A 53862-nucleotide genomic window follows, 5' to 3' on the forward strand; every position below is an offset into this window, starting at 1 on the left:
TACATAAAGAGAATTCAAGGCATTTACATGCCTACAAAATGAAGTCCGATCAAAGGCCTAACTCGTTGATCTGCAAGGGATCAGTCGCCAATCTGACGGCCTGATTGACCGGAACTTCGGATTAGCGCGGCCCAGGCCGCGAGGGCCGTGGCGCCCAGCATCGCGGTCATGTGGGCGCCCACCGCGGCGAGCGCCAGCGCGAGCGAGCCCGACGCCGTGATCTCGCGGGCCGGCGAGGCGCTCAGGCACAGCGGCAGCAGCGCCGGCAGCAGCATCAGCCCGCTGCCATGGGCGGTGGCGACGCTGAAGGACCACAGGCCTAGGAGCGTGGGCGGCAGAGATAGCGGCCCGCGCCGGGGCGAGTTGCGGGGCCAGTCAAGACGCCGGCGAGGCGTTGGATGGGGGCCAACAACGAGCCGGCAACGCAGGATGGCCCCGCAAATCGCCCCGGCCCGAAGGGTTGAGCCCGCATGGGGGGCGATTCGGCGTTGCGCCGCTGGCCCGGGCGGCAAGCCCGGGCTGCGCACCGCGCCTTGCTTCGCCCCCCATGCGGGCTCAACGCGGGCCGCAATCTCTGCCGCCCACGCTCCTGCCCCGACCGGCCCGCCCCGGCGCGCGAGCCCCAGCCGCAGCAGCAGGCCCGCGAATCCGGCGCCGGCCAGCCAGGGCAGGCGGTCCATGGCCAGCCCGGCGGCCACCAGCGCCGCCACCAGCCCCACCGACGCCGCATGCCCGAGGGCCAGCGGCAGCAGCGCGCGCCATGCCAGGCGGCGGTCGCGCCGCCCGCAGGCCGCCGCCAGCGCCCAGCCGGTGCAGGGGTTGAGGCCGTGCAGCGCACCGGCGCCGGCCACGGCCAGCCAGGGCCAGATGCCGATGCCGCCGCCGCTCATGACGCTCAGGCCTTGGCGCCGCAGCAGCTCGCTGCCGGCGCGGCCAGGTCCTCGTAGCGGTCGTGGTGGCGCACCCAGGCCATGCCGCCGCCGCCCGCCTCGTCGCGGCCCTTGGGCGTCAGGTCCACCAGCCTGTAGGCGCCCATCATCACTTCCACGCCGCGCCCGAAGGTGGAGTAGGTGTGGAAGACCTGGCCGGCATCGTCCCTGCAGAAGATGCTGATGCCGGGCGCCTCCTCCAGCGGGAAGGGCGTCATGTGGAAGTTGTAGTAGACCGCGCCGTCGACGCGGTCCGCCGACGTGAAGCTGACGTGGAAGTCGCGGTTGAAGTCGTTGCCGTGCGACGAGGCCCAGGCGAACTGCCAGCCCATGCGGCGCTTGAAGGCCTCGATCTCGTCCAGCGGCGCGCGCGACACGGCAAGCAGCGCGATGTCGCGATGGGCCAGGTGGGGGGCCATGCCGTCGAGGTGGTCGGCCATGAAGGAGCAGCTCTTGCAGCCCTGCTCCCAGCCCAGCGCCAGCATGAAGTGCTGCACCAGCAGCTGGCGCCGGCCCTGGAAGAGCTCGGACAGCCGGCGCGGGCCGGCCGGCGTGTCGAACACATAGGCGGTGTCGTCCAGCTTGACCCAGGGCAGCGCGCGGCGCTCCTGCGCGATGCGGTCGCCAAGCCGGGTCAGCTCCTTCTCGCGGGCGAGCAGGGCCTTGCGTTCGGCGATCCAGCGGTCGCGGGTGACGATGGGGTGGGGTGTGGGGGCGTTCATGGTGTCTCTCTTTGGGTTGGATCAGCTCTGTGAGGAAATGCAGCGGCTCCACCCGGCCGGGTGGGGCGCGTTGCTCGGGGGGAATCAATGGGGGGTCTTCGGGCCGAGCGCCGGGCCGCTCCCAAGCCGGCCCGTCAGGCGATGTGCTTGCCGGTCGAGCCGGCAAGCATCGCCGTCCCCTCGGGGGACCGACCAGGCTGGCCCGCGTTCAGCGGGGCGAGGCTGGGCGAGGGGGCTTTTTCACCGCGCGGACCTTGCTGGAGTTGCCGCCGCCGGCGTAGAACAAGTCGGCGCCATCGGACTCCAGGCCGCTAACGGCGGTACCGGGCGGCATCTGCAGGCGCTCCAGCACGGCGCCGCTGCCGGGGTCGATGCGGCGGATGTCGCTCGCCTCGCCCTCCCAGGTGCCGTGCCAGAGCTCGCCGTCGACCCAGGTCACGCCGGTCACGAAACGGTCGGACTCGATGCTGCGCAGGATGGCGCCCGTCGCCGGGTCGATCTGGTGGATCTTGCGCCCGCGGTGCTGGCCCACCCAGAGGCTGCCCTCGGCCCAGGCCAGGCCGGAGTCGCCGCCCTGGCCCGGCGCCGGGATGGACGACACGATCTCGCCGCTGGCGGGGTCGATCTTGTCGATGCGGGATTCGGCGATCTGGTAGAGGTAGCGGCCGTCGAAGGCCGTGCCCGCGTCGGCCGCGCGGGCAATACGCCTCACGACCTCGCCGCTCGCCGGGTCGATGGCCAGCAGCGCCGCGCCGGCAGCGGCCCAGACGCATTCGCCGTCATGCGTGACGCCGCCGATGTTGGCAACGCCGGCAAAGGGGCCGTATTCGCGCACGATCTCGGCGGTCTGGGTCTTGGTGCTCATGGGTCGCTCCTGGCGGCGCGCCGTGTTTGGCGCATGACCGAAATCTACTCAGGCGGCAGCGCGGCGGGGAGTAACAAGATCGTCGTGAAACCCGTCAGCGGCGGCGCCAGCCAGCGTCGCGCCCGGGTCTGGCCGATGGCGCGCACGCGGCCGGCGGCCTCCAGCTCGGCCAGCTCGCGCTGCACCGTGCGCTGGCTGGCACCCAGGGCCTGGGCCAGGGCCGAGGTCGACCAGGCCGCGCCGTCGGCCAGCAGCGCCACCAGCTCGCCCTGCTCGCCGTCCATCGGCGGCGCCAGCGCCGCCACCTCGCGCCCGTCGCGGGGACGCAGCGCGAAGCCGCGTGGCGTGGCCTCGATGTCGGCCAGGCCTGCCACCAGTGCGCGCAGCCGGCCCATCTCGACGCGCAGCCGCGCACGATGGGTCTCGTCGGCCTCGCGCAGGCGGAAGGCCCGCGCGATCAGCGCATCCCGGCCCGCGTCGCCCGGCCAGGCCTCGGCCAGCGCCCGCAGCAGCGTGAACAGGATGGGCCGGCGCGCCAGCGGCAGCACCGCGTCGCCTGCGCGCAGCGCATGCCGGCATGCATCCACGACGAGGGCATCCGAGCCGAGCAGCGCGGCCACCTCGTGCAGGCGCAGCGGCTGCGGCGCGCCGCCGTCCATGCGCCGCGCGGCCGGCTGCAGCAACAGGGCCTGGGCCTGCGCGACCTCGGCCTGCAGGGCCGGGATGCCGGCACGCCGCGCCGCATCTTCGGCTCGCGCGAGCGCGGCCCGGGCGTCGGCCATGCGCAGCGGACGCAGGGCCAGCTCCGCCGCCGCCAGCGCGGCCACGGCCGCCGGCAGCGGCGGCAGGCCCAGCGTGTCGACCGGCGCGAGCAGCGCGGCGGCCTCGTCCAGCCGGCCCAGCAGCAGGCAGCGCCGCGCCGCGATCAGCCGCGCCTGCAGCGCGTTCGTGCGGTCGCCATGCGCCTCCAGCGTGGCCATCGCGGTGGCCAGCGCGCGCGGCGGAGCGCCGAACTCGCGCTGCGCCAGCGCCACCTCGGCCTCGGCAACGACGCAGCGTGCCCGCGCCAGCCCCTCGTGCGCACCGAAGCCGCGCGCCGCGCGCTTCAGTAGCTCGCGCGAGCGCGCCAGCTCGCCGAGCTGGGCCATCGCAATGCCGCGCAGCGCCAGCGCCGGCGGGTCGTCCCGCAGCGCGACATGCTTGAGCGCCCGCAGCGCGTCGCCGGCGGCGAGGGCGCGTGCGGCGGCGGAGATCAGCGAGTCCATCCCTCAAGGCTAACTTGCCGGGCCTGCGCTGCCCGGCCGCCGCCCGGGCGTTCAGTCGGCGGGCTCGTAGCGCCGCTCGCCGCTATGTGGGTCGTAGAACACCTGCATCGCCTGCCCCGACTCGGGGTCGATGAAGCGCTCGTCGGTCTTCTGCCAGCCGTCGCCGTCCTCGGTGCGGCGGTCCTTGTAGCGCCAGCGCTCCACCAGCACGGCCGCGGCGATCATGCCGCCCCAGATCGCAAGGGGCGTCGCGTCGCGATGGCCGGCCAAGCGGGCGCCCAGGCCGACCGCGCCGACCGCCAGCGCGACGATGAGCAGCAGCCTGCGCAGCATGGCTCAGGCCGGCAGCTTTTCGACCACCACGGCCGTGCCGTAGGCGACGATCTCGCTCATCGTCTGGCCCATCTCCGACGAGTCGAAGCGCATCATGACGACGGCATTGCCGCCCATCAGGCTGGCGTTCCTGACCATGCGGTCGATGGCGTGGCGGCGGGCTTCCTCCAGCAGCAGCGTGTACTCGGTGATCTCGCCGCCGACGAGGGAGCGCAGCCCCGCCAGGATGTTGCCCGCCAGCCCGCGGCTGCGCACGACGACGCCGAAGACCTGGCCCCTGACCTCGACGACGCGGTGGCCGGCGAGGTTTTCCGTGGTGACGATGAGCACGCTGCTCTCCTTGGGACTGGGGTGAGTCGATGCTAGGCGCGCCGGCATCAGGAATTCGTTAGGACGGCCGCCGGCGATTCACGTCGCCGGACAATCCACCGCGATGACCGCGCCCCCCGATCCCGATCCCGACCCCATGCCCCAGCCGCCGCCGGAGCCCGACTTCGACGCCTGCTGCGGCAACGGCTGCTCGCCCTGCATCTTCGACCTGCACGACCTCGCGATGGACGAGTACCGCCGGGCGCTGCGGGCGTGGCGCGAGCGCTCGCAAACCCGCTTTGGCGGGCGCCCGGGCTGACGTAGGCTGCCGCCACCCCTGAAACCTCCAACCCGAGGAGTCAGCGATGCCCAAGCTCTTGTCCCTGGTGGTCTGCACGGCGGTCTGGATGGTCGGCATCGCGGGCCTGGGCCTGATGATCTTGGGCATGCGCTGAAGCACAATCGCCGCGCCCACCGCTGCCACCCTCCGCCATGCGCCTGAAGATCGCCCTGTCCGTCGTCGCCCTGCTGCTGCTGATCGCGGCCTGGTTCGCCTTTGCCTGGCGCTGGAGCTATTCGGAGGGCGAGCGCGCCGGCTGGGTGCAGAAGTTCTCGCGCAAGGGCTGGGTCTGCAAGACCTGGGAGGGCGAGCAGGCCCTCGTGTCCCTGCCCGGCACCAGCACGGTCGAGAAGTTCCAGTTCACCGTGCACGACGCGGCCACGGCCGAGGCCATCAACAAGGTCATGGGCAAGCGCGTGAACCTGCACTACGAGGAGAAGGTCGGCCTGCCGGGCTCCTGCTTCGGCGAGACGCGCTATTTCGTCACCGGCGTCACCGCGGCCGACGAGATCTCGCTGACGCCCGGCGTCGTCGTGCCGGTGCCGCCGGCCTCGGCCGCCAGCCACTGATACGGCTTCGCAATCAAAGCGCTCACTGCGTTGCTTCGCCTTGCCGTGCCAAAGCACTGTCTGCGGCTTCGCGCCTTGTTATCACTTTGATTGCAAACCCGTATGAGCCGTCGAGGCCAGGCCCGCGGGCCTGATGCCATGCGCTGGCAGCACTGCCCGGCGACACTCGCCGGATGGCTTCCCTCTTCCAACCGCTGACCGCGCGCTTCGAGCGCCTCGTCGACCCCTATCCCGAGCCGGCCGGGCCCGCCGCCCAGCCGGAGGCGCTGCCGGCGCGCTTCTTCGCCTTCCTGTGGCGCTGCGCGGACGGCGTGAAGCGCCACCTCCTCGTCGTCACGCTGTTCACGGCCGGCATCGCGGCGGCCGAGGCCCTGCTGTTCAGCCTGATGGCCGCCCTCGTCGACGGCCTGTCCACCCTCAAGCCGGCCGAGCTGTGGAGCCGGCCCCAGCCCGTCGTGCACGGCCTGCTGGCCGCGCTGGCGGCCCTCGTCGCGTTCGCGGCCGCGCAGGCGCTGACCAAATACCAGGGCGTGTTCGGCAACTTCCCGATGCGGCTGCGCTGGATCTTCCACCGCCGCATGCTGGCGCAGAGCCTGGCCTTCTTCGGCGACGAGTTCGCCGGCCGCATCGCCACCAAGGTCATGCAGACGGCGCTGGCCGTGCGCGACACCTGGCTCATCGTCGTCGACATCCTCGTCTACGTGGCCGTCTATTTCGGCACGCTGGTCGGCATCGTCGCCAGCTTCGACGCGCGGCTGATGCTGCCCTTCGCGGCCTGGCTGGCCCTCTACCTGCTGGCGCTGCGCTTCTTCGTGCCGCGCCTGGGGCAGATCGCCCAGGCCCAGGCCGATGCGCGCAGCCTGATGACGGGCCGCATCACCGACGCCTACACCAACATCGCCACCGTCAAGCTCTTCGCCCACGGCCGCCGCGAGGCCGCCCATGCCAAGGCGGCCATGCAGGACTTCATGCTGACGGCCTATGGCCAGATGCGCCTTGTCACCGGCTTCGAGGTCGTCAACGCGCTGCTGTCGGCCCTGCTCGTCGGCAGCACGGCGCTGCTGGCGCTGTGGCTGTGGGGCGTGTCGGCCATCGGCGTCGGCGCGGTCGCGGCGGCCACCGCGATGGCGATGCGGCTGAACGGCATCTCGCACTGGGTCATGTGGGAGATGGCGTCGCTGTTCGAGCACATCGGCACCGTGCAGGACGGCCTGGCCACGCTGAGCAAGCCGCAGACCGTCGTCGATGCGAACTGTGCAACCGCGCTGACCGTGCAGCGCGGCGAGGTGCGCTTCGAGCAGCTGCGCTTTGCCTACCCGAACGGCAAGGTGGTGGTGGACGGCCTGGACCTGACGATCCGGCCCGGCGAGAAGATCGGCCTCGTCGGCCGCAGCGGTGCCGGCAAGAGCACGCTGGTGAACCTGCTGCTGCGCCTGCACGACCTGCCGGCGGACGGCGGCCGCATCACGATCGACGGCCAGGACATCAGTCACGTCACGCAGGACAGCCTGCGCCGCCACATCGGCATGGTCACGCAGGACACCTCGCTGCTGCACCGCTCGGTGGCGGACAACATCCTCTACGGCCGCCCGGACGCGAGCCGCGCCGAGCTGGAGCGCGCCGCCGGGCGCGCGCATGCCGACGAATTCATCGCCGGCCTGTCCGACGCCAAGGGCCGCAGCGGGTTCGAGGCCCATGTCGGCGAGCGCGGCGTCAAGCTCTCGGGCGGCCAGCGCCAGCGCATCGCCATTGCCCGCGTGATGCTGAAGGACGCGCCCATCCTGCTGCTGGACGAGGCGACCAGCGCGCTGGACAGCGAGGTCGAGGCCGCCATCCAGCAGTCGCTGTATTCGCTGATGGAAGGCAAGACCGTGGTCGCCATCGCGCACCGCCTGTCCACCATCGCCGCGCTGGACCGCCTCGTCGTCATGGACGCCGGCCGCATCGTCGAGCAGGGCAGCCATGCCGAGCTGCTGGCGCATAACGGCATCTATGCGCGGCTCTGGGCGCACCAGAGCGGCGGCTTCCTCGGCTTGGAAGACTGAGAGCTTGAGAGTCTTTCACCCCTGCCCGCCTTGCACGCCAAAACACCCCCGCTCGTCGTTGCAAATGCTCGCCATAGCCCGAGCTATGGCTGTGCTTTGCGCCTAGATCGGCGGCGTTTTGACGCGCCTTTCGGGCACGGCCGAAAAACTCTCAAGCTCTGAGCCTAGAAACGGCTAACGTGCCGAAAGCGCGGTGCTGACCGGCATCGTCGCGCCGCGCAGCTGCGCATCGATGAAGGCCGTGCTGAGCCGGAAGCCCTCGCCCACGTCGGACTGGGCCGCCTCCGTCGCGCTGCCGCTGCGCGGGCCGCGTGCGCCACCGCCGGCCGGTCCCTGCGGGCCGCCGCCCTCCGCGGCGCCCCGCCTGCGGCCGCTCGTGCCGCCGCCCATCCCGCCGTTCTGCATGCGGTGCTGGTCCTGCGCATGCCAGCCCTCGGGCGCCAGCGTGCCGGCAAGGGCCGCATGCGACACGCCGCCCAGCGTCAACAGCCAGCCGCTGCCCAGCGCGAAGCCGTCGAAGGCCTGGCGGCGCTCGGCCGGGCGGTGCAGCAGGCCGAGCGGGTCCTGGTCGAGCTCGCTGGTGACGAGCAGCGTGGCCGCGCCGCCGGCGGGCGCCCGCATGGCCGGCGGGCTGATCGCGACGATGGCCTGCCAGCCGGCGTCGGCGCGTGCATCCAGCGCCGTCTGCGCGCCGGTCTCGTAGCCGGCCAGCGCGGCATGGCCCCAGTCCAGCGCCGGTTGCGCAGCGCGTAGCGCGGGCAGCAGGCGGCGCAATGCGTCCAGCCGCTCGGCGCGCAGCGCGTCGCCGTAGTGCAGCAGGCCCAGCTCGCGGAACTCGCCCGTGCGCGCCAGCTCGGAGCGCCAGGCCGCCGCATCGGCCTCCAGCGGCTGCACGGCCAGCACCGTGTAGCCGGCCTGGGCCCAGGCCGACGCCCAGCGCTGGCCGCTGTCGTGCGCCTGGCTGCCCTGGCCGAGGCCGGGCAGGTAGACGATGACGGGCGTTGCGGCCGGCGCAGCGGCGCTGCGGGTCAGGCTGACATGCCGGCCCTGCACCTCGAAGCCCGCCAGCGCCAGGTGCAGCTGCTGCGTCGCCGTCTCGGCCCAGGGCTTGGGCGCCGGCGGGCCGCCGACGCAGGCGGCCAGCAGGGCACAGGGCAGCAGGACGGTGGCGAGGCGCGACAGGAGCATGGCGGCGGGCGGCAGTGGATGGGGCAACCATAGCCCGGCCGTGTCGCTACTTTGTGTCTCGGCGCCTGCGGAAAAACGCGACGCTTAGACTTCGCGCATGAGTTCCCAAGTGATTGCCTTCATCGGCGGCGGCAACATGGCCAGCGCCATCATCGGCGGCCTGCTGCGGGCCGGCCTGGCACCCGCGCAGCTGCACGTCGTCGAGCCGCATGCACCGCAGCGCGACAAGCTGCGGGCCGAGTTCGGCCTGCAGGCGCTGGCCGCGGGCGACGCCAGCTTGGGGCGTGCCGGCACCGTGGTCTGGGCCGTCAAGCCCCAGCTCTTTGCCGAGGCGGCCGCGCCGCTGCGGGCCTGGGTGGGCGGCGCGCTGCAGCTGTCGGTGATGGCCGGCATCCCTTCCGCCTCGATCGCGCGGGCCAGCGGCAGCGAGCGCGTCGTGCGCAGCATGCCCAACACGCCGGCGCTGATCGGCCAGGGCATTGCCGGGCTGTATGCGCGGCCGGCGGTGTCGGCCGAGGAGCGCGCCACCATTGAGGGCCTGCTGGCGCCGACCGGCCAGACGCTGTGGGTGGAGCGCGAAGAGGACCTCGACGCGGTCACCGCGCTGTCGGGTTCGGGTCCGGCCTATTTCTTCTTCTTCGTCGAGGCCATGATGGCCGCGGCCGTGGACATGGGCCTGACGGCCGAGCAGGGCCGGCGCCTCGCGCTGGCGACCTGCGCTGGCGCCGCGGCCCTGGGCCTGGCCTCCGACGAATCGCCGACGACGCTGCGCGAGCGCGTGACCAGCAAGGGCGGCACGACGCATGCGGCCATCACGGCCATGCAGGCGGATGCCGTCGACGCGGCCATCCGCCGCGCGGTGCTGGCCGCGCAGAAGCGTGCGGCGGAACTCGGTCGCGAGTTTGGCTGAGTGGGCATTGCGACCAGAGACAGCCTGCGCGACTGGCTGCGCGCACCGGGCTCGCTGAGCCGCCGTCTGGCCAAGCTGGGCGCGCGCTTCGAGGTGCAGCTGCTGCGCCAGGGCGTCGCGCCCTTCCGGGCTCTGGAGCGGCTGGCCCTGGGCCTGCCGCCGCGTGGGCTGACGGTGGTGCGCGAGGTCATCCTGCGCGTCGACGGCGAGCCGCTGGTCTGGGCACGCTCGGCCGTGCACCAGCGCGCGACGACCGGCCCCTGGCGCGCGCTGAAGGGCCTGGGCAGCCGGCCGCTGGCCCATCTGCTCTACGACGACTACCGCATCCATCGCAGCGAGCTGCAGCCGCGCCGCCTGGCCCGCCAGGGCCACACGCGCCGGCACGCGGCGCGCCAGTGGCAGGCCGCCGTCGGCGCGCCGCTGCCGGCGCAGATGCAGTGGTCGCGCAACTCGGTGTTCAGCCGCGGCGGCGCGCAGCTGCGCGTGATGGAGCTGTTCGCTCCGGCCCTGGCCGGCCAACGCCCGGGGCGGCCGCGCCGCTAGCGGCGTCCCCCGCCCGATGGGTCCGTCGGCTGTCGCTGAGCTGACGCTGTGGGGATGGAAGTGTTTTTACGGAGTCATAAATTCGCGACTCGACCATAAACGCTTCTAAACTCAACCGCACCAGAGGGGCGTTAGACGACCTGCCGCGCACCGCGACGGCGGGCGATAGAAGAAGGGGCAAAACATGAAGACCCGGGACGTGGTGATCTTCAGCGGCGAACGCTTTGTCGTGCCGCAGTGCATTCAACGGATCGACCATCTGTCGACACATGGCTGGCAGCTGCGCTACGGCGGCACCAAGCTCTACTCCGACCATAGCCAGGATGGCAGCGGCGCCCGCAAGGCGCTGGCACTGGCCACCAAGGAGCTGCTCAAGCGCATCGCGACGATGCCGGCGCCGTCCAGGCTGCGCCGCACGCCGAGCCGCAAGAAGCAGAGCGACCTGCCCTCGGGCATCTCCGGCCCCATCGTGCGCCAGCGCGCCGGCAGCCGGGTGCGCGACTGCAGCTTCGCCGTCACCTTGCCGCGCTTCGGCGAAACGCCGCTGGCGCGCAGCGTCTACATCGGCACCGAGAACACCTACACGGTGGAGCGCTACCAGGAGGCGCTGGAGCGCGCCGTGGCGCTGCGCGAGAAGGCCGAGGTCGCCTACCAGCGCGCCGCGACCAAGGAGCGCCGCGCCCAGGCCGTGACGCTGAAGGCGCAGATGAGCGGGCTGCTCGGTAAAGGCTAGCAGGGGTATTCCGGGCCGAGCGCCGGGCCTGCCATTGGCCGGAGGCCAATGGCCTTCCGTAGGCACAAGCAGTCCGCAGGGACTGCCTGTGTCCGACTCCAGTTCCCAAGCCGGCCCGCCTGAGGCCGGACACGGCAAGTCCTGTGGACTTGTCGTGCCTGCCGAAGAGCAGCGCGCGCCGTCGGCTGCGCGGTCTGCAAGACCGGCCGGACTCGCCCGCGTTCAGCGCGGCGAGACCAGACGAGGGGCTCCATGAAACCCGTTTGAACCGGCAACGGCGCCGGTGGCGGACACAATCGGCGGCCTGGCCTTCCTGCCCTGCCGCCGCCCATGCCCGACACCGCTGCCCCGTTGCCCGACCGCGTTCTCGCCTGGCTGAACGCGCTGCGGCCTGCGCCGCAGGCGGTCAATGCGCGCGAGCGGCTGCGTGTCGTGCTCGGCGCCGGCCTCGGCCTGCTGCTCGCGGGGCTGCTCAGCCATGCGGCGATGGCGCCGGGCCTGCCCTGGCTCGTCGCGCCGCTGGGCGCGAGCGCGGTGCTCATCTTCGGTGTGCCTGCCAGCCCGCTGGCCCAGCCCTGGGCCGTGGTGGGCGGCAACACGCTGTCGGCCCTGGTCGGCATCGCCTGCATGCAGTGGCTGCCGCTGCCGCCGCTGATGGTGGCAGCCGTCGCCGTGGCCCTGGCCATCGCCGTGATGTTCACGCTGCGCTGCCTGCACCCGCCCGGCGGCGCGGCCGGCCTGCTGATGGTGCTGACCGCGACGCACGACTGGCATTTCGCCTTCGTGCCCGTGGCGCTGAACTCGCTGCTGCTGGTGCTGGCCGGCATGGCCTACAACACGCTCACCGGCCGCCGCTACCCGCATGCCCAGCAGGCGCATGCGCCGCAGCCGCAGGGCGCCAGCGTCGCGCCGCCGCGCTTCGGCGATGCCGAGCTGGACGCCGTGCTGGCCCGCTACAACCAGGTGCTGGACGTGCCGCGCGACGACCTCGCCGACCTGCTGCACGAGGCCGAGCTGCTGAGCTACCGCAACCGCCTCGGCGGCCTGCGCTGCGCGGACATCATGTCCAGCCCCGTCATCAGCGTCGAGTTCGGCACGCCGCTGGCCGAGGCCTGGGCGCTGCTGCAGCAGCACGGCATCAAGGCCCTGCCGGTGGTGGACCGCGTGCAGCGCATCGTCGGCATCGTCACGCGGGCCGACTTCATGCGCGCCGCGGAGGCCGAGCAGCGCGAGGGCCTGGCCGGCCGGCTGCAGGCGCTGCTGCGGCCGTCGCCGGCCACGCACTCGACCAAGCCCGAGGTCGTCGGCCAGATCATGAGCCGCCAGGTGCGCGTGGCCAGCGCCGAGCGCGCCATCGCCGAGCTGGTGCCGCTGTTCTCCGACACCGGCCACCACCACATCCCCATCGTCGGCGAGCAGGCGCGGCTCGTCGGCATCCTCACGCAATCCGACCTCGTGAAGGCACTCAGCCATGGCCCGTGACGATATCTTCCGCTGGGGCGTCATCGGCCCCGGCGGCATCGCCAACCGTTTTGCCGGCGCGCTGGCCGCCGTGCCGGGCGCGCACCTGGCTGCCGTGTTCGCGCGCGACGCGGCCAAGGGGCAGGCCTTTGCCGAGCAGTGGCGCCACGGCGGCGAGCCCGCCCGCGTGACGACGGACCTCGCCGAGCTGCTGGCCGACGCCACGGTGGACGCCGTCTACATCGCGACGCCGCATTCCCACCACGCCGAATACGTCCGCGCGGCCCTGCTCGCGGGCAAGCCGGTGCTGTGCGAGAAGCCCCTGGTCACGTCGCTGGACGAGGGCCAGGCCCTCGTGGACCTGGCGCGCGAGCGGCACGTCTTCCTGATGGAGGCGCTGTGGACGCGCTTCCTGCCCGCCTACGAGCTGGCCGGCCGCTGGCTGCGCGAGGGCGCCATCGGCGAGCTGCGCGCGATGCAGTCGAGCTTCTGCTTCTCGGCGCGCTACGACCCGCAGCACCGCGCCTTCAACCCGGCGCTGGCCGGCGGCGCGCTGTGGGACATCGGCATCTACAACCTGGCCGTCACGCGCTGGGTGTTGCAGCAGATGAACGACGGCGCCTGTCCCGAGCCGGTCGCGCTGGACGTGCAGGCCCAGCTGGCGCCGACCGGCGTCGACGCCGCCGTCCACGTGACGCTGCATTTCCCGGGCGGCGTGGTCTCGCAGTTCCGCTGCGGCTTCGACGCCCACTCGATGAATGCCTTCGAGGCGCTGGGCACCCAGGCGGCGCTGCGCTTCCCGACCGACTTCTGGCAGGCCGAGGCCGTCGAACTCGTCGTGCGCAAGGCGCCGATGCAGCGCGAGGCGGCGCCCTTCGTCGCCAACGGCTTCGAGGGCGAGATCGCCGAGGCCCAGGCCTGCATCCGCGCCGGCCTGCCGGAGAGCCCGCGCATGCCCCACGCCGAAACTCTGGCCCTGCTGCGCTGGATGGACGCGATCCGCGCCCGCTTTTGAAGCCCCTCGTCCAAGGTCTACCTTGGCCGGTCTTGCAGACCGCGCCGCGGCTTGCGCCGCAGCCCTTCGGCAGGCACGACAAGTCCACAGGACTTGCCGTGTCCGGCCTCAGGCGGGCCGGCTTGGGAACTGGAGTCGGACACAGGCAGTCCCTGCGGACTGCTTGTGCCTACGGAAGGCCATTGGCCTCCGGCCAATGGCAGGCCCGGCGCTCGGCCCGCAGAATTCCGACACGAGCCCTAACGCGGCAGCAGCACGGCGTTGCTGCGCCCCGGATGTCGCCTGGGCAGCAGTGGCACGGCGCCTTCGCCGGTGGCCGTGCTCTGCGCATGCATGGTGGCAGCCGCGGCGCCCGGCAGGACCGGGCAGCTGCCCTTGTCCAGGTGGCCCAGGGCCGTCGCCAGCATGGCCTCGGACGGGTCGCCCAGCGCATGCGCGAAGTCGTCGCCGACGCTGCAGCCGTGCACGAAACGCTTGCCGGTGTCGGCGCCCGCCGTGGGCTCGAAGCCGTCGGCGTAGTCGCCGAAGCCCTTGTCGTTGACGCCGGCGAACTCGATCGGCAGATAGCTGACGCCGCAGTTGTCCCTGGCCGTGAAGCCATAGGGCTTGCCGCAGGTCTTGCCGCCCACCAGCACCACGTCGACATTGACGCCGCGCAGGCCGTTGATGAGGGTCTCGCTGGCCGAGCAGGTGCCCGACTGCGCCAGCACATAGACGCGCGTCAGGTTCAGCGCCGGCAGCGGCTGTGCGTTCGTGCAGTTGTTGCCGACGAGATAGCAGGACTTGCTCTGGAAGGGCGTCGACGTGTTGTCGCCGCTGCGCCGCGCGTTGTAGGTCAGCGACTCGAAGTTGTGGCCGCTGGTGGCGACGGTGCCGGCGATCATCGTGGCCAGTTCGCTGGCAATGTAGAGATAGCCACCGCCGTTGTAGCGCAGGTCCAGCACCAGCTCGCGCAGGCCCTGGGCCTGGAAGCCCTGCATGGCCGTGATGAGCTGGGCCTCGGACGGCGCGATGTGGTCGTTGAAGACCAGATAGCCCGCCCGCGTGCCGGCCGGCGTCGTGACGATGCGGGCGATGGGCACGGGCGTCTTCGTGACGTTCGCGCTGGTCAGGCTGCGGTTGACCGTCGCGCCGTTGGCGCGCGTGAACACGAAGCTGTGCGGCGCGTTCAGCGCGCTGGGGAACAGGGCCGCGTTCAGCGCGTCCACGCCGGCCTGGTCGGCGGCATCGGCGCTGGTGCCGTCCACGCTGACGAGCTGGTCGCCGCGCATCAGGCCGGCCTGCTCGGCCGGGCTGCCCGGCTCGACGTAGGCGATGCGGATCTGCCGCGGCGGCGTCGTGTTCGTCAGCTTCCACTCGATGCCGTAGCCGGCCTCGACGGCGTCGGCGAACAGCGCGTTCCAGGACGCGGTCGAGATCGTGAAGCTGAAGCGGTCGCGCTTCCGGCCGCTGTCGGTCAGCTGCGTCGTCTTCAGCGCCTGGAAGTAGTTGTCCATCGCGACATAGGCGTCGCTGCCGCCGTAGGCCGCGCCGCTCGGGTCCACGGCGGGCACCTGATCGCGCCAGAGGTAAGCCTCGTCGAAATAGGCGCGCAGCCACTTCTTCTCGGTGTCCAGCGTGGACGTGCGCAGGTTGGCGGCGGCCAGCGTGTTGCTGGCGGCGCACTGCTGCGCGAAGCTCGACGAGGGGCCGGCCGGGCCGAACGAGGCGCTGCCCGAGGAAGAGCCGGACGACCCGGACGAGCCCGAGCTGCCGCCGAACATCGGCGTGCCGGCCGGGCCGCCGCCACCGCCGCAGCCGCCCAACACCAGGCCCAGGACCAACGCCGCAACGCCGCGGATCGGATTCGACATCGCATCACTCCCTGCAAATTCGTTCATCGAAGGGCGGTCGCTGCCGCCTCGGGACGAATGTAATGGGAATTTCATGCGCCTCTGCTAAGGGCTCTGCGGCGCAGGCCCCTGGGCATCAATGGCGCAGCGCGAGGTCCAGCACCGTGCCGGCGAAGAGGGCGAAGCCCAGCCAGTGGTTGGCGCGGAAGGCGCGGAAACAGGGCTCGCGCTCGCGCCCGCGGATCAGCACGAAATGCCAGGCCGCCTGCGCCGCCGCCACGGCCACGCCGAGCAGGAACCAGCGCCCGAGGCCCAGCCGCAGGCTCAGCCAGGTCCACAGCCCGAGGTGGAGGGCGTAGAAGGCCATGATGCCCGCCACGTCGAAGCGGCCCAGCGCGACGGCCGAGGAGCGCACGCCGATCTGCAGGTCGTCGTCGCGGTCCACCATCGCGTATTCGGTGTCGTAGGCCAGCACCCAGAACAGATTGGCCACCAGCAGCGCCCAGGCCGACAGCGGCACCGAGCGCAGATTCCACTCCGTGCCGCCCAGCGCCGCCGCGAAGGCCATCGGGATGCCGAAGGAGAAGGCCACGCCGAGCACGGCCTGCGGCATGGCCAGCACGCGCTTGGCGAAGGGGTAGGCGATGGCCACGGCCAGCGCCGCGAAGCTCAGCACGATGGTGGGCGGGTTGGTCGTCAGCACCAGGCCGAAGGACAGCAGGGCCAGGGCCGCGCCGAGCCCCAGCGCCTCCTTCACCGACACGGCGCCCGTCGTCACCGGGCGCTGGGCGGTGCGTTTCACGTGGCGGTCGAAGTCGCGGTCGGCCACGTCGTTGACGCAGCAGCCCGCCGAACGCATCAGCACCGTGCCGAGGGTGAACACGGCCAGCAGATGCCAGCCGGGGAAGCCGTCCGCAGCGATCCACAGCGCCGACAGCGTCGGCCACAGCAGCAGCAGCCAGCCGGCGGGGCGGTCCCAGCGGATCAGCTGCAGATAGAGGGCCAGCCTGGACGGGGGCGTGGCGGTGGGGGAGGGAGAAGACATGCGGGCATTTTCACGCCGCCCGGCGGGCGCTTTGTTGGCATAGTCGGCGCAGGCCCACCCCGACCCGCCCGCCATGAGCCTGTCGACCCGCGACCTCGTCCTCCGCCACTGGCAGCTCGCCAACGCGCACGACTGGGTCGCGTTCGCCCGGCTGCTGCACCCCGCCCTGGTCTACGAGGCGCCGCAGAGCCGCGAGCGCATCCGCGGCGCGCTGGGCTATGTGGACTACTATGCCACCTGGCCCCAGCCCTGGCGGGTCGAGGTGCAGAAGTGCATCGCCGACGACGCCGGCGCGATGACCCGCATCGACTTCGTCAGCAGCGCACCGACGATGACGGGGCTGACGATCTTCGACATCCAGGACGGCCTGATCGCGCGCGTGACCGACTACTGGCCCGACCCCTACGAGCCGGGGCCGCGGGCGTCGGTGCACGTCGAGCGCTACTGAAACGGCTTGCGTAGACCCCATGCGCCGCAGGCCATGGCAGCGGCGCCTACAGTCGCCCGCCATGACAGACCTCAGCGCCTTCCCCATCACGAAGAAGTGGCCCGCCGCCCACCCGGACCGCCTGCAGCTCTACTCCCTGCCCACGCCCAACGGCGTGAAGGTGAGCATCATGCTGGAGGAGACCGGCCTGGCCTACGAGCCCCATCTCGTCAGCTTCGACGGCAACGACCAGCTCAGCCCCGAGTTCCTGTCGCTGAACCCGAACAACAAGATCCCGGCCATCATCGATCCCGACGGCCCGGGCGGCGCGCCGCTGCCGCTGTTCGAGAGCGGCGCCATCCTGGTCTACCTGGCCGACAAGACCGGCCGGCTGCTGCCTTCACTTGAGCAAGACCCGGCGCGGCGCTACGCGGCGCTGCAGTGGCTGATGTTCCAGATGGGTGGCATCGGGCCGATGTTCGGCCAGGTCGGCTTCTTCCACAAATTCGCCGGCAAGGACTTCCAGGACAAGCGCCCGCGCGACCGCTACGCGGCCGAGGCGCGCCGGCTGCTCGCCGTGCTGGATGCGCAGCTGAAGGGCAAGGCCTGGCTGCTGGGCGACGAGTACGGCATCGCCGACATCGCCACCTTTCCCTGGGTCAACAACCTGATCGGCTTCTACGGCGCCGGCGAGCTGGTCGGTTATGCCGGCTTCCGCGAGGTCGACCGCGTGCTGCAGGCCTTCCTTGCGCGGCCGGCCGTGCAGCGCGGGCTCAGGATTCCGGCGCGGGGCTAGCGCGGTGCCGGTCCCCGGCCTGCGGCAGGCAGCCGGCGGAAAGCGGCGCGCCGTCATCGCGGCTCAGCACCCCCTGCGGGCCATGGCAGAACTCGACGCGCCGCGCGGCGGGCCAGCGCCGCGCCGCGAAGGCCTCCAGGCTGGCCGGCAGGCTGGTCTGCACGATGCCGGCGTTGAGCTGCTCGGCCGGGTGGTCGCCGAAATGCAGCCAAGGCACGAAGCGGCCGGCCAGCATCAGCCAGGGCGAGGCCTGCACCGGTTCGGGCGCATAGCCCTCGCGCCTCAGCCAGGACTGGGCCTCCTCGCGGCTCGCGCTGCCGGCCGTGGCTGCGGCCATCAGCTCCGCGACCCACTGGTTGCAGTTCTGGAACATCGTGCTGAAGGGATAGGCGTTGGCGCTGTAGCGCGCATTCAGCAGGCCGAGCGCGATGCCCTTGTCCAGCGTCGCCGCGGCCAGCGGTGCGGCGGCTTCGGGCGGCAGCAGCAGCAGGCTGACATGGCCGAGGTCGGCGTCGTCGCTGCCCGACACGAAGCCGGCCAGGCCCTGGTCGAACAGGCGCGGCGCGCCTTCGGCGCAGGCGTAATAGAGCTGGCGCACGGCCCAGGGGCTGCCCAGGCCGTCGGCCAGCGCGATGCCGGCGTGCGAGTAGCGCAGGCCGAAGCGCGACAGGTCGGTGCCCGAGCGCGAGATCAGCGCGGCCCGGGCGCCGGACTGGGCCAGCGCCTCGCGGATGACGGCCGCGAAGCGCAGCAGCCGGTCCTGCTGCGTAGCCGTGATGTCATGGCTGCGGTCGCAGCCGCGCGGCGGCGAGCCGGCCTGAGCCGTGTGCGCAGCCAGCGCGAAGGCCGCCGCCGCGGCGACGCGGATCAAGGCGTGACGACGCGCGCCGCCAGCTCGCGATGCCAGGCGTCTTCCAGCACGAGGTAGAAGGCCTGGCCGGTGTCGGCATGCGCGAACGCGGTGCCATAGGGCTGGGGCGTGGCCTGCACCTCGTCGCCGACGTTGACGGCGCGCGCGGCCAGCGCCTGCCGGGGCAGGGTCAGCTCGACCGGCTCGGCGCCGTCGCGCCTGAGCGTCAGGCGCAGCTTGCCGGCCTCCTCGGCCCGCGCCACCTCGGTGACGCGGTAGCGGCCCTCGGCGTGGCGTTCGCCGCCGCTGCTGCTGCCGGAGGACTGCTTGAAGGACTCCGACACGCTGCCCGACGAGGCCGAGCCGGCGCCGGCAGCGGAGGAGACAAAGGAATCGGCCTGCGCGGCCGTGGCGGCGGCAAGGGCCAGCGTGGTGATGAGGACGAGGCGCATCGTGGGGCTCGCGGGTGATGGGACGACAGGCCGACGATAGCGCGGCCAGCCGTCGCGGCGTTGACAGTCAGCCCCGCGCGCCTGCACCCATCACTTCGGCGCGTCCAGCTTCAGGATCCAGCCCACCAGTTGCCGCGCATCCGCCTCCTTGATCGCGACCTCGTTGGGCGGCATGGCCAGGCCGCTGACCTTGCCCTTCCAGTGGCTGCTGTAGGGGTTGGAGCCGGTCATCACGGTGCGGGTCAGCTGGTCCTGCGCGCCGGCCACGCTGCGTACTTCACCGCCACGTCGCGCCGATGGGCCCGAGCCCGTCCGGGCCCGTGGTGCCGGGTTCGATGTGGTGGCAGATCATGCAGCCGCTGCCGGTGGCCAGCTTGAGCATGGCGGCGTCATCGGGGGCAGGCGCTGTCCAGGCCGGCACCGCGGCCCTCGACATCGCGGGCAGTGAACACAAGCGTGATTTCATGGGTATCTCTCCGTGGATGAAAGCCGAGTTCGCATGCAGGCTAGGAGCGCCCGGTTGGCCCGGCTTTGACCACCGTCAACCGCGCCGACGGAATTGCCACCGTGGAACAACCGCATGGCACCGCGGCCACGCCGGCGTCCCGGGCTGGAGCAGCGCGGGCCGGGCCAGGTGTCACGGTTCGGGACAGTGCTCGCGGTGCCGTTGACGGAGAGGGCGATAGTCGCGACGAAGCCCGGTCAGCGATAGCGGTCCCAGGCCGGCCGCGCCAGCGCCGCCAGCATGGCCACGCCCGTGTAGTGGCCGACGAGCTGGGTCATCTCGATCAGGGCCGGCTCGTCGAAGTGCTCGCGCAGCGCGGCCCAGGTCGCGTCGTCCACGGCGATGCGAGTGACGAGGCCGTCCACCAGGCGTAGCGCGGCGATCAGGGCCGGCGTCCACAGCACCGGGTCGGGTGCGGGCCGGCGCAGGTCTTCGATCTGTGCGCTGCTCAGGCCCATGCGGCGGGAGATGGTCTGCTCGTGCAGGTTGAACTCGTAGTCGCAGCGCGCCATCGTGCAGGTGCGCAGGACCAGCGCCTCGCGCAGCAGGGGCGGCAGGCGTCGGCGGTCCGCCAGGCCGGTCGGGCCGAGGAAGCCGCTGTCCACCATCTCCATGAACAGCTCGCCGTGGCGGGCCACGGTCAGGAAGATCTGCGGCGGCGCCACGCCGGGTGGCAGCAGCCGGGCCATGCGCTCGGCGAGCTCGGGCGGCAGGGGCAGCGTGCGGGGCGCAATGCGGGGTGCGGCGGTCGTTGGGTCGTTCATGCTTCGAAATCAGAAGCGTTGAGGTGTGCGAACTCTAGCCGCAGCCGCTTCTAAAATCAAAGCATGACGACAAAGCGCCTGGAACGGATCGCGGCGGCCGGGGAGCCGCCTTCGGGCAAGGACGCGATCAACGCGGCGCTGGAGCTCTTCCACCGCCGCTGGACGCTGCGCATCCTGTGGGAGCTGCGCGCCGAGGACACGAGCCTGAACTTCCGCGCGCTGCAGGCCGCCTGCGGCGACCTGTCGGCCTCGGTGCTGAACCAGCGCCTGGCCGAGCTGCGGGCCGTGCTGCTGGTGGAGCACGACGCCGGCAGCGGCTACCGGCTGGCCGCGCAGGGGCGCTCGCTGATGGTGGCGATCACGCCGCTGCTGAAATGGGCGCCGCCGTGGGCGCGCGAGGTGCAGCGAAGCCACCAGGGGCGACAGCATGTCGATTAGCGGTGCAGGCGTTCTCGACAGTGATGCGGCTCACGACCTCTATCAGGGCGTGTTGGACCGCTACGACGCGGGGATGCCGCTGGAGCAGATTTGTGAGTGGATTGCGGCTTTCGAGGCCCAGGCGGTCGACGCGCTGGAACTGGAATGCCTGCTTGCTGCCGGCGTAAAGGTGCTGTGGGAGATTGGACATCCCGACGATGTATTGCTCGCGCGCCTGTTGCGGGTCCTCGACAGCGGCGAGAGCCGTGCATTGTGGTTCAGCGATGGCGGCACACCCGACCTTGCCAAGGCCAGGGATGGCGTACTGAATCGGCTGTTGAAGCAAATTGCTCAGCCCAAGGTCAAGCCGCGTCCGCGCCGGCGGTATCCGCAAGTCAAGCGGCGGCTGTTCGAGCTGGGCGATTGCCTTGAATTGACGATGGTCGGCCAGAAGACCTATCGCGGCGTCGTCTGCAAGATCGATCAGCGGCGCGGACGCTGCGAGTACGCAGTGCTCGTGATGGCGAATCTGCCGGATTCGGCCCCGGACTCGTTTCGCGCCGGTACATATTTCGGCCACTACATCCATCACTTCGCCGTTGGCAGGCTGGCAGGACCGCATGTGATCCGCATGGACCACGCGATGCTCGTCAGAGAGCAGTGCCCATTCCGCGTGGTAGGGCGTGTGGACCTTGACCCGGAAAGCTACTCCCCGGGCAGTTGGGGTGGCGTCCTGTGCATGCAGCACGTCGTCGACGACTTCGAACGCACGCTGGCGAACGACATGGGCGCGTTCCGCAAGCAACGTCTGCCGCTCTCCAATCTGCTGCGACGTTGAACCCGGTTCACGCCGGCACGCGCACCGCGAGCCGGGCCTGTTCGATGGCGGCCAGCAGGGCTTCCTCGGAGAAGGGCTTGCCGAGCAGCTGGGTCACGCCGGCGGTGGCGGCGGCTTCCTGCTTGTCGTCGGAGGATGTGATCATCAGCACCGGCAGCGTGGCCGTGGTGGCGGTGGCGCGCACCTGGCGGGTCAGCTCGAAGCCGTCGATGCCGGGCATCTCGACGTCGGTGATGAGCACATGCGGGCGCTCGGCGGCCATCAGTTCCAGCGCCTGCTCGCCGCTCTCGGCCAGCGCGACGCGGTAGCGCCGCGTGGCCAGCAGCCGGCTGAGCTTGACGCGCACGATCTTGGAGTCGTCGGCCACCAGCACCAGGGTTTCGTCGGCGCGCAGCTCGCGGGCCGCGGCGGCGGCCTGCTGCTCGGCCTGCTCGCGCGCCAGGCGCTCGGCGTCGGCGCGGGCCGCGGCTTCGGCCGCCGCGCGCCGGGCCGCCGCAGCGGCTTCCTGCTCGGCGCGTTCGCGCGCCAGGCGGGCCTGCTCGGCGGCCTCGGCGGCTTCCCGTTCGGCCTGCTCGCGGGCCTCGGTTTCGGCGGTGATGCGTGAGGCCTCGTCCGCGGCGGCCTGGCGGGCGGCCTCTGCCGCGGCCTCCCGTGCGGCGCGTTCGGCCCTTGCGGCGGCCTCGCGCTCGGCCTGCTCGCGGGCCAGGCGCTCCGCCTCGGCGCGGGCCGCGGCCTCGACGGCAACCCGGGCGGCCTCGGCCTCGTCGGCCCGACGGGCGGCCTCACGGGCTTCGAGCGCCTCGCTTGCGCGGCGCTCCGCTTCTTCCTGGGCCTGGCGTGCGGCCAGCTGGCGTGCATGCGCCTGCTCGGCCTCGCGCCGGGCCGCCTCGGCGGCTTCGTGCTCGGCCTGCTCCAGCGCGATGCGCTGGGCCTCGCGGTGGGCGGCGGCGTCGCGCACACGCCGCTGGCGCCGACGGCCCAGCCACAGCAGCCAAACAAACACCACCGCGAGCGCGGCGCCCAGGATCCAGATCAACAGCTCATTCATCGTCGGGGAGGCCACTCGTGCAGCGAACGCCAAATCATCCTAGAAACGGCAGTTGACCGCTTTCTACCCATCGAAAGTCTCAGCGCATCAAGACCTGGCTCAGGGCGCCAGCAACGCTGCAGGCCCGCTGGTCCGCCGCTTCGGGCCGCTGGCTGCGTTGCTCCTTCTCGTGGGCATGAGCCCACTTCGTCGTCGCGCCTTGCCAGCCGCCCGCCTCGGCGTGCCCTCGGGCCTGCCCAACTGCCGTTTCTAGGATCATCGGGCCCAGGGATGGCAGCTTAGCGAAGAGCGGCGGGGCTGAGGCCCGTCATGGGCGCCGGCGTGGCAGTTTTGCTCGCCCGCGCCGCTGTGCCGGCCTGCAGCTCGAAGCCGACGCGCGCCCAGCGGCCGCGGCCGTCCATGGCCGTCAGCGCATGGGCGCCGGGCTGCTGCAGCGTCAGCACCTGCAGCGCGCCGCCTTTGTCGCTGCTGCCGACGAGCTGGCCGTCCAGCAGCCAGTTCAGGCCCTGCTGGGCGCCGATGGCCTGCAGGCGCAGCGTCACGTCGCGCAGCCCGGGGGCCGGGCGCAGCACGGTGCCGGGCTCCAGGCCGACGATGCGCAGGGCCTGCGCCGTCGCGGTGCGCGGTGCGCAGCCGGGCGCCCAGGGCAGGCGCTCGACGGGGTCCAGCCGGGATGCATCGAGAAACGGGCCGAGCAGCGTGGGCCAGCGCACGGCCTCGACCCGCGTCGCGTCGGGCGCGCAGTCGGGGCGCACGCGCTGTTGGCCGTGGGTCCAGGCGGCTTCGACGAGACCGCCGGGCTGCAGGCGGTCGGGCAGCGTCGGCGGCACGGCACCGTCCAGCGTCCAGGCGGTGCGGCGCTGCAGGCAGTGCGCGGGCGGCGTGCCGGCCTCGGCCAGGCCCAGCGGCCAGCAGATGGCGGTGGCGCTCACGCTGTCGGGCTGGCGGCGCGGGGCCAGCTGTTGGCGGGCCTCGCCGGGGCCTAACGCGGCGGCGATGTCGCGCAGCAGCGGTGCCGAGGTGTTGGCGCCGAAATGGCCGGGGTTGGGCGTGCCGTCGGGCCGGCCGACCCAGACGCCGAAGCTGTAGCGGTCGGTCACGCCCAGCGCCCAGGCGTCGCGGAAGCCGAAGCTGGTGCCGGTCTTCCAGGCCACGCGCTGGCTGGTCTTGCGAAACGGGCTGCCGGGCCGGCCGCCGTTCTCGAGGATCTCGCGCACGATGAAGGCGGCGCCTTCGCTCATCAGCCGCGTCTCGCGGGCGGGCACGTCGGGCGCATTGGGCGTGAGCCGGGGCCGCCCCGCGAGGCCGCCGCGCGCCAGCGCCGTGTAGGCGCCGACCAGTTCCTCCAGCGAGGTGCTGCCGCCACCGAGGATGAGGCTGAGGTTGGGCGCCGCGTTGGCCGGCATGCGCAGCCTCAGGCCTGCGTGGCGCAGCCGGCCGGCGAAGCGCTCGGGGCCGAGGCGGTCCAGCAGGTCCACGGCGGGCACGTTGAGCGAGCGCTGCAGGGCCTCAGCAACGCTGACCGGCCCGGAGAAGTCCGCCTGGAAATTGCCCGGCGCATAGCCGCCGAAGTTCTGCGGCGCGTCGATCAGCAGGCTCTCGGAATGGATCAGCCCCTCGTCCAGCGCCATGCCGTACAGGAAGGGCTTGAGCGTCGAGCCCGGCGAGCGCTGGGCGCGCACCATGTCCACATGGGCGCCGCGGCGCGGGTCCGTGAAGTCGGCCGAGCCGACATAGCCGCGCACCTCCAGCGTGCGGTTGTCGACGACCAGGGCGGCCAGGGACACCGCGTCGGGCAGGCTGTTCAGGCGGTCGGTCAGCAGTTGCTCCAGGCGGGCCTGCAGGCCGGCGTCCAGCGTGGTCTGGATGACGGCCTCGGCTCGGCCCTCGCGCCTGGCCTGCTGGCGCAGCCGCTCGGCCGCCAGCGGCGCCAGCCAGCGGGCGCGCAGCGGCGGCGCGAAGACGCGCTCCAGCCTGGCATCGGCCACCACGGCGGCGGGCCAGACGCCCAGCGTCTGCATGCGCGTCAGTACCTTGTCGCGTGCGGCCTGGGCGGCCTGCACCGCGCGGTCGGGGCGCAGCCGGGTGGGCGACTGCGGCAGCGCCACCAGCAGCGCGGCCTCGGCGGGCGACAGCTCGGCGGCGCCCTTGCCCAAATAGGCGCGGCTGGCCGTCTCCACGCCCTCCAGCGGCCCGCCCATCGGCGCGAGGTTCAGGTAGAGCGTCAGGATCTCGCGCTTGCTGCAATGCAGCTCCAGCTGCAGCGCGCGGGCGATCTGGCGCAGCTTGGCCGGGATGCTGCGGCCCGCGGCTTTCTCGTCGACAAGGCGCGCGACCTGCATCGTCAGCGTGGACCCGCCCGACACGATGCGCCCGTGCCGCGCCCACTGCCAGGCCGCGCGGGCCAGCGCCACCGGGTTCACGCCCGGGTGCCAGCGGAACCAGCGATCCTCGTAGTGCAGCAGCGCCTCCAGGTAGCGCGGCGACACGGCCTCGGGCGTCGTCGGCTGGCGCTGCGCGCCGTCCTCGCTGGCCCAGCTGCGCAGCGGCGTGCCGTCGGCGGCCAGCACCGTCAGCGTGGGCGATTCGGCGGCGGGCTGGGGCAGCGGGAAGGCGAAGTCCAGCGCGAGGACGGCCAGCAGCAGCGCGGCGAGGGCGAGCTCGAAGCGGCGCAGGCGCCGGCCGGGGCCGGATGGGCTCAAGGCCGTTCCAACCAGTAGCCAGGTGCGCGCCGCTGGTGGGCGACCGCGTAAATCGCCAGCCCCCGTTGCGGGTCGGCCTCGTAGATGACCGTGTAGGGAAAGCGCTCGAAGTGGTAGAGCCTGAAGCCGGCATCGCCGATTGGCCCGCGCTCTGGGTTTTCGGCCAGCAGCTCGCAGACCCGCTCAAACTCCAGCAGAAAGGCCTCGGCGATGGAGCGGCTGCCGTGCTGCGCGTAGTAGATGGCTGCGTCACCCAACTCGGCTTCGGCCTCGGGGTGCAGCCAGTGCTTCATGCCAGCCGGGTCCGCACACGAGCCAGTGCCGCATCCGCCGGCACCAACTGAACCTCTCCTGACCGCACGGTTTCGCGGCGCCGCTGGGCCTCGGCGATCCAGGCCTGCTGCGCCGGCGTCCGAGGTTCCAGGCTGGCGATCAGCAGCTCCAGCAGACGCGCCCGTTCTGCTTCCGGCAAGCCCAGCACTTGGGCTTGAAGGTCATCGGTCGAGATCGACATGGGCAGTTCTCCGGGTGTCGGCGGGGCTGGCGGATGGAGTCGGTATTGGACTTCGACGTCGCGCACCGGCACCCACTGGGCAGTGCCGGGAACGCAGTGTGCTCAGGCCAGGCTCCCGATTTTGAACCCGCCCGACTGTCGCTTCGCGCGAGCCGCCATCGCCATCATGCATCGCGTCAGCGTCCGTGCGGCCAGGTCGAGCGTTTGGTGGGGGCCTTGGCCGCCTTGCCCTTGGCCGCCCACAGCTTGTAGGCCGAAGGCGTCAGTTCGCGCTTCAGCAGCGCCACCAGCTCGCCGTGGCCGATGCCATGCTCCAGCATGACCTTGCTGAAGGGCGGCGTGTCGTCCCAGGCGGTGGCGATCACGCGCTTGAGTTCTTCGGCTGTGAGTTTGGGAGCGGGTTTGGCCATGGGGGATTGTGTGTCGCACAACGAAATGCGGACCGATCTCATTTGTCTTCGGGAACGATGAACTTGGTGATCCGTCATTCCGTGTCGGCGCAATGCACGCCGCCCTATCGATGTGATGCTTGGTTCCGTGAACTAGCGGGACTTGTCGACGATGGCGATGTCGCTCTCCACCTTCCCAACCCCCCTCACCTCCGGCCGATACATATCCTCCGCAAACGTCGCCGGCACCACATATTTACCCGGCGTCACGGCCCGGACCAGGTAGAACAGCTCCAGCGGCTGTCCCAGCTGGGCGGCGGCCACGAAGCGGTCGTCGCGGTATTCGGTGTGGACGATGCGCTCGTTCGCATTCGCCTGGGCGATGTTGACGCCCTCCACCGTGAACTCGCCGGCCTGGGGGCCCTGGCTGAGGTTGAGGTTCTCGATCTCGAAGCCGGCCGGGATGCGGTCCACGACGAGGCCGTCCTTGATGGTCTGGCTGGCCTTCACGCGCAGGCGGACGATGAACATCTCGCCGGTCGTGAATTGCCGGGCCGTGACCGGCTTGCCTTCCGTCGTGAACATCGCGCGGTCGACGGCGATGCGGTCGCTGCTCGGCGCCGGTGGTTTGGTCGGGTAGCCCTGGGCCGTGATGTCGACGAACAGCGGCGCGGCGCCGTCGTTCTTCAGCGCGATGCCGGACTTGAGCTGCGCGACGCCGAAGCTCTGCCGGCCCACGCCGTTACCGGTCCAGGGGTCGGCCTTGGCGCCCACGGTGACGGCGGTCTTCCAGCTGTCGTCCTTGGCGGCCCCGGCGGCCTGCACGGCCAGGAACAGGGCCAGGCGCTCCTGCGTGGAGTAGTAGTTGCGGGTACGGAAGTCGTCGGACAGGTCGAACAGCAGGTTCTCGCGTCGCTCGTGCTGCACCTTGTGGCGCAGCAGCAGCGCATAGGCCAGGGCGCGGTCGCGCACGCGTGAGCCGTAGTCGCCCAGCCACTGGCCCCACCAGGTGTTGCCCGGGTCGTCGGGCTGGTAGCCGTAGCCGCGGCTCATCGCATCGTCCAGCGCGGCCTTGGCGCGGGGCTCGTCGCCCATCAGCTTCAGCGCCAGGCTCAGCTGCACCAGCGGCAGGGGCGACAGCGCGTTGCCGCGGTACTGGTCGTGCAGCGTGCGCAGCGTGGCCAGCGGCGCCTTCTGCTCGCGGGCCAGGATGTAGCCGGCGTGCGCGGCCTCGGCAAAGCGCTGGTGGGCGATGCGCATCAGCTCGGTGTCGCGGTAGTCGGCCAGCCGGCCCTTGTCGTCGCGCCTGGGGGCCTTGGGCGGCATGCTCTGCTGCGCGGGGCTGCGCTGGAACTGCTCCAGCAGGTTGTCCAGCGAGCGCTTCAGCATGGCCTCGGGCACCGCGAAGCCGGCGTCGCGCGAGTCCTGCAGGAAGCCGGTGACGTAGGCGCTCAGCCAGGCCTCGTAGGGGCTGCTGGCGGCCCACAGGCCGTAGCCGCCCTTGGGCTGCTGCATGCCGGCGAGCCGCGCGAAGGCGCCGTCCAGCCGCTTGGCGCGTTCCTCGCGGGGCACGGGCGTCAGGCCCCAGCGCCTGGCGGCCTCGTCGTCGATGAAGACCAGCGGATAGGCGCTGGACGTCGTCTGCTCCAGGCAGCCGTAGGGGTACATCAGCAGGCCCTGCACCTGGTCCCTGATGGCTATGGGCGGCGTGTTGGAGACGGTCAGGGCCACCGTGGCCGAGCCGTTCCAGTAGGCGTCCAGCAGCGCCTTGTCCAGCGCCTGCGTGGCGCCGGGCTCCAGGCGCAGGCGGCGGCTCTCGCGAGTCAGCGGCGTGACGGGCTGCACCTGCAGCGCGGCCTGGCGCGTGAGGCTCAGGGCGCCGGCGCTGACCTTGACCTCGATGGGTGCCAGGCCATACGCGTCCAGCGCCTCGGCCTGGAAGCGCAGGATCTGGCGCTGCTTGTCCGCAAGCCTGATCGTGTCGGCACTGCCGGTGATGCGCACCGGGCCGGTGGACGAGACCGCCACCTTGACCTCCTGCGGCGCGCCGCTGAGGTTGGTCACGTCCAGCGCAATCGTCGCCTTGTCGCCGGGCGACACGAAGCGCGGCATGTTCAGCTCGGCCACCAGCGGCGCGGCGACCACCGTCTCGGCCTGGGCCGAGGCATAACTGTCTGCGCTGCTGACCACGGCCATCACGCGCAGCGTGCCGTTGAAGTCGGGCAGCTTCAGGTTGACGGTGGCCTCGCCCTTGGCGTCCAGCTGCACGGGGCCGCTGAACAGGTCCACGAGCAGCAGCTTGCGCGGCATGGACTGCGAATCGCGCTTGCCCGCGTCGCCACCGAAGCGCTGCCTGGCGGCGTTGCCTTCCATCTTCTCGATCAGGCGGCCGTAGAGGTCCAGCATGTCGGCGCCGTAGCGGTGCTTGCCGAAGAAGAAGTCCTGCGGGTCGGGCGTCTTGAAGTTGGTGATGTTCAGGATGCCCACGTCCACCGCGCTCACGGTGACGATGGCCGGCTTGCCGGCCAGCTGGGGCACCTTGACGCCTACGCTCAGCGGCGTGGACGGCACGGCCTTGGCCGGCGCGGTCAGCGTGAGCTTGGGCTTGCGGTCCTCGCGGTTCAGCGGCAGGTGCACCAGGCCCAGCGCGCGCGCCGGCGTCACGCGGTCGCCCTCGCTGCCGGGGCGGAAGGCGGCGACCGTGATGTAGAGGTCGTGGCGGGCCCAGGCGGCATCCACCGGGATCTCCAGCGCCGTGCCCGAGGCCTTCACGGCCATGCGCCTGGCCCACAGCACCTTGTCGCCCTCCACCGTGACGATGGCCTCGCCATCGTGCGGCGGCTTGATGGCGAGCCTGGCCACGTCGCCCGGCTTGAAGGGGGCGCCCTGCAGCTTGAGCTGCACGCGGTCGGGGCGGTTGCCGACGTCGTCGGCGTCCTGCGCGCCGTAGCCGGCGTAGAAGGCATAGCGCGTCGTCAGCCTGGACTCGGGGTCGGTCAGCTCCAGCCGGTAGCGGCCCCAGCGCACGGGCAGGGCGATCTTGGTGCGGGCCGACAGTGCCAGCGTGCGTGCCTCCACCAGTTCGTCGGTGGTGTTGAAGCCCGAGTTCCAGCCGCGGCCGTCGTCATAACGCCAGTACCACTGGCGCTCCTCGTAGATGAGCTTGAGGTCCAGCGCCTTGGCCGGCTTGAACCGGCCCTGGGTGTCCACGCGCACCAGCTCGAACTCGGCCAGCGCGCCCTCGGCGGCCACGTTGCGGTCGAACAGCGGGCGCAGGCCCACCAGCACCGGCGCCGGCCACCAGACGCGCTCCAGCGTGCGCACCACCGGCCGGCCGCCGCTCTCCAGCAGGCTGAAGGCCGCACGCAGCTTCATCGGCGATTTGCGCTCGGCCAGCTGCGGCGTCAGCGTCATCTCGGCATGGCCCTGCCCGTCGAGGTCCTGGGCCTCCAGGTCCTGGCGGTTCCTGGCCTTGTCGTCGTCCAGCGTGCCGAAGATGAAGCCGGGCAGCTGCTGCGGCAGGGGGTTCAGCAGGCGCTCGCTGAAGGCGCTGGCCTGCAGCCGGTTGCCGGCGGCGGGGGCGCCGTAGAGATAGTCGCCCTGCACCTGCATGGGCAGCGCGCCGTCGCCCTGCATCGGGCCTTCGGCGGCCGTCAGCGCGAGCTTCATGCGCTCGGGCAGGAACTCCTCGACCTTGAAAGCCCATTGCGCATCCGGCGTCCTGGCCGCGGGGTCGATGCGGGCCTGGACCGTCCAGCCGCCGGTGGGCGCGTCGGCAGGCAGCGCGATGCCCTGCAGGTAGTAGCCGCTGCCCAACTTGCCGGGTTGGACGAGCTGCTCGACGAGCTTGCTGCCGTCGGGCTTCTTGACCGTGACGGTGACGGGCAGCGGCTTGGGCAGGGGCTTGCCGTCGGCATCGCGCGCCAGCACCGACAGCTGGAAGTTTTCGCCGGGCCGGTACAGGTCGCGGCCGGCGTAGACGAAGAGCTTGTTGTTGCGCGAGGGGTAGCCGGTGGCCTCGAATTCGGTCAGGTCCAGCGCGGCGTCGCGCAGCGACAGCACGGACATTTCCTTGCCGTCGCGGCGCGCCAGCACCGCGCGGGCCTTGTCGCTGCTGCCGCTGAAGACCGTATGGCCATCGTCATCGCTCTGCGCCTGGGCCAGCACCTTGCCGGCGTCGTCCACCAGGCTCAGCTCGATGCCCGACATCGCCTTGCCGCTCTTCAGCGAGGTCGTGAACACGTCCAGCTGCGCGGCGTGGCGGCGCAGGTGCAGGCCGATGTCGGTCACGTAGTAGTGCGTGACCTGGTAGTCCCAGCCGAAGCGGCCGGGCGTGTTCATCACCGCGACATAGATGCCCGGCTCCTGCAGCGCCTTGATGCCCTCCACGGGCAGGAAGCTGACGTTGCGGCGGTTGGGCCGCGCATCGGTCGTGAAGCGGGTGATGTAGACGCTGTCGCTCATCGCGCGCAGCTCGTCCAGCACCCAGCCGCCGACGGTGCCCTTCAGGCGGCGCTGGTTGTCGCTGTAGCCGTCGTAGAAACAGTCTTCCTGGCAGTCGTCGGCGCCGGTGACCGGATTGACGCGCTTGCGAAGGCCGCCTACCTGCTCCAGGAAGGCCGGCAACGAGGCCGGCTTGATGCGCAGGAACTGCACGTCCACCTCGGGCGTGTTGACCGTGACGATGGGCAGGCCGCCGTTCTGGCCGGCCGGCAGCACGAGGCCCTTGCTGGCGAAGTAGTAGCTGGCCGGCATGGCCTCGCTGACGGCCTCGCAGCCTTGCGGCGTCGCCAGCTTGGCGCCGCCGCGCGAGGCGATGTCGGCCTTCAGCGCGATACGGTAGCTGCGGTCGGGCGTGACATAGGGCAGGTAGAGCACGCGTGGGTTGTCGGCCAGCACCCAGCGCGCGGCCAGCGGCTTGAAGCTGGTGTCGGCCGGGGGCGTCTTGCTGCCGTCGTCCCTGGCCTTGGGCGCGTCGCCCTCGCTGGCGGTCAGCAGAGCGCCGAAATCCTGCCTGGGGTTCAGCGGCTGCGTGAAGACGACCGCGATGGCGGGCGAGCCGTCGAAGAGGCGCGCCCTGCACTCGCTGAACGCGAAGGCCTGTTCGCTGCCGATCTCGGCGCTGCTGGGCAGGCCGGGCGCCTGGTGGCGCTGCCAGGCGAAATACCCCGCCACGGCCGCGCCGGCCACGAACACGGCCGCCGCGGCGGCCTTCACGATGCTGGATGCCATCCGAGTCCCCTCCCTGGGTGCGCAGGGAGTGTAGGGAGGCTCGGCGGCGGATTCGGACGGAGAAATTCCCCAGGTTCAGCGCAGCGGCGCCTGCATGGACAGCAGCGCGCCCAGCTGGCCGGTCTCGGGCGTGTCCAGCGTCAGAACGAAGCCCAGCAGCGACACCAGCAGCGTGGCGGCGAACCTGAGGCGGGCGAGCGTGAGCATGGCGCGATGGTGGACCACGGCGCGGCCCGGCGCGCCCCCTAACTTGCTGGTGAATGCTGACGGCGTGGTGGCAGCAGTCAGCGGCCGCCGAGGGCGCGCCGCAACTGGCCCGGCGTCGCGCCGACGCCGGCCTTGAAGCGCTGGCTCAGGTGGCTGGCGCCCGCATAGCCGCAGGCGGCGGCGATGTCGGCCAGCGGCAGCGCGCTGCCGCGCAGCAGCGCACGGGCGCGGTCCAGGCGGCGCGTGGCCACCCAGTCGTGCACCGTGCAGCCCATGGACGCGCGGAACATGCGCGCGAAGTGGAACTCCGACAGATGGGCCTCGGCGGCCAGGCGCGGCAGGCTCAGGTCGGCCTGGTCCAGATGGGCGTCGACAAAGGCCAGCACGCGCCGCCGCGCCGTGCCCGACAGGCCGCCGGCGCCGCCGCGTTCGGCGCGCTCGCGCAGCCTCGGCCTTGCCGCCTGCAGCACGAGGCGGTCCAGCGCGGCCTGGCTCAGCGCGTCGATGCGCAGGCGCTCGGCCGGGTCCTGCCAGTCCAGTGCGGCGACGCCCTTGGCCCAGGCGGCCAGCACGGCGTCCGCGCCGAAGATGCGCTGCTCCAGCGTGAAGGCGCGCGGCTCGGCGTCCAGCAGGCGCACGACGCGGTGGCCCCAAGCCTCGGCCGACAGATAGAGGTGGACGAAGCGCAGCGGCCCGGCGACGTTCCAGCGCGATTCGTGCTCGGCCGGCAGCACGCAGTGGCAGCCTGGCGAGCCGGTCTGGCCGGGCGTGTCGACGAGGTGGGTCGCATGCCCGCCCTGCAGGTAGACCGACAGCGTGTGGTGGCCCGGCCGCCGGTAGTCGATGCGGCCGCCGTGGTTGCACCACTGCACCAGGCGCAGGCCGTCGGCGAGCGCGAGCTCGCGCTCGCGGCGCGCGCTGGAGCGGCCCAGCACATCGAAGACGGGCTGGTGGGTGGTGGCGCCGGCGGTCGGGTTGGCCATGGCGCGATGCTAGGGCCGAAGCCCGTGCCGGGGCTGGCGCGGGGGCAAGGATGCGCAGGAATCTGCAATCGCGCCGTCGGCCGCCGCGCGATGCTGGTGGCATGAATGCCTTGCTCTACCTGCTCGTCGTGCTGATCTGGGGCACGACCTGGATCGCGCTGAAATGGCAGCTCGGGCCCGTGCCCATCGCGCTGTCCATCGCCTACCGCTTCGGCCTGGCGGCGCTGCTGCTGTTCGCGTGGCTGATCTGGCGGCGCCAGCTCCTCGTGCCGCGCGGCCGGGCGCGCGCGTGGGTGCTGGCCCAGGGCCTGTGCCTGTTCTGCCTGAACTTCGTCTGCTTCCTGAACGCCAGCCGGACGGTGGCCAGCGGCCTCGTGGCCGTCGTGTTTTCCAGCGCGGCGCTGTGGAATGCGCTGCTGGCCCGCGTCGTGCACGGCCGCGCCATCGCGCCCCAGGTGCTGGCCGGCGGCGCGCTGGGGCTGGCGGGGCTGGTGCTGCTGTTCTGGCCGGAGATCAGCGCCGGCCATGCCAGTGCGGCCGGCCTGGCCTGGGCGCTGGGCGGCACGCTGTGCTTCTCGACCGGCAACCTGCTGTCGGCCGCGCTGCAGGCCCGGGGCCTGAAGCCGGTGCAGACCAATGCCTGGGGCATGGCCGTCGGCACGGCCATCCTGCTGGGCCATGCGCTCGTGACGGGCGCGCCGCTGGTGTTCGACGCCAGCCCGCGCTATGTCGGTGCGCTGCTCTACCTCGCCGTCCCGGGCTCGGTCATCGGCTTCACGGCCTATCTGACGCTGGTGGGGCGGCTGGGGCCGGAGCGGGCGGCCTACAGCACGGTGCTGTTCCCGGTCGTCGCGCTGAACGTGTCGGCCTGGGCCGAGGGCTACCGCTGGACGGCGCCGGCGCTGCTGGGGCTGCTGCTGGTGATGGCCGGCAATGTGCTGGTGTTCAGGAAGAAGCCGGCGTCCGGCGCTTCTCCAGCAAGGCCATCGCCTCGCCCACCAGCCCGCGCCTGAAGGCCAGCACGCAGACGATGAAGATCAGCCCGGTCACGAGGCTGACCGATTCGCCCAGGCCCTGGAACCAGGCCACGCCGGTCAGGTCGGCCAGCAGGTTGCCGAGGTCGCCGATCTTGTTCTCCAGCGCGATGATGACCAGCGCGCCCGCCATCGGGCCGACGAGGGTGCCCATGCCGCCCACCAGCGTCATCAGGATGACCAGGCCGGAGGTGGTCCAGATCGCGTCGGTCAGCGTCGCGAAGCCCAGCACCAGGGTCTTGGTGGCCCCGGCCAGGCCGGCCAGCGCGGCGGACAGCACGAAGGCCAGCAGCTTGAACTGGGCCGTGTCATAGCCCAGCGACGTGGCGCGGGCCTCGTTCTCGCGGATGGAGGTCAGCACCTGGCCGAAGGGCGAATGCACGATGCGGTAGATGAGCCAGAACGCGGCGATGAAGATGCCGAGCACGACGTAGAACAGCACCAGGTCGTTGTCCAGGCTCAGGCCGAGGAAGCTGCCGCGCGGCACCGACTGCAGGCCGTCCTCGCCGCCGGTGAAGGGCGCCTGCAGGAAGAAGAAGTACAGCATCTGCGCCAGCGCGAGCGTGATCATCGAGAAGTAGATGCCCGAGCGCCGGATGGCCAGCAGCCCGAACGCCAGGCCGACGACGGCCGCGCCGCCCGTGCCCAGCAGCAGGCCCACCGGCGTGGGCAGGCCCCAGACCTTGAGCGCATGGCCGCACACATAGGCCGCCGTGCCGAGGAAGGCCGCATGGCCGAAGGACAGCAGGCCGGTGAAGCCCACCAGCAGGTTGAAGGCGCAGGCGAACAGCGCGTAGCACAGCACCTTCATGACGAAGACGGGGTAGGCGCCGAGCGCCGGCAGCAGCGCGATGCCGACGAAAAGGGCGGCGTAGCCAACGAGCTTCTTGTTCATTTCTCTTTGCCGAACAGGCCAGCGGGGCGCACCAGCAAGACGATGGCCATGACGACGAAGACGACCGTGTTGGACGCCTCGGGATAGAAGACCTTGGTCAGCCCCTCGACCAGGCCGAGGCCCAGGCCGGTCAGGATGGAGCCGAGGATGGAGCCCATGCCGCCGATGACGACGACGGCGAAGACCACGATGATGAGGTTGGAGCCCATCAGCGCCGACACCTGCAGGATGGGCGCGGCCAGCACGCCGGCGAAGGCCGCCAGCGCCACGCCGCCGGCATAGGTCAGCGTGACCATGCGCGGCACATTGATGCCGAAGGCCTGTACGAGCTTGGGGTTCTCGGTGCCGGCGCGCAGCTTGGCGCCCAGCGAGGTCTTCTCGATCAGTGCCCACACGGCGAAGCAGACCACCAGCGACGCGGCGACGACCCAGCCGCGGTAGTTGGGCAGGATCATGAAGCCGAGGTTGGTGGCGCCGGCGAGCTGGTCGGGCACCGAGTAGGGCTGGCCGGACACGCCGTAGACCGAGCGGAACACACCCTCGATGACGAGGGTGATGCCGAAGGTCAGCAGCAGGCCGTAGAGGTGGTCCAGCTTGTAGAGCCACTGCAGCATCGTGCGCTCGATGACGATGCCGATGAGTCCGACGGCGAGCGGCGCGAGGCCGAGCATGAACCAGTAGTTCAGGCCCAGGTATTCCAGCCCCATCCAGGCGAAGAAGGCCCCCATCATGTACAGCGCTCCGTGGGCGAAGTTGATGATGTTGAGCATGCCGAAGATGACCGCCAGGCCCAGCGACAGCATCGCGTAGAACGAGCCGTTGACCAGGCCGAGCAGCAGCTGGCCCAAGAGGGCCGGCAGGGGAATACCGAAGAACTCAGTCATCGCGCAGCGCTCTCAGCGGATCACTTCTTGACCAGGGGGCACTTGGAATCGGCCAGCTTGGTGAAGGCCTCGTCGCCCGGGATGCGCGTCACGACCTTGTAGTAGTCCCAGGGCTCGGTCGACTCCTTGGCCGACTTCACCTGCATCAGGAACATGTCGTGGATGCCGCGGCCGTCTTCCTTGCGGATCGTGCCCTTGGTGTAGAAGTCGTTGATCGGCGTGGCCTTCATCCTGGCCAGGACCTTGTCGGCGTCGTCGGTCTTCAGCGCGTCGACGGCCTGCAGATAGTGGGTCACGGCCGAGTAGTCGGCGGCCTGCAGCGACGAGGGCATGCGCTTCATCTTCTCGAAGAAGCGGCGGCTCCAGGCGCGGGCCTCGGGGCTCTGGTTCCAGTACCAGGAGTCGGTCAGGTACATGCCCTCGGTCGTCTTCAGGCCCAGCGAGTGGATGTCGTTGATGAACATCAGCAGGCCGGCGAGCTTCATGCCCTTGGTGATGCCGAACTCGTTGGCGGCCTTGACCGCGTTGATCGCGTCGCCGCCGGCATTGGCCAGGCCCAGGATCTGCGCGCCCGAGCTCTGGGCCTGCAGCAGGAAGCTGGAGAAGTCGCTGGCGTTGAGTGGATGCTTGACGCTGCCCTTGACCGTGCCGCCGCTCTTGGCCACGACGGCGGCCGTGTCGGCCTGCAGCGCCGCGCCGAAGGCGTAGTCGGCGGTCAGGAAGAACCAGGTCTTGCCGCCGGCCTTGGTCACGGCCGCGCCGGTGCCGTTGGCCAGGGCCACCGTGTCGTAGGCGTAGTGGATGGTGTAGGGCGTGCAGTTGGCGTTGGTCAGCGCCGAGCTGCCGGCGCCGATGGAGATGAAGGGTTTCTTCTTCTCGGCGGCCACGGTGGCCATGGCCAGGTTGGCGCCGGAGTTGGTGCCGCCGATCAGCACGTCCAGGCCCTGGGTGTCGATCCACTCGCGCGCCTTGGCGGAGGCGACGTCGGCCTTGTTCTGATGGTCGGCGAAGATGAACTCGATCTTCTTGCCGGCGGCCATGCCCTTCATGTCGGCGATGGCCATCTTGATGGCCTCCACGCCGCCGGCGCCGTCGATGTCGGCATAGACGCTGGACATGTCGGTCAGGAAGCCGACCTTGATGACGTCGCCCGAGACCTGCGCCTGGGCAGCGAGGCCACAGCTGGCGAGAGTGGCGGCTATGAGAGTCTTCTTCATGGTGTCTCCAGGGGGTTGTCGGGTTAGACGCTGAGCAGCTCGTCCAGCTTGTCCTGGTGGGCGGGCAGTTCGGCGGCGGGGAAGGACAGCACGACCTCGCCGTGCTCGATGACGATGAAATGGTCGGCCAGCGGTGCCGCGAAGCGGAAGTTCTGCTCCACCATGACGATGGTGAAGCCCTGCTTCTTCAGCTCGCGGATCATGCGGGCCAGGGCCTGGACGATGACGGGGGCCAGGCCTTCGGAGATCTCGTCCAGCAGCAGGATGTCGGCCCCAGTACGCAGGATGCGCGCGACGGCCAGCATCTGCTGCTCCCCGCCCGACAGCCGCGTGCCGGGGCTGTGGCGGCGCTCCGCGAGGTTGGGGAACATCGCGTAGATCTCCTGCTCCGACATCAGCTTGCCGCGCTTGACCTTGAGCGGCGGCGGCAGGCGCAGGTTCTCCTCGGTCGTCAGCGACGCGAAGATGCCGCGCTCCTCGGGGCAGTAGCCCAGGCCCAGCTGCGCGACGCGGTGCGTGGACAGGCCGATGGCCTCCTCGCCGTGGATCTTGATCGAGCCCTTGCGGGCGCCGGTCAGGCCCATGATGGCGCGCAGCGTCGTCGTGCGGCCCGCGCCGTTGCGGCCCAGCAGCGTGACGACCTGGCCGGGCTGCACGTTCAGGTTGATGCCGTGCAGGATGTGGCTTTCGCCGTACCAGGCGTGGAGGTCCTTGATTTCAAGCGCTGGCGTTGCCATCAATGCGCCCCCTGGAGTTCCGTGGCCTCGGTGCCCATATAGGCCTCCAGCACCGCCGGATGCCTGGACACCGTCGCGTAGTCGCCCTCGGCCAGCACCGCGCCGCGGGCTAGCACGGTGATGCGGTCGGCGATGCTGGCCACCACCTTCATGTTGTGCTCCACCATCAGCACCGTGCGGCCCTCGGCCACGCGCTTGATGAGGGCCGTCACGCGGTCCACGTCCTCGTGGCCCATGCCCTGGGTCGGTTCGTCCAGCAGCATCAGCTGCGGCTCCATCGCCATCGTCGTCGCGATCTCGAGCGCGCGCTTGCGGCCATAGGGCAGGTCGGCGGCCTTCAGGTTCGCCATGTCGCGCAGGTCCACCAGCTCCAGCAGCGCCAGCACCTTGGCATCCAGCGTCTGCAGGCCCGTGAGGCCCTTCCAGAAATGGAAGCTCGTGCCGGTGAAGCGCTGCAGGCCGATGCGCACGTTCTCCAGCACCGTCAGGTGCGGGAACACGGCCGAGATCTGGAAGCTGCGGATGACGCCGCGGCGCGCGATCTGCGCCGAGTTCTCGCCGGTGATGTCGTGGCCGGCGAACACGATGTGCCCGCGCGTGGGCGTCAGGAACTTGGTCAGCAGGTTGAAGCAGGTGGTCTTGCCGGCGCCGTTGGGGCCGAGCAGCGCGTGGATGTGGCCGCGCTGCACCTGCAGCCTGACCGAGTCCACGGCGGTGAAGCCTTTGAACTCCTTGGTCAGGTCCTGGGTCTCGAGGATGAATTCGCTCATGGACTTGGGGGTTGGCTGCGCGACTCTAGGGCTTGAAACCTGACACTGGCTTACGGGCATTCACGGGGTCTGGACGTCGGCGCAGAGGAAGCGCTCGATCAGGCCGATCTGCTCGGCCGTGTTCAGGGCGGGCGCATGGCCGCAACCGGGAATCAAGGCCACCGCCGCGCGCGGCCCGCGCTCACGCATCGCCTGGGCGGTCTCGGCGGTCAGCAGCGTCGAGGCCTCGCCGCGCAGGCAGAGCACGGGCAGGTCGAGCTGGTCCCAGGCGGCCCACAGCACATAGTCGTCCGGGTGGTGCTCGAACTGCTGCACCAGGGCCGGGTCGTAGTGCGTCGTCAGCCGGCCGTCGGGCAGGCGGCGCAGCGAGGTCTCGGTCAGGTGGCGCCATTGGCTGTCGCTCAGGTGACCGAAGCTCGCATAGATCTCGCGGAAATAGGCCTCCAGCTCGGTGACCGTCGCAAAGCTCGGCGGTTGGCCGGCATAGGTCTGGATGCGCGCCAGCGCCGGCGCGGCCAGCTCGGGGCCGTTGTCGTTGAGGACCAGGCGGCGGATGCGGCCGCGCAGCCGGGTGGCCGCGCCCAGCGTGCCGATGGCGCCGCCCATGGACGTGCCGACCCAGTGCACCTTCTGCAGGCCGAGCTGGTCCAGCAGGGCCTCGGCCTGCTCCACGTAGAAATCCAGGCAGTATTCGCGCGCCGGGTCGACGGCCCATTGCGACAGGCCGCGGCCCAGGGTGTCGGGGCAGACGATGCGCCAGCGAGCGCTGAGCGCGGCGGCGAAGTCGTCGAAGTCGCGGCCGCTGCGTGCGAGGCCGTGCCAGGCGATGACGGGCGGCGCGCTTTCGTCACCCCATTCGGTGACGTGCAGCTCGCGGCCCAGGCAGTTGACGTAGCGGGACCTCATGTTGTGCTTCTCCTCCCGTTCCTGCCGCGGGCCCAGGCCGCGAGCCGCAGCCGCCCGACGATGCCGCCGGGGAAGTGGTAGACGGCCAGCACGAACAGCAGGCCCAGCCACAGCAGCCAGCGGTCCGGCGACACCAGCGTGCCGGCGACCGGCAGGCCTTCCACGAGGCCGCCGGCCCACTTCAGCAGCGCCTGCAGATAGTTCTGCGCGACGATGAAGAGCACGCTGCCGATGATGGCGCCGTAGATGGAGCCCATGCCGCCGATGACGACGATGAGCAGCAGGTCCAGCATGATCTCCATGCTCATGGCCGTCTCGGGCCCCGTGTAGCGCAGCCACAGCGCCAGCAGCGCGCCGCCGCAGCAGGCCAGCAGGGCCGCGATGATGTTGGCGCCGGTACGGTAGACGACGGGCCGGTAGCCGATGGCCTCGGCGCGGAACTCGTTCTCGCGGATGGCCTGCAGCACGCGGCCGAAGGGCGAATTGACGATGCGCAGCAGCAGCGCGACCAGGGCCGCGACGGCGACGAACAGCAGGTAGTAGGTCAGCAGCCGGCCGTCGAGCGTGACGCCCAGCACCGGCTCCTCCATGAATTCGGTGGACGGCCGAAGCGCTTCAGGCAGCTGGAAGTTCAGCCCGTCCTCGCCGCCGGTGAAGTCGCTCAGCTGCGACGCCAGCGTCATGAAGGCCGACGCGACGGCCAGCGTGATCATCGCAAAGAAGATGGCCTTCACGCGCAGGCTGGCCAGGCCCATCGCCAGCGCCAGCGCGGCGCTCAGCGCCAGCGCGGCGGCGAAGCCGATGGCCAGCGAGCTCCAGTCCGGGCCCAGCCTGGTTGCCGCGATCGCGATGCCATAGGCGCCGATGCCGACGAACATCGTGTGCGCAAAGCTGACGATGCCGGTGTAGCCCAGCAGCAGGTCGTAGCTGGCGACGAGCAGGATGAAGACCAGGATCTTGGCCGCGACATTGAGCGCCTGCGTGCCCGGGAAGATGAAGGGCGCGCCGAGCAGGCCGACGAAGCAGGCGATGAGCAGCGCGCCGAGGATGCGGCTGCGCGGCAGGTCGTGGGAGAGCAGTGCGCGGATCATTTGGCCCCCACCGGGTAGAGGCCCTGCGGGCGCCACAGCAGCACGGCGACCATCAGCCCTATGTTGGAGAACAGCGCCGCCTTGGGCGCGAGGAAGCCGGCGTAGTTGGCCATCAGCCCGACGAGCAGCGCGCCGACCAGGCAGCCCAGCGTCGAGCCCAGGCCGCCGATGATGATGACGATGAAGAGCAGCAGGTTGACTTGGCCGCCGATTTGCGGCGTGACGCCCTGCTGCACCAGGCCCCACAGCACGCCGCCCAGGCCCGCGAGTGCGGAGCCGGCGACGAAGACGCCGACGAAGAGGCGCCGGATGCGGTAGCCCAGCGCCTCGACCATCTCGCGGTCCTGCACGCCGGCGCGGATCAGCAGGCCGATCTTGGTGCGGTTCAGCACCCCCAGCAGCGCGACGAGGACGGCCAGGCCGATGACGCAGGCCAGCAGGCGGAACTTCTCGACGGCGACGTCACCGATCAGGAAGATGCCGCGCAGCGTCTCCGGCATGGGCAGAGGGATGAGCTGGGCGCCCCAGCTCGCCTTGATGAGTTCCTCGCCGATGATCATGCCGCCCATCGTGATGAGGATCTGCTTCAGGTGCTGGCCGTAGACGGGGCGCACCAGCACGCGCTCGAACACGACGCCGACGGCGGCGGAGACGGCCATGCCGGCGGCGCAGGCGGCGGCGAGGGCCGCGAGGTTGGCGGCGACGCTGTTGCTGCCGGCCCAGGGAGCGAGGGCGGCCAGCACGGTGGTGGCCATGAAGGCGCCGAGCGCGATGAAGACGCCGTGGCCGAAGTTCAGCACGTCCATCAGGCCGAAGACCAGCGTCAGGCCGGAGGCGATGACGAAGACGATGAGGCCCATCGCGAGGCCGGCCAGGGTCAGGTTGGCCCAGGTGCTGGGGCTGCCGGTCAGCGGCAGCGCGAGCAGCATGAGGGCGGCCAGCAGGGTGAGGGGTTTGGGGTCGAGCTTCATGTTCATTGATGCGCCGCCAACGACAACCCCAGCAACCTCTGCTGCAGGGCCGAGTCCTCGATCAACTCGCGCATCGCGCCGTGATGCACGATCCGACCGTCGTCCATGACGGCCACCCGGTCGCCCAGTTCCGTCGCCACGCGGAAGTTCTGCTCCACCAGCAGCACCGTCGTCGCCGTGCCCTTCAGCTCGCGCAGCGCCGCGATCATGTTGGCCACGATGGCCGGCGCCAGGCCCTTGCTGGGCTCGTCGATGACCAACAACTCGCGCGGCTCGATCAGCGCGCGTGCAATCGCCAGCATCTGCTTCTGCCCGCCGCTCAGCTTGCCCGCCGGATGCGCCCAGAAGGTCTTCAACGCCGGGAACAGGCCGAACAGCCACGCCAGCCGTTTCGCATCCAGGTCCGCCAGGCGCCGCGCCGAGCGCGCCGCCAGCAGCAGGTTCTCCGCCACGCTGAGCTCGCCGAAGATGCCCATGGTCTCGGGCACATAGGCGATGCCGCGCGCGGCGATGTCGGGCGTGGCGTGCTTGGTGATGTCCTCGCCCTTGAAGCTCACGGTGCCGGCACTGGCCGTCCACAACCCCATCAGCGTGCGCAGCGTGCTCGTCTTGCCGGCGCCGTTGCGGCCCAGCAGCATCGTCACCTGCCCGGCCGGCACTTCGAGGTCCACGCCGTGCAGGATGTGATACGCCCCGACATGGGTGTGGACGCCGCGGAGTTCGAGCAGGGGTTGTGTCGGCCCCTCGCCCGGCGAGTACGCCGGTCGGTCCCCCGAGGGGACGTGCGCCGGCTCGGGAGCGGCCCAGCGCTCGGCGCTCATTGGGCAACCTCCTGCTTGTTGACATCGACGAGGAGGTGGACCGAGGGTAGGAACTGACTTCCGTGCCCCCATGGTGACTGCCTGCGGCGCTGGCCTCGCGAAGGCCCGTATGAGACCTGCAGCCCATGGGGTGCCGGAAGGCCGTGACGGGCCACTGGATGTAGCGCCAAGCCTTCACCGCCGGAGCGCCAATCAATGAGCTCCCCGCCGGGCCTTCCGACACGGGCAGTCATACCGCAACTCCAAGGAGTCTGTCTATGAGTACTCAAGTCTTTTGCGGATTGGACTGGGCCACGCAAACGCATGCGGTGTGCATCATCGACACCGCCGGCCAGGTCCTGGAACGCTTCGAGGTCAGCCACGACCACGATGGCCTGGCTGCGCTGGCACACCGCCTTGCCCGCTACGGCGCGAACTTGCGCATCGCCATCGAGCGTCCCTCGGGCCTGATCGTCGATGCGCTGGTCGAGGCCGCTCATCAGGTCTTTGCGATCCATCCCAATGCCGTCAAGGCCAGCCGTCCGCGTTACCGCAGTCACGGCGCCAAGAGCGACGCCTCGGATGCTTATCTGCTTGCCGATCTGCTGCGCACCGATGGACATCGCTGGTCCGCGCTGTCCCCACAGTCGGACTCCATCCGCGCTCTGCGTGCCTTGGTGCGCGCTCGCGATGATCTGGTGGCCACTCGCATCGCTCTGGCCAATCAATTGCACTCCACACTCGACGCCTTCTGGCCTGGCGGCGCCCGCATCTTTGCAGCCGTGGACTCGCCCATCGGCTTGGCGTTCCTCAAACGCTATCCATCGCCAGCTTCGGCCGCCGGCCTGAACGAATCTCGCCTGCAGCGCTTCTGTCGTGCCCAGCACTACAGCGGCCGCCGCAGCCCTGCCGAACTCCTCGGGCGACTGCAGGCCGCCGCGCGCGGCATGGCCCCTGCATTGACGGCCCAGGCCATGGCCGACGTGGTGCTCTCGCTGGTCGACGTCTTGACACCCTTGGTCGAACAGATCGCCGCTTTGACTCATCGCATCGAGCGTTTCATCGAATCGCTTCCCGACGGACAAATCATCATGTCCTTCCCTCGGGCCGGACACATCTGCGCCGCTCAGATCCTGGCCGAACTGGGTGATGTCCGTGAGCGATTCCCCAGCGATGACCGACTCGCCGCCGAGGCTGGCGTCGTGCCTGTCACCTATCAATCGGGCAAGACCCGCTGCGTGAGCTTTCGCTGGGCCTGCAATCATCGGCTGCGCAAAGCCATCACCTGCATGGCCGACAACTCGCGCCACACCAATCTCTGGGCTCGCGGCTTGTACGCAGCAGCTCGACAACGAGGCTGCGATCATCCCCATGCCATCCGTATCCTTGCCCGGGCCTGGTTGCGCGTGCTCTGGCGCGCCTGGACCGATCGCAAGACTTACGACGCCAGCCTTCATCTGTCCGCCCTCAAAGCCACTTCTTCTGGCGGGGGTTGACACTGGATGTCTCATTCGTGGTCCAGCAGCTCGCGCAGGTCGTGCGCAAAGCCTTCGAGGTCGGCCTCGCTGGCCGCGACGAGCTTGCCGAAGACGTTGTAGGCCAGCACGGCAGGGATCGCCACTGCCAGGCCGGCGGCCGTCATGATCAGCGCCTCGCCGACCGGGCCGGAGATCTTCTCGATCGTGATGTTGCCGGCCGCCGAGATGCCGACCAGCGCGTGGTAGATGCCCCAGACGGTGCCGAACAGGCCGACGAAGGGCGCCGTCGCGCCGATGGAGGCCAGCAGCACCTGGCCGAACTGCAGCCTCGCGAGCACCGCGTGCAGCGCGTCGCGCAGGCGGCGGGTCAGGCGGGACTCGCGCCGGCCGGCGGCCGCCAGCGTCGCGGCCTGCGTCTCGGCCGTCGCGGCGTCGAGCAGCGGCAGCAGCAGCGCCTCGGTGTCGAAGCTCTGCAGCGCGCCGCGGCCCTCGGCCACGCCGGCCGCAGACCAGAAGGCCGGCACCGCGCGGACCAGGCCGCGGCGGGCGCGGCGCAGCAGCCAGGTTTTCCACAGGATCAGCGCCCAGGCGCTGACCGACATGGCTAGCAGCAGCAGCGCCACGGCGCGGCCGACCAGGTCGCTCTGGGCCCAGAAGTCCGCGAAGCCACCCATGCTCAGGCGAAACCCAGCACGTCGGCCATGCCGAACAGGCCTGTCGCCTTGCCCGCCAGGAAGCGCGCCGCGCGCAGGCTGCCCTGGGCGTAGATGGCGCGGCTGCTGGCCTTGTGGCTGATCTCGATGCGCTCGCCGGTGCCGGCGAACAGCACGGTGTGGTCGCCGATGATGTCGCCGCCGCGCACGGTGGCGAAGCCGATGGTGGACGGGTCGCGCATGCCGGTGACGCCCTCGCGGCCGTAGACGGCGCAGGCCTTGAGGTCGCGGCCCAGCGCATTGGCGACGACCTGGCCCATCTGCAGCGCGGTACCGCTGGGCGCGTCGACCTTGTTGCGGTGGTGGGCCTCGACGATCTCGATGTCGAAGCCCTCGTGCATCGCGCGGGCGGCCATGTCGAGCAGCTTCAGCACGACGTTGACGCCGACGCTCATATTCGGCGCGAAGACGATGGCCGTGCGCTCGGCGAGCCTGGCGATCTCGGCCTTCTGCGCGGCATCGAAGCCGGTCGTGCCGATGACGGCCTTCACGCCCAGATCGGCGCAGGCGGCCAGGTGGGCCAGCGTCGCCTCGGGGCGGGTGAAGTCGATCATCACGTCGGCGCCGGCCAGGCCCGCGCGGACTTCGTCGCCCTTGTCCAGCGTGACGTGCAGCCTGCAGTCGTCGGCGGCCTGAAAGGCCTCGATCAGCATCCTGCCCATGCGCCCGGAGGCGCCCATCACGGCGACCTTCAGCATCACGAGCCCGCCCTGGCCGGCAGGGCGTCCAGCGGCGGGTAGACCCGCCCCGGGGCCGGGCCTTCGGCGGCGGCGGTCGGCGCGGCCTCGGCGCTCGGCTTGGGCGGCGGCAGCGCGTCGCGCTCGGCCTGGCTCAGCGCCAGCTTGGGCTCCTTCTTGCCGGGCTTGAAGGTGTTGACGGAGGCGACGAATTCGTTCTCGGTCGGCAGGTCGTCGGGCACTTCCAGCGTCTTCAGCTTGTCGCCGTCGAAGCTCGCGACGACGAGGCGCCGCTGCGCCGGCGCACCCTGGCGGCGGATCGTGAAGACATAGTCCCAGCGCGCCTCGTGGAAGACGTCGGCCAGCAGCGGCGAGCCGAGCAGGTCGCGCACCTGGGCCTTGGGCATGCCGGGCTTCACGCGGGCGACCATCTCCTTGGTCAGCACATTGCCCTGCACGACCTCGACGCGGTAGGGCGTCAGCACGCCCAGCACCTTGTCGCCGGTGACGGAGGGCAGGGAATCCCAGGTGGGCAGATAGGAGCAGCCGCCAAGCAGCGCGAGCGACGCGAGCAGGGGGAGGGAGGCAGGCAGGGGGCGCATGGGCGGCTGGCAGAAGGGACTTGAAACACCCGCCGGAGGCCCGGCTGGCTATGATCGCGCGGATTCTAGCGGGGCCCATCCCGGCCCCTCGCGCACCCCGCCATGCCCAGCTCCTCCGCCAAGAACCAGACCAGCGACATCAAGAACAGCGGCCTCAAGGCGACGTTGCCGCGCATCAAGATCCTCGAGATCTTCCAGCGCGCCGAGCAGCGCCACATGACGGCCGAGGATGTCTACAAGGCCCTGCTCGGCGAGGGTGCCGACATCGGCCTGGCGACGGTCTACCGCGTGCTGCAGCAGTTCGAGCAGGCCGGCCTGCTGAGCCGCAACCATTTCGAGACCGGCAAGGCCGTCTACGAGCTCAACGAGGGCCGCCACCACGACCACCTCGTCTGCCTGACCTGCGGCAAGGTCGAGGAGTTCTTCGACGCCGGCATCGAGGAGCGCCAGCATGCGATCGCGCGCGAGCGCGGCTTCCAGCTGCAGGAGCACTCGCTGGCGCTCTACGCCAGCTGCGTGAAGGCGGACTGCCCGAACCGGGGCAGCTAGCGCCTGACGTAGCGCGTCGCCGTCAGCGCGTCCGACACCACGCTGCTCTTGTTGTCCACATAGCCCCAGCCGCGCATCGCCGTGCGCACCTCGGCCTCCGACGGGAATGCGCCCGGGCCCTTGGCATGCACGACCCAGACGGTCTTGCAGATCATCGTCGCGTGGAACTCGGCCATGCGCTCCAGCTCGCCCGGCTTGCTGATGACGGCCACCAGCATGCGCGCCGTCTTGACATTGCCCGTCAGCCCCTGGGACAGCGCCTCGGCGAGGGCCGGGTCCAGCGTGCCGACGGTGGGGCCGATCAGCAGCGCCGGGTTCGCGGCGCTGACGCCGAGCCTGGCGGCCAGCGTGGGCGGCGGGGTCTGCAGCTTCTTCAGCCAGCGCTCGCCCTCCTTCGCGCCCAGCTCAAGGGCGACGGCCTCGCCGTCCGCGTCGAAGCACAGCGCCTCGCCGTCCAGGCGCAGCTTCTGCAGCGCGGCGACGGCCCAGCGGCGCCTGAGCGCGCCGCGCAGCACGATGGCGGTCGATTCGAGCAGGGCGGTGGCCTCGGCGGTTTCCTGCCCGACGCGGGCGGTGCAAAGGGCTTCACGTCCCATGCGGGCTCCTGGTTGGTCTTTCGAGGGCGCACATTGTCAGCGCCCAGGCGATGGCGCCCGACAGCGCGCCGCTCAGATGGGCGAAGGGCGCGACCGGGAAGTCGAAATCGGGTGTCGCGCGCAGCACCGGGCCGAGCGGGTGTTCGAGCACGAGCTTGGCGGCGAGGCCGACCAGGATGCCGGCACCGATCCAGCGTTCGCGGCCGCCGCGCATCAGCAGCGTCGGCGCCGCGATGGCGACCAGCGCATGCAGCACGCCGGACAGGCCGGCATAGTGCAGCAACTCGGGCCGCAGCAGCAGGCCGAGCTGGGTCAGCGGCAGCGCGACGAGGCCGGCCGCGACCGCCCGCCCGCCGAGCGCGGCGCGCCAGCCCAGCAGCGCGATGACGGCGCAGCCCGCCAGGTTGGCGCCCAGGTGGAGGGGCGTCCAGTGCACGAAGGCGGCCGTGACGGCGCGCCAGGGCTGGGCCGCGACCAGCGCGGGCTGCCAGTCGAGCCATTCGCGGGGCAGCGGCCAGGCCAGCAGGGCCAGGGCGGCAAGCGCGGCGCACAGGGCCGGCCAGCGGAAAGGGCGTGTCATCGGTGGGACTGGGTTGTCGAGGGTGGCAGTTTGGCATCGGCCTCCCCGGGCCGGCGCGGCGCGGGTACGCTCTCGCCTTTGCGCGGGGCCGGCCGGTTCGGCGCTTTCGTGAACACCGTCCCACCCCGGCCCATGAGCGACCTCCCCGGCGACACCGAATTCGCGCCCGACGACCGCACCACCATCATGAAGACGGTGGCCCGGCCCCGCCCGCCGGCGGGCGACGCGCGCGAGCACTATCTGGTGCAGCTGGATGGCAGCGAGCCCGGGCGGCGCATCCTGTTCGGCCGCCAGCCGCTGCGCCTGGGCCGGCGCGCGCCGGCGGAGGTGCTGCTGTCCGATGGCGAGGTGTCGGGCCTGCATTGCGAGGTGGTGGCGCGCGGCTCGGTCGGCGATGCGCTGGTGACCGACCTGGGCTCCACCAACGGCACCTTCGTCAACGGCCGGCGCGTGCAGGGCAGCGTGCGGCTGACGCAGGGCATGCGCCTGCAGCTGGGCCGCCAGGTGTTCGTGCACGAGTTCCGCACGCCGGCCGAGGTGGCCCATGCGGAGGAACTGGCCCACGACCTGGAGAAGGCCGGCCGCTATGTGCAGTCGCTGCTGCCCGTGCGGCTGCTGCAGGGCGCCATCCTGACCGACTGGTGCTTCCAGCCGTCCACCGCGCTCGGCGGCGATGCCTTCGGCCACTTCATGCTGGACGAGCACCGCTTCGCCTGCTACCTGATCGACGTGTCCGGCCATGGCGCCGGCGCGGCCATGCACAGCGTGTCGGTCATGAACGTGCTGCGCCAGCGCGTGCTGCCCGGCACCGACTTCGCCGACCCGGCCCAGGTGCTGCGGCAGCTGAACGCGATGTTCCAGATGGACGCCCACGACGGCCTGGTGTTCTCGATCTGGTACGGCGTGTTCGACCGCCGCGACCGCCGGCTGCGCTATGCCTCCGGCGGTCACCACCCGGCCTTCCTGGAGGCGCCCGGCGCGGCCGCGCTGGCGTCGCTGCGGACGCGCAGCCTCATCATCGGCGCGATGCCCGATGCCGGCTACGTGGCGGCCGTGGCCGAGGTGCCGGCGGGCGCGCGGCTCTTCCTGTTCAGCGACGGCGTGTTCGAGCTGCATGCCCGCGACGGCAGCGCCTGGGCGCTGGCCGACCTGCTGCCCTGGCTGGGCCGCGTGCCGCCGGGCGACGGGGCACCCGCCCACTGGCTGCAGCGCGCCGTGCTGGAGCAGGCCCGGCCGGGCCCGCTGGACGACGACTTCTCGCTGTTGGCCGTCACATTCCTGTAGTGCGGCCCGGTTAGAAGGAAAGATTGATCTCGCGAGGCCTGCCCATGGAAATCGAAGTCACAACGCTGGACCCCACCGTCAACTGCCTGCGCCTGCAGGGCCGGCTGGACGCGGTCGCCGTGGACCGCATCGAGGTCAGGCTCAATGCCGTCGCCGTGGCGCCCGGCCACGACCTGCTGGTGGACCTGAGCGCCGTGGACTTCCTGGCCTCGCTGGGCATCCGCATGCTGATCACCGCGGCGCGCTCGCTGAAGGCCAAGGGCGCCCGCATGGTGCTGTTCGGCGCCCAGCCGCTGGTGCACGAGGTGCTGGAGCATGTGGCCATCGACCAGATCATCCCGGTCGTGGCCGACCAGGCCCAGGCCCGCGCGCTGCTGGCCACCGACTGAATCGCCATTGCCAATGACGACGCGGGGCGCCACCGCCGCCGGGCTGCCGCCCGGCCCGCCCGCGCTGTCGCTGCTGCTGCGCTGCGAGCTGGCCTCCTGCGCGGTCGCCCACGAGGCGCTGCAGCGGCTGCTGGCGCCCCACCAGCCCTCGGCCCGGGCCAGCTTCGGGCTGGACGTGGTGCTGGAGGAGCTGCTGATGAACCAGATCCTGCATGCCCACCCGGCCGCGGTCGAGCCCGCGTCGGTGGCCCTGCAGGCCTGGGTGGCCGACGACGCGCTGGTGCTGCGGCTGGCCGACCGGGGCATCGCCTTCGACCCGCTGTCGCGCCCCGCGCCGGTCAAGCCGGCCAGCCTGGACGAGGCCAGGCCGGGTGGCCTGGGCATCCATCTGCTGCGGCGTTATGCCAGCGCGCTGGCCTACCAGCGCGTCGGCGGCGAGAACCAGCTGACCATCGTGCTGGCGCTGCGCTGAACGCGACCGCCGCAGATCAAGCGAACACGGCCCGCCACAGCGCGCGCACGGCGTCGCGGTGCGGGGCCAGCGGCGCGGCGGCCTGCTCGTCCAGCGCGGTGGACTGCTCGTCCAGCCTGGCCTTGTGCTGCACGCGGCGCAGCTCGCGGTAGGCATTGGCCGCGCCGACGCCCACGCCGGCCGGCAGCAGGCCGACGGCCTCGCAGCGCTGCAGCAGCGCGATATTGCCGAGGTTGTCCAGCAGCTCGGGGTGGTCGGCGCCATTGGCCAGCACCAGGGTCTGCAGCGCGAACTCGGCGTCCATCATGCCGCCCTCGCTGTGCTTCACGTCGAAGAGGCCCTCGCGCACCGGCCGCGCGGCGCGCACCTTCTCGCGCATGGCCCGCACCTCGCGCCCGAGGGCCTCGGCGTCGCGCGGCGCCGTCAGCACCTGGCGGCGCACGGCCTCGCAGTGCTCGGCCAGGTCGGCGTCGCCCGCGCAGAAGCGCGCCCGCGTGATGGCTTGGTGCTCCCAGGTCCAGGCGGTGTTGCTGCCCCGGCCGGTCTGGTAGGCCTCGAAGTGGGCCAGCGACGTGACCAGCAGGCCCGAGTTGCCGTTGGGCCGCAGCGCGGTGTCGATGTCGAAAAGCTCGCCGGCCGCGGTGCGCAGCGTCAGCCAGGTGATGAGGCGGCGCACGAAGGCGCCGTAGATCTCGGCCGCGTTCTCGTCCTCGTCGTCGAAGACAAAGACGACGTCCAGGTCGCCGCCATAGCCCAGCTCCTTGCCGCCCAGCTTGCCGTAGGCGATGACGGCCAGGCGCGGCTCGGCGCGGTGGGCCTTGCCGAAGCGGGCCCAGGCCCACTGGATGGCGACCTGCAGCACGGCGTCGGCCAGCAGGCTCAGGTCGTCGGCCACCTGCTCGACCGTGATGCGGCCCTCGACGTCGCGCACCAGCGTGCGGAAGACCTCGGCATGGTGGGCGCGGCGCAGCGTGTCCAGCAGCGCCTCCTCGTCGGCCTCGCCGCTGCGCGCCCAGCCGCGTTCGCGATCCTGCAGGTCGGCGATGAAGGCCGCGCGGTCGAAGCGGGCCGTCAGCAGCAGCGGGTCGGCCAGCTCGTCGATGACGCCGGGGTGCTGCATCAGATAGCGCATCGGCCAGCGCGCCAGGTCCAGCAGGCGCAGCAGGCGCTGCTGCACGGCGGGGCGCTCGACGAGCAGCGCGAGATAGCTCTCGCGGCGCAGCAGCGGCTCGACCCAGTCGACGAAGCGCAGCGCGGCGTCCAGCGAGCACTCGCCGGCCGTCACGGCCTGGGCGGCGCGGTGGAAGAGCTTGGCCAGGCGCTGGCGCGATTCCTCGCGCAGGCCCTGCACGCGCGGCGTCTCGGCCAGCGCGCGCACGGCCGCGGCCAGCTGCGGCGGCAGCCCGTTCAGGAAATCCTCGCCGTCGACGGCCGGCTTCGGCCCGCCGCACTGGCCACCTCTGCAGCCGCCGGACTGCTGGGGCGTGCCGTGCAGCAGCGCGTCGAATTCGGTGGCGACAAGCTCGCGCACCTCGCCGAGTTTTTCGAACAGCTCGCAGGCCTCGCGGCTGCACTGCATGCCCAGCGACGCGGCGATCCAGGCCAGGTCGGCGTCGGCCTGCGGCAGGCAATGGGTCTGCTGGTCATCCAGGAACTGGATGCGGTGCTCGACGCGGCGCAGGAAGACATAGGCGTCGGCCAGGCGCTGCGCCGTGTCGGGCTTCATCAGCCCGCCGGCCGCGAGCTGGGCCAGGGCCTTGACGGTGGAGCGGGTGCGGATCTCGGGGAACTGGCCGCCGCGCACGACCTGCAGCAGCTGCACGATGAACTCGATCTCGCGGATGCCGCCGCGCGACAGCTTCACGTCGTTGGCGCGCTCGGGCCGGCCGGCCGCGCGGGCCTTGGCCTCGCTGCGGATCTTGCCGTGCAGCTGGCGCAGGCTCTCGAAGACGCCGTAGTCCAGATAGCGCCGGTAGACGAAGGGCGTGACGAGGTGGCGCAGCTGCAGCGTGCGCGGGTCGCCCGGCGCGCCGGGGCCCGACAGCGGCGCGACGGCGCGGCTCTTCAGCCACGCGAAGCGCTCCCACTCGCGGCCCTGCACGAAGAAGTATTCCTCCAGCATGGCCAGGCTGACGACCGGCGGGCCGCTCTTGCCGTTGGGCCGCAGCGCCAGGTCGACGCGGAAGACCTGGCCGTCGTCGGTCACGTCGCCGATCAGCGCGTAGAGCCGCCTGGCGACGGACGAAAAATATTCGTGCGCCGTGACCGGCCGCGAGCCGTGCGTGGCGCCATCGTCCTCGTAGACGTAGATGAGGTCGATGTCGGACGACACATTGAGCTCGCGCGCGCCAAGCTTGCCCATGCCCAGCACCCAGAACGCGATGTCCTGGCCGTCGGCCGTGCGCGGCTCGCCGTGGATCGCGTCCAGCTCGGCGCGGGCCGCGCGCAGCGCGATGTCCAGCGTGACCTCGGCCAGATGGGTCATCGCCAGCGTGACATCGGTCACGCTGGCGCCCTGCTCGATGTCCAGCACCGCCAGCCGCTCCAGCACCAGATGGCGGGCCACGCGCAGCGTGCTGGCCAGCGGTCGGTCCGCGGCCAGCGTGTCGATCAGCGCCGCGACGGCGGCGCGGTCGGGCAGGCCGGGCGGCAGCAGCGCCAGCTCGGCGCCGTAGCGGCGGCGCACGCGCTGCACATAGCGGCTGTGTTCAGCAACGACGGGAAACAGTGCGCTCATGACCCTGTGCTAGATTGCCTGCCGGCCGGTTTTCAGCGTGCCCAAAGACAACGTGTCTGACTTCTTCTCGGCCGCCCTCCATCACTGCTCCCGCGCCGCCGGCTGGCCCCTGCGCCTGTGCTGGCACGGCCTGCGTTGGCTGCTGCTGCTGCTGGCCCTGCTGTGGGCGGTGGGGGTGGTGGCCTGGAGCGTGTTGCACTGGGCCATTCTCCCGCACGCCAATGACTGGCGCCCCTGGCTGGAAAAGGAAGCCTCAAAGGCTCTGGGGGTAGAGCTGCGCATCGGCCGCATCACGGTCGAATCGGGCGGCTGGATGCCGCGCATGGAGCTGGGCGAGGTGCGCGTGCTGGACGCCGCCGGCCGCCCGGCGCTGCAGCTGCCGCGCGTGGCGGCCGTGCTGTCGGCCCAGTCGCTGATCGCGCTGGAGCCGCGCTTCTCCCAGCTTCTCATCGACGCGCCGGAGCTGACCATCCGCCGCGACGCCCAGGGCCGCATCTTCATCGGCGGCATGGGCCTGGACGCGGCGGAGCATGCCGACACCGGCACCACCGAGGCCGGCCTGGACTGGCTGTTCAGCCAGCCCGAGCTCGCCATCGTGCACGGCCGCGTGCGCTGGGTGGACGAGAAGCGCGCCGACGCCCGGCCGCTGGAGCTGTCGGAGCTGAACTTCATCCTGCGCAACGGCCTGCGCCGCCACGCGCTGCGCCTGGACGCCACGCCGCCCCGGGACTGGGGTGAGCGCTTCACGCTGCGCGGGCGCTTCACGCAGAGCCTGCTGAAGCGGCCCGGCGAGTTCCAGCACTGGAGCGGCCAGCTCTACGCCGACCTGCCGCGCGCCGACCTGAGCCAGCTGCGCCGCCACGTCGACCTGCCCTTCCAGCTCGGCGAGGGCGACGGCGCCGTGCGCGCCTGGGCCGAGCTGAGGGACGGCCAGCCCACCGGCGCGACGCTGGACCTGGCGCTGCGCTCGGTGCGGCTGAGGCTGCTCGAATCCGCGCCCGAGCTGAACCTGGACCACATCGAAGGCCGGCTGGACCTGGCCCGCGCCAAGGACCGCCTGAGCCTGCAGGCCCGGCAGCTCGGCTTCGTCAGCACGGACCCCAATGGCAGCGGCATCGCCTGGCCGCGTTCGGACTGGGGCGTCAGCCTGCAGCTCGGCAAGGGCGACGCCGTGCTGGGCGGCGAGGTCAACGCGCAGCGCCTGGACTTCGCGCTGATGGCGCAGATCGCGCAGCGCCTGCCGCTCGGCGAGCGCGCCCACCAGCTGCTGGCCGAGCTCGACCCCCACGGCGTACTGACCGCCCTCGCCGGCCAGTGGCAGGGTCCGCTGGACGCGCCGCAGAGCTATCGCGTCAAGGCCCAGCTCGACGGCCTGGCCATCGCGGCCAAGGCCGCCAGCCAGCCGGACCAGCTCGGCCGTCCCGGCCTGCGCGGCGCCAGCCTGGAACTCGACGCCAGCGAGCGCGGCGGCAGCGCCCGCCTCGCGGTGCACCAGGGCGAGGTCGAGCTGCCGGGCCTGTTCGAGGAGCCGGTGCTGCCCATCACCCGGCTCGCCACGCAGATGAGCTGGAAGCTGCCCGCACCCGGCGCCAGGCCGGGCGGCGAGGTCGAGCTGCGCCTGCGCGACCTGCAGCTGCAGACGCCCGACCTGAGCGGCGACTTCGAGCTGCTGTGGCGGCGCGCGGCCGGCGCGGCGACGCCCGGCTACCTTGACCTCAGCGGCCGCGCCCAGCGCGCCGAGGCCACCCGCATCGCCCGCTACATCCCGCTGAGCCTGCCCGCCACGCGCAGCTATGTCTCGCGGGCGGTGCTGGGCGGCGAGGCACGCAACATCAGCGTGCGCCTGAAGGGCGAGCTCAACGACTTCCCGTTCGACGGCCCGCGCGCCAGCGGCGTCTTCCGCGTGGCCACCCAGGCCCAGGGCGTGCTGCTGGCCTATGTGCCGCCCAGCGACGTGGGCGCGAACTGGCCGGCGATGGAGGGCGTGGACGCCGAGCTCGTCTTCGAGCGCGCCGGCATGCAGATCCGCAACGGCCATGCCAAGGTGCTGGGCTACGAGCTGGCCGGCGTGAATGGCGGCATCAAGGATCTGCACCACGGTCGCGTGCTGGCCCTGGACGGCACCGGCCGCGGTGCCGGCGCCGACCTGCTGCGCTTCGTGCGCGGCTCGCCGCTGGACGAATGGCTGGGCCACGCCCTCACGACGGCCACGGCCCAGGGCCCGGCCGGGCTGAAGCTGGGCATAGCCATCC

56 protein-coding genes (1 of these 56 only partly in view) are annotated in these 53862 nt (G+C 71.4%); 19 read left to right on the plus strand and 37 right to left on the minus strand.

Annotation, left to right across the window (positions count from 1 at the left end):
• Window positions 1-80: 80 nt before the first annotated feature.
• The 6 genes from NYP07_RS18280 to NYP07_RS18305 form a co-directional block, all read right to left on the minus strand.
• The gene (locus tag NYP07_RS18280) at window positions 81-890 is read right to left on the minus strand and encodes a hypothetical protein (protein ID WP_268153021.1); all 810 of its coding nucleotides are present in this window, start codon (window positions 888-890) and stop codon (window positions 81-83) included.
• Window positions 891-895: 5 nt separating this feature from the next.
• On the minus strand, window positions 896-1651 hold the full coding sequence (locus NYP07_RS18285) for a DUF899 domain-containing protein (protein ID WP_268153022.1): 756 nt from the start codon (window positions 1649-1651) through the stop codon (window positions 896-898).
• Window positions 1652-1859: 208 nt separating this feature from the next.
• Window positions 1860-2516, minus strand: coding sequence for an NHL repeat-containing protein (locus tag NYP07_RS18290; protein ID WP_268153023.1), 657 nt, complete (start codon window positions 2514-2516; stop codon window positions 1860-1862).
• A gap of 44 nt (window positions 2517-2560) precedes the next feature.
• The gene (locus tag NYP07_RS18295) at window positions 2561-3781 is read right to left on the minus strand and encodes an HTH domain-containing protein (protein ID WP_268153024.1); all 1221 of its coding nucleotides are present in this window, start codon (window positions 3779-3781) and stop codon (window positions 2561-2563) included.
• 51 nt (window positions 3782-3832) lie between these two features.
• Window positions 3833-4114 (minus strand): YoaK family protein, encoded by a 282-nt coding sequence (locus NYP07_RS18300; protein WP_268153025.1) that lies wholly within the window; start codon window positions 4112-4114, stop codon window positions 3833-3835.
• Window positions 4115-4117: 3 nt separating this feature from the next.
• Window positions 4118-4444, minus strand: coding sequence for a YbjQ family protein (locus NYP07_RS18305; protein WP_268153026.1), 327 nt, complete (start codon window positions 4442-4444; stop codon window positions 4118-4120).
• A gap of 103 nt (window positions 4445-4547) precedes the next feature.
• Here NYP07_RS18305 and NYP07_RS18310 point away from each other — a divergent pair, with 103 nt between their 5' ends.
• From NYP07_RS18310 to NYP07_RS18320, 3 genes are all read left to right on the plus strand, one after another.
• Complete coding sequence (locus NYP07_RS18310) at window positions 4548-4742, plus strand: oxidoreductase-like domain-containing protein (protein WP_268153027.1); 195 nt, start codon at window positions 4548-4550, stop codon at window positions 4740-4742.
• Between the two features lie 173 nt (window positions 4743-4915).
• Complete coding sequence (locus NYP07_RS18315) at window positions 4916-5332, plus strand: hypothetical protein (RefSeq protein WP_268153028.1); 417 nt, start codon at window positions 4916-4918, stop codon at window positions 5330-5332.
• A gap of 173 nt (window positions 5333-5505) precedes the next feature.
• On the plus strand, window positions 5506-7377 hold the full coding sequence (locus NYP07_RS18320) for an ABC transporter ATP-binding protein (RefSeq protein WP_378990273.1): 1872 nt from the start codon (window positions 5506-5508) through the stop codon (window positions 7375-7377).
• Window positions 7378-7551: 174 nt separating this feature from the next.
• On the opposite strand, the gene NYP07_RS18325 is transcribed toward NYP07_RS18320, so the two are convergent.
• Window positions 7552-8565: an alpha/beta hydrolase gene (locus tag NYP07_RS18325; protein ID WP_268153029.1), complete on the minus strand. Its 1014-nt coding sequence runs from the start codon at window positions 8563-8565 to the stop codon at window positions 7552-7554.
• A 97-nt stretch (window positions 8566-8662) separates the two neighbouring features.
• Between NYP07_RS18325 and proC the strand changes: the two genes are divergently transcribed.
• The 5 genes from proC to NYP07_RS18350 all read left to right on the plus strand — a co-directional run bounded on the left by proC (window position 8663) and on the right by NYP07_RS18350 (window position 13227).
• Window positions 8663-9475 carry a pyrroline-5-carboxylate reductase gene (proC, locus tag NYP07_RS18330; RefSeq protein ID WP_268153030.1) on the plus strand — a complete coding sequence of 271 codons (813 nt, stop codon included), beginning with the start codon at window positions 8663-8665 and terminating at the stop codon, window positions 9473-9475.
• Complete coding sequence (locus tag NYP07_RS18335; protein WP_268153031.1) at window positions 9476-10018, plus strand: chorismate--pyruvate lyase family protein; 543 nt, start codon at window positions 9476-9478, stop codon at window positions 10016-10018.
• A 184-nt stretch (window positions 10019-10202) separates the two neighbouring features.
• A complete protein-coding gene (locus NYP07_RS18340) occupies window positions 10203-10751 on the plus strand; it encodes a hypothetical protein (protein WP_268153032.1) in 549 nt (182 codons plus the stop codon).
• A 330-nt stretch (window positions 10752-11081) separates the two neighbouring features.
• Entirely contained in the window at window positions 11082-12233 is a 1152-nt protein-coding gene (locus NYP07_RS18345) for an HPP family protein (RefSeq protein WP_268153033.1), read from the plus strand.
• Entirely contained in the window at window positions 12223-13227 is a 1005-nt protein-coding gene (locus tag NYP07_RS18350) for a Gfo/Idh/MocA family protein (RefSeq protein WP_268153034.1), read from the plus strand. The genes NYP07_RS18345 and NYP07_RS18350 overlap by 11 nt, the downstream gene beginning before the upstream one ends.
• A gap of 239 nt (window positions 13228-13466) precedes the next feature.
• Here NYP07_RS18350 and NYP07_RS18355 read toward each other — a convergent pair whose 3' ends face one another.
• The gene (locus tag NYP07_RS18355) at window positions 13467-15080 is read right to left on the minus strand and encodes a S41 family peptidase (protein WP_268153036.1); all 1614 of its coding nucleotides are present in this window, start codon (window positions 15078-15080) and stop codon (window positions 13467-13469) included.
• Between the two features lie 115 nt (window positions 15081-15195).
• Entirely contained in the window at window positions 15196-16104 is a 909-nt protein-coding gene (gene ubiA, locus NYP07_RS18360; protein ID WP_268153038.1) for a 4-hydroxybenzoate octaprenyltransferase, read from the minus strand.
• Window positions 16105-16177: 73 nt separating this feature from the next.
• On the opposite strand from ubiA, the gene NYP07_RS18365 reads away from it, so the two are divergent.
• Window positions 16178-16552, plus strand: coding sequence for a nuclear transport factor 2 family protein (locus NYP07_RS18365; protein WP_268153040.1), 375 nt, complete (start codon window positions 16178-16180; stop codon window positions 16550-16552).
• 61 nt (window positions 16553-16613) lie between these two features.
• Entirely contained in the window at window positions 16614-17327 is a 714-nt protein-coding gene (locus NYP07_RS18370; RefSeq protein WP_268153042.1) for a glutathione S-transferase N-terminal domain-containing protein, read from the plus strand.
• Here NYP07_RS18370 and NYP07_RS18375 read toward each other — a convergent pair.
• The 5 genes from NYP07_RS18375 to NYP07_RS18395 form a co-directional block, all read right to left on the minus strand.
• Window positions 17305-18198: a DUF2145 domain-containing protein gene (locus NYP07_RS18375; protein WP_268153044.1), complete on the minus strand. Its 894-nt coding sequence runs from the start codon at window positions 18196-18198 to the stop codon at window positions 17305-17307. The two genes, NYP07_RS18370 and NYP07_RS18375, sit on opposite strands and share 23 nt — an antisense overlap.
• Complete coding sequence (locus NYP07_RS18380) at window positions 18195-18629, minus strand: hypothetical protein (protein ID WP_268153046.1); 435 nt, start codon at window positions 18627-18629, stop codon at window positions 18195-18197. The genes NYP07_RS18375 and NYP07_RS18380 overlap by 4 nt, the downstream gene beginning before the upstream one ends.
• Before the next feature lie 90 nt (window positions 18630-18719).
• A complete protein-coding gene (locus tag NYP07_RS18385; protein ID WP_268153048.1) occupies window positions 18720-18896 on the minus strand; it encodes a c-type cytochrome in 177 nt (58 codons plus the stop codon).
• A 10-nt stretch (window positions 18897-18906) separates the two neighbouring features.
• Window positions 18907-19095, minus strand: a complete 189-nt coding sequence (locus tag NYP07_RS18390; protein ID WP_268153050.1) for a hypothetical protein — start codon at window positions 19093-19095, stop codon at window positions 18907-18909.
• A gap of 236 nt (window positions 19096-19331) precedes the next feature.
• Window positions 19332-19898, minus strand: a complete 567-nt coding sequence (locus tag NYP07_RS18395) for a carboxymuconolactone decarboxylase family protein (protein ID WP_268153052.1) — start codon at window positions 19896-19898, stop codon at window positions 19332-19334.
• Window positions 19899-19961: 63 nt separating this feature from the next.
• Between NYP07_RS18395 and NYP07_RS18400 the strand changes: the two genes are divergently transcribed.
• Window positions 19962-20336, plus strand: a complete 375-nt coding sequence (locus NYP07_RS18400) for a winged helix-turn-helix transcriptional regulator (RefSeq protein WP_268153054.1) — start codon at window positions 19962-19964, stop codon at window positions 20334-20336.
• 52 nt (window positions 20337-20388) lie between these two features.
• Window positions 20389-21153, plus strand: coding sequence for a hypothetical protein (locus tag NYP07_RS18405; RefSeq protein WP_268153056.1), 765 nt, complete (start codon window positions 20389-20391; stop codon window positions 21151-21153).
• Window positions 21154-21160: 7 nt separating this feature from the next.
• On the opposite strand, the gene NYP07_RS18410 is transcribed toward NYP07_RS18405, so the two are convergent.
• The 8 genes from NYP07_RS18410 to NYP07_RS18445 form a co-directional block, all read right to left on the minus strand.
• Entirely contained in the window at window positions 21161-22201 is a 1041-nt protein-coding gene (locus NYP07_RS18410; protein ID WP_268153058.1) for a response regulator, read from the minus strand.
• Window positions 22202-22479: 278 nt separating this feature from the next.
• The gene (gene pbpC / locus NYP07_RS18415) at window positions 22480-24903 is read right to left on the minus strand and encodes a penicillin-binding protein 1C (RefSeq protein WP_268153061.1); all 2424 of its coding nucleotides are present in this window, start codon (window positions 24901-24903) and stop codon (window positions 22480-22482) included.
• Window positions 24900-25196, minus strand: coding sequence for a type II toxin-antitoxin system RelE/ParE family toxin (locus NYP07_RS18420; RefSeq protein ID WP_268153063.1), 297 nt, complete (start codon window positions 25194-25196; stop codon window positions 24900-24902). The genes pbpC and NYP07_RS18420 overlap by 4 nt, the downstream gene beginning before the upstream one ends.
• Window positions 25193-25417 (minus strand): addiction module protein, encoded by a 225-nt coding sequence (locus NYP07_RS18425; protein ID WP_268153065.1) that lies wholly within the window; start codon window positions 25415-25417, stop codon window positions 25193-25195. Before NYP07_RS18425 ends, NYP07_RS18420 begins: the two co-directional genes overlap by 4 nt.
• A gap of 176 nt (window positions 25418-25593) precedes the next feature.
• Window positions 25594-25827: a DUF2805 domain-containing protein gene (locus NYP07_RS18430; RefSeq protein WP_268153066.1), complete on the minus strand. Its 234-nt coding sequence runs from the start codon at window positions 25825-25827 to the stop codon at window positions 25594-25596.
• 132 nt (window positions 25828-25959) lie between these two features.
• Window positions 25960-31038 (minus strand): alpha-2-macroglobulin family protein, encoded by a 5079-nt coding sequence (locus tag NYP07_RS18435; RefSeq protein ID WP_268153068.1) that lies wholly within the window; start codon window positions 31036-31038, stop codon window positions 25960-25962.
• Window positions 31039-31113: 75 nt separating this feature from the next.
• A complete protein-coding gene (locus tag NYP07_RS18440) occupies window positions 31114-31245 on the minus strand; it encodes a hypothetical protein (RefSeq protein WP_268153070.1) in 132 nt (43 codons plus the stop codon).
• A 77-nt stretch (window positions 31246-31322) separates the two neighbouring features.
• Window positions 31323-32228, minus strand: coding sequence for a helix-turn-helix domain-containing protein (locus tag NYP07_RS18445; RefSeq protein ID WP_268153072.1), 906 nt, complete (start codon window positions 32226-32228; stop codon window positions 31323-31325).
• A gap of 101 nt (window positions 32229-32329) precedes the next feature.
• Here NYP07_RS18445 and NYP07_RS18450 point away from each other — a divergent pair, with 101 nt between their 5' ends.
• Window positions 32330-33241 carry a DMT family transporter gene (locus NYP07_RS18450; RefSeq protein WP_268153073.1) on the plus strand — a complete coding sequence of 304 codons (912 nt, stop codon included), beginning with the start codon at window positions 32330-32332 and terminating at the stop codon, window positions 33239-33241.
• Here NYP07_RS18450 and NYP07_RS18455 read toward each other — a convergent pair.
• Genes NYP07_RS18455 through NYP07_RS18495 form a run of 9 tightly spaced genes read right to left on the minus strand, consistent with a single transcriptional unit; the run spans window position 33174 to window position 41554 of the window.
• Complete coding sequence (locus tag NYP07_RS18455; RefSeq protein ID WP_268153074.1) at window positions 33174-34157, minus strand: branched-chain amino acid ABC transporter permease; 984 nt, start codon at window positions 34155-34157, stop codon at window positions 33174-33176. The two genes, NYP07_RS18450 and NYP07_RS18455, sit on opposite strands and share 68 nt — an antisense overlap.
• Window positions 34154-35041, minus strand: coding sequence for a branched-chain amino acid ABC transporter permease (locus tag NYP07_RS18460; RefSeq protein ID WP_268153076.1), 888 nt, complete (start codon window positions 35039-35041; stop codon window positions 34154-34156). Before NYP07_RS18460 ends, NYP07_RS18455 begins: the two co-directional genes overlap by 4 nt.
• Before the next feature lie 20 nt (window positions 35042-35061).
• Window positions 35062-36258 carry an ABC transporter substrate-binding protein gene (locus NYP07_RS18465; protein WP_268153078.1) on the minus strand — a complete coding sequence of 399 codons (1197 nt, stop codon included), beginning with the start codon at window positions 36256-36258 and terminating at the stop codon, window positions 35062-35064.
• A 23-nt stretch (window positions 36259-36281) separates the two neighbouring features.
• Window positions 36282-36995, minus strand: a complete 714-nt coding sequence (locus tag NYP07_RS18470) for an ABC transporter ATP-binding protein (RefSeq protein ID WP_268153080.1) — start codon at window positions 36993-36995, stop codon at window positions 36282-36284.
• Window positions 36995-37765, minus strand: a complete 771-nt coding sequence (locus tag NYP07_RS18475; RefSeq protein WP_268153082.1) for an ABC transporter ATP-binding protein — start codon at window positions 37763-37765, stop codon at window positions 36995-36997. Before NYP07_RS18475 ends, NYP07_RS18470 begins: the two co-directional genes overlap by 1 nt.
• A 60-nt stretch (window positions 37766-37825) precedes the next feature.
• Complete coding sequence (locus NYP07_RS18480; RefSeq protein ID WP_268153084.1) at window positions 37826-38671, minus strand: alpha/beta fold hydrolase; 846 nt, start codon at window positions 38669-38671, stop codon at window positions 37826-37828.
• A complete protein-coding gene (locus NYP07_RS18485) occupies window positions 38668-39762 on the minus strand; it encodes a branched-chain amino acid ABC transporter permease (protein ID WP_268153086.1) in 1095 nt (364 codons plus the stop codon). The genes NYP07_RS18480 and NYP07_RS18485 overlap by 4 nt, the downstream gene beginning before the upstream one ends.
• Window positions 39759-40739 (minus strand): branched-chain amino acid ABC transporter permease, encoded by a 981-nt coding sequence (locus NYP07_RS18490; RefSeq protein WP_268153088.1) that lies wholly within the window; start codon window positions 40737-40739, stop codon window positions 39759-39761. The genes NYP07_RS18485 and NYP07_RS18490 overlap by 4 nt, the downstream gene beginning before the upstream one ends.
• Entirely contained in the window at window positions 40736-41554 is an 819-nt protein-coding gene (locus NYP07_RS18495) for an ABC transporter ATP-binding protein (protein ID WP_268153090.1), read from the minus strand. Before NYP07_RS18495 ends, NYP07_RS18490 begins: the two co-directional genes overlap by 4 nt.
• Before the next feature lie 257 nt (window positions 41555-41811).
• On the opposite strand from NYP07_RS18495, the gene NYP07_RS18500 reads away from it, so the two are divergent.
• The gene (locus NYP07_RS18500; RefSeq protein ID WP_268153092.1) at window positions 41812-43029 is read left to right on the plus strand and encodes an IS110 family RNA-guided transposase; all 1218 of its coding nucleotides are present in this window, start codon (window positions 41812-41814) and stop codon (window positions 43027-43029) included.
• An 11-nt stretch (window positions 43030-43040) separates the two neighbouring features.
• Here NYP07_RS18500 and NYP07_RS18505 read toward each other — a convergent pair whose 3' ends face one another.
• The 3 genes from NYP07_RS18505 to NYP07_RS18515 are packed head-to-tail and all read right to left on the minus strand — an operon-like array spanning window position 43041 to window position 45003.
• Complete coding sequence (locus tag NYP07_RS18505) at window positions 43041-43685, minus strand: MotA/TolQ/ExbB proton channel family protein (protein WP_268153094.1); 645 nt, start codon at window positions 43683-43685, stop codon at window positions 43041-43043.
• 2 nt (window positions 43686-43687) lie between these two features.
• On the minus strand, window positions 43688-44422 hold the full coding sequence (gene dapB, locus NYP07_RS18510; protein WP_268153096.1) for a 4-hydroxy-tetrahydrodipicolinate reductase: 735 nt from the start codon (window positions 44420-44422) through the stop codon (window positions 43688-43690).
• Window positions 44422-45003 carry an outer membrane protein assembly factor BamE gene (locus NYP07_RS18515; RefSeq protein WP_268153098.1) on the minus strand — a complete coding sequence of 194 codons (582 nt, stop codon included), beginning with the start codon at window positions 45001-45003 and terminating at the stop codon, window positions 44422-44424. Before NYP07_RS18515 ends, dapB begins: the two co-directional genes overlap by 1 nt.
• A gap of 102 nt (window positions 45004-45105) precedes the next feature.
• Between NYP07_RS18515 and fur the strand changes: the two genes are divergently transcribed.
• Entirely contained in the window at window positions 45106-45552 is a 447-nt protein-coding gene (gene fur, locus NYP07_RS18520) for a ferric iron uptake transcriptional regulator (RefSeq protein WP_268153100.1), read from the plus strand.
• Here fur and NYP07_RS18525 read toward each other — a convergent pair.
• Together NYP07_RS18525 and rrtA are read right to left on the minus strand one after the other, a co-directional pair.
• A complete protein-coding gene (locus tag NYP07_RS18525; RefSeq protein WP_268153102.1) occupies window positions 45549-46148 on the minus strand; it encodes a hypothetical protein in 600 nt (199 codons plus the stop codon). The two genes, fur and NYP07_RS18525, sit on opposite strands and share 4 nt — an antisense overlap.
• Window positions 46138-46728 carry a rhombosortase gene (rrtA, locus tag NYP07_RS18530; protein ID WP_268153104.1) on the minus strand — a complete coding sequence of 197 codons (591 nt, stop codon included), beginning with the start codon at window positions 46726-46728 and terminating at the stop codon, window positions 46138-46140. Before rrtA ends, NYP07_RS18525 begins: the two co-directional genes overlap by 11 nt.
• A 132-nt stretch (window positions 46729-46860) precedes the next feature.
• Here rrtA and NYP07_RS18535 point away from each other — a divergent pair, with 132 nt between their 5' ends.
• The 3 genes from NYP07_RS18535 to NYP07_RS18545 are packed head-to-tail and all read left to right on the plus strand — an operon-like array spanning window position 46861 to window position 48873.
• Window positions 46861-48012 (plus strand): PP2C family protein-serine/threonine phosphatase, encoded by a 1152-nt coding sequence (locus NYP07_RS18535; protein ID WP_268153106.1) that lies wholly within the window; start codon window positions 46861-46863, stop codon window positions 48010-48012.
• A 44-nt stretch (window positions 48013-48056) separates the two neighbouring features.
• Window positions 48057-48401, plus strand: a complete 345-nt coding sequence (locus NYP07_RS18540) for an STAS domain-containing protein (protein ID WP_268153108.1) — start codon at window positions 48057-48059, stop codon at window positions 48399-48401.
• A 13-nt stretch (window positions 48402-48414) separates the two neighbouring features.
• Window positions 48415-48873, plus strand: a complete 459-nt coding sequence (locus tag NYP07_RS18545; protein WP_268153110.1) for an ATP-binding protein — start codon at window positions 48415-48417, stop codon at window positions 48871-48873.
• Window positions 48874-48889: 16 nt separating this feature from the next.
• Here the strand turns inward: NYP07_RS18545 and glnE are convergent, their stop codons facing one another.
• On the minus strand, window positions 48890-51610 hold the full coding sequence (gene glnE / locus NYP07_RS18550; RefSeq protein ID WP_268153112.1) for a bifunctional [glutamate--ammonia ligase]-adenylyl-L-tyrosine phosphorylase/[glutamate--ammonia-ligase] adenylyltransferase: 2721 nt from the start codon (window positions 51608-51610) through the stop codon (window positions 48890-48892).
• A gap of 52 nt (window positions 51611-51662) precedes the next feature.
• On the opposite strand from glnE, the gene NYP07_RS18555 reads away from it, so the two are divergent.
• On the plus strand, window positions 51663-53862 hold the 5' portion of the coding sequence (locus NYP07_RS18555; protein ID WP_268153114.1) for a YhdP family protein. The gene runs 1865 nt beyond the window's last position; the window shows 2200 of its 4065 coding nt (coding positions 1-2200); it begins with the start codon at window positions 51663-51665; its stop codon lies beyond the right edge, outside the window.

The organism is Pelomonas aquatica, from assembly GCF_026712205.1.
Classification (GTDB): domain Bacteria; phylum Pseudomonadota; class Gammaproteobacteria; order Burkholderiales; family Burkholderiaceae_C; genus Pelomonas; species Pelomonas aquatica.

What these genes read in the sequence shown, in the direction of transcription:
- NYP07_RS18290 (WP_268153023.1), bottom strand. Translation starts at nt 2,516, where the DNA reads ATGAGCACCAAGACCCAGACCGCCGAGATCGTGCGCGAATACGGCCCC.
- NYP07_RS18465 (WP_268153078.1), bottom strand. Translation starts at nt 36,258, where the DNA reads ATGAAGAAGACTCTCATAGCCGCCACTCTCGCCAGCTGTGGCCTCGCT.
- NYP07_RS18370 (WP_268153042.1), top strand. Translation starts at nt 16,614, where the DNA reads ATGACAGACCTCAGCGCCTTCCCCATCACGAAGAAGTGGCCCGCCGCC.
- glnE (WP_268153112.1), bottom strand. Translation starts at nt 51,610, where the DNA reads ATGAGCGCACTGTTTCCCGTCGTTGCTGAACACAGCCGCTATGTGCAG.
- NYP07_RS18490 (WP_268153088.1), bottom strand. Translation starts at nt 40,739, where the DNA reads ATGAACATGAAGCTCGACCCCAAACCCCTCACCCTGCTGGCCGCCCTC.
- NYP07_RS18355 (WP_268153036.1), bottom strand. Translation starts at nt 15,080, where the DNA reads ATGTCGAATCCGATCCGCGGCGTTGCGGCGTTGGTCCTGGGCCTGGTG.
- NYP07_RS18340 (WP_268153032.1), top strand. Translation starts at nt 10,203, where the DNA reads ATGAAGACCCGGGACGTGGTGATCTTCAGCGGCGAACGCTTTGTCGTG.
- NYP07_RS18395 (WP_268153052.1), bottom strand. Translation starts at nt 19,898, where the DNA reads ATGAACGACCCAACGACCGCCGCACCCCGCATTGCGCCCCGCACGCTG.
- NYP07_RS18315 (WP_268153028.1), top strand. Translation starts at nt 4,916, where the DNA reads ATGCGCCTGAAGATCGCCCTGTCCGTCGTCGCCCTGCTGCTGCTGATC.
- NYP07_RS18390 (WP_268153050.1), bottom strand. Translation starts at nt 19,095, where the DNA reads ATGAAATCACGCTTGTGTTCACTGCCCGCGATGTCGAGGGCCGCGGTG.
- NYP07_RS18430 (WP_268153066.1), bottom strand. Translation starts at nt 25,827, where the DNA reads ATGGCCAAACCCGCTCCCAAACTCACAGCCGAAGAACTCAAGCGCGTG.
- NYP07_RS18345 (WP_268153033.1), top strand. Translation starts at nt 11,082, where the DNA reads ATGCCCGACACCGCTGCCCCGTTGCCCGACCGCGTTCTCGCCTGGCTG.
- fur (WP_268153100.1), top strand. Translation starts at nt 45,106, where the DNA reads ATGCCCAGCTCCTCCGCCAAGAACCAGACCAGCGACATCAAGAACAGC.
- NYP07_RS18495 (WP_268153090.1), bottom strand. Translation starts at nt 41,554, where the DNA reads ATGAGCGCCGAGCGCTGGGCCGCTCCCGAGCCGGCGCACGTCCCCTCG.
- NYP07_RS18450 (WP_268153073.1), top strand. Translation starts at nt 32,330, where the DNA reads ATGAATGCCTTGCTCTACCTGCTCGTCGTGCTGATCTGGGGCACGACC.
- proC (WP_268153030.1), top strand. Translation starts at nt 8,663, where the DNA reads ATGAGTTCCCAAGTGATTGCCTTCATCGGCGGCGGCAACATGGCCAGC.
- NYP07_RS18325 (WP_268153029.1), bottom strand. Translation starts at nt 8,565, where the DNA reads ATGCTCCTGTCGCGCCTCGCCACCGTCCTGCTGCCCTGTGCCCTGCTG.
- NYP07_RS18410 (WP_268153058.1), bottom strand. Translation starts at nt 22,201, where the DNA reads ATGAATGAGCTGTTGATCTGGATCCTGGGCGCCGCGCTCGCGGTGGTG.
- NYP07_RS18295 (WP_268153024.1), bottom strand. Translation starts at nt 3,781, where the DNA reads ATGGACTCGCTGATCTCCGCCGCCGCACGCGCCCTCGCCGCCGGCGAC.
- ubiA (WP_268153038.1), bottom strand. Translation starts at nt 16,104, where the DNA reads ATGTCTTCTCCCTCCCCCACCGCCACGCCCCCGTCCAGGCTGGCCCTC.
- dapB (WP_268153096.1), bottom strand. Translation starts at nt 44,422, where the DNA reads ATGCTGAAGGTCGCCGTGATGGGCGCCTCCGGGCGCATGGGCAGGATG.
- NYP07_RS18320 (WP_378990273.1), top strand. Translation starts at nt 5,506, where the DNA reads ATGGCTTCCCTCTTCCAACCGCTGACCGCGCGCTTCGAGCGCCTCGTC.
- NYP07_RS18480 (WP_268153084.1), bottom strand. Translation starts at nt 38,671, where the DNA reads ATGAGGTCCCGCTACGTCAACTGCCTGGGCCGCGAGCTGCACGTCACC.
- NYP07_RS18400 (WP_268153054.1), top strand. Translation starts at nt 19,962, where the DNA reads ATGACGACAAAGCGCCTGGAACGGATCGCGGCGGCCGGGGAGCCGCCT.
- NYP07_RS18425 (WP_268153065.1), bottom strand. Translation starts at nt 25,417, where the DNA reads ATGTCGATCTCGACCGATGACCTTCAAGCCCAAGTGCTGGGCTTGCCG.
- NYP07_RS18535 (WP_268153106.1), top strand. Translation starts at nt 46,861, where the DNA reads ATGAGCGACCTCCCCGGCGACACCGAATTCGCGCCCGACGACCGCACC.
- NYP07_RS18380 (WP_268153046.1), bottom strand. Translation starts at nt 18,629, where the DNA reads ATGCGCCTCGTCCTCATCACCACGCTGGCCCTTGCCGCCGCCACGGCC.
- NYP07_RS18505 (WP_268153094.1), bottom strand. Translation starts at nt 43,685, where the DNA reads ATGGGTGGCTTCGCGGACTTCTGGGCCCAGAGCGACCTGGTCGGCCGC.
- rrtA (WP_268153104.1), bottom strand. Translation starts at nt 46,728, where the DNA reads ATGACACGCCCTTTCCGCTGGCCGGCCCTGTGCGCCGCGCTTGCCGCC.
- NYP07_RS18540 (WP_268153108.1), top strand. Translation starts at nt 48,057, where the DNA reads ATGGAAATCGAAGTCACAACGCTGGACCCCACCGTCAACTGCCTGCGC.
- NYP07_RS18475 (WP_268153082.1), bottom strand. Translation starts at nt 37,765, where the DNA reads ATGAGCGAATTCATCCTCGAGACCCAGGACCTGACCAAGGAGTTCAAA.
- NYP07_RS18365 (WP_268153040.1), top strand. Translation starts at nt 16,178, where the DNA reads ATGAGCCTGTCGACCCGCGACCTCGTCCTCCGCCACTGGCAGCTCGCC.
- NYP07_RS18500 (WP_268153092.1), top strand. Translation starts at nt 41,812, where the DNA reads ATGAGTACTCAAGTCTTTTGCGGATTGGACTGGGCCACGCAAACGCAT.
- NYP07_RS18420 (WP_268153063.1), bottom strand. Translation starts at nt 25,196, where the DNA reads ATGAAGCACTGGCTGCACCCCGAGGCCGAAGCCGAGTTGGGTGACGCA.
- NYP07_RS18525 (WP_268153102.1), bottom strand. Translation starts at nt 46,148, where the DNA reads ATGGGACGTGAAGCCCTTTGCACCGCCCGCGTCGGGCAGGAAACCGCC.
- NYP07_RS18435 (WP_268153068.1), bottom strand. Translation starts at nt 31,038, where the DNA reads ATGGCATCCAGCATCGTGAAGGCCGCCGCGGCGGCCGTGTTCGTGGCC.
- NYP07_RS18280 (WP_268153021.1), bottom strand. Translation starts at nt 890, where the DNA reads ATGAGCGGCGGCGGCATCGGCATCTGGCCCTGGCTGGCCGTGGCCGGC.
- NYP07_RS18350 (WP_268153034.1), top strand. Translation starts at nt 12,223, where the DNA reads ATGGCCCGTGACGATATCTTCCGCTGGGGCGTCATCGGCCCCGGCGGC.
- NYP07_RS18310 (WP_268153027.1), top strand. Translation starts at nt 4,548, where the DNA reads ATGACCGCGCCCCCCGATCCCGATCCCGACCCCATGCCCCAGCCGCCG.
- NYP07_RS18455 (WP_268153074.1), bottom strand. Translation starts at nt 34,157, where the DNA reads ATGAACAAGAAGCTCGTTGGCTACGCCGCCCTTTTCGTCGGCATCGCG.
- NYP07_RS18545 (WP_268153110.1), top strand. Translation starts at nt 48,415, where the DNA reads ATGACGACGCGGGGCGCCACCGCCGCCGGGCTGCCGCCCGGCCCGCCC.
- NYP07_RS18300 (WP_268153025.1), bottom strand. Translation starts at nt 4,114, where the DNA reads ATGCTGCGCAGGCTGCTGCTCATCGTCGCGCTGGCGGTCGGCGCGGTC.
- NYP07_RS18285 (WP_268153022.1), bottom strand. Translation starts at nt 1,651, where the DNA reads ATGAACGCCCCCACACCCCACCCCATCGTCACCCGCGACCGCTGGATC.
- NYP07_RS18460 (WP_268153076.1), bottom strand. Translation starts at nt 35,041, where the DNA reads ATGACTGAGTTCTTCGGTATTCCCCTGCCGGCCCTCTTGGGCCAGCTG.
- NYP07_RS18440 (WP_268153070.1), bottom strand. Translation starts at nt 31,245, where the DNA reads ATGCTCACGCTCGCCCGCCTCAGGTTCGCCGCCACGCTGCTGGTGTCG.
- NYP07_RS18485 (WP_268153086.1), bottom strand. Translation starts at nt 39,762, where the DNA reads ATGATCCGCGCACTGCTCTCCCACGACCTGCCGCGCAGCCGCATCCTC.
- NYP07_RS18470 (WP_268153080.1), bottom strand. Translation starts at nt 36,995, where the DNA reads ATGGCAACGCCAGCGCTTGAAATCAAGGACCTCCACGCCTGGTACGGC.
- NYP07_RS18515 (WP_268153098.1), bottom strand. Translation starts at nt 45,003, where the DNA reads ATGCGCCCCCTGCCTGCCTCCCTCCCCCTGCTCGCGTCGCTCGCGCTG.
- NYP07_RS18445 (WP_268153072.1), bottom strand. Translation starts at nt 32,228, where the DNA reads ATGGCCAACCCGACCGCCGGCGCCACCACCCACCAGCCCGTCTTCGAT.